The sequence below is a fragment of the Mesorhizobium sp. M0496 genome (genome assembly GCF_040321205.1).
Classification (GTDB): Bacteria; Pseudomonadota; Alphaproteobacteria; order Rhizobiales; family Rhizobiaceae; genus Mesorhizobium.
The window spans coordinates 276,418-326,944 of the sequence record NZ_JAMYRC010000002.1 but is presented as its reverse complement, the minus strand read 5'-3'; the positions used below and the strand labels follow the sequence as shown (position 1 = coordinate 326,944).

The following is a 50,527-nucleotide window of genomic DNA, read 5'->3' as shown; positions in this document are numbered from 1 at the left end:
GCCCGAAGATGCTAGGTGCAAAGCGCATGCCCCGTTCCTTTTCTGAGTCTCGACAACCAGAGAGAAGACGGACAAACCCCGTTTTACGGGGCATGCACATGCGGCATTTCGATTCACTCAAAACTTTCCCCGGACAGCCCTGCACCTGAGGGGGAGATGTCCGGCAGGACAGAGGGGGCGCCGTAAGGCGCCGACCTGGGACCGCCTTCAACCCTGGTGCGCGACCGCCAGCTCCTTCACGTGCTTTTCGTGCATCTTCAGCGTCGGCAGCGTCTTCTTGGCGAATTCCTTCATCGCCGGGTCGTCGCCCGATTTTGCATAGGCGCTGAACAGCGCGACGGCTTCCTTGTGGGCGTTGGTCTGCATCTCGATGTATTTCGCCTGGAACTGACCGCTGCTGGTGCTCTTGAGCTCATCGAGCATCTTCTGCTCCTTGGGCTGCAATGCCGGACCGGAAGGTGCGGTGGCCGAGGTTGTCTGGCCCTGGCTGAGAGCCGCCTTGAAATCCTCGCCGGCCTTGGTGTGATCGGTTACCATCTGCTTGGCGAACGCCTTGACATCGGCGTCGGTCGCCTGTTGCTCGGCGAGCTTGCTGGACTGGATCTCGAACTCATTGGCGCTTGGCACCATTTTGATGAAGGTCGAAGTGTCGACCTTGGTCGTGGCGACAAGCGGCGCGACCGTCGTCGATTGGGCAAAGGCGGGCGCGCCGCCCAGCAATGCCGCCGCGGTAAGGACAAGAAGGGGCTTCATGGCATGTCTCCGGGTTTGAACTATCCCTCGGACAATCCAACGCGGTAAAAGCGACGAAGTTGCGCGGACCTTTTTTCTCCCCAAACGATGGCACCTCAATGGCAGCAAGCCTCGCCATATTGCAGCTGCTCGTGCCAGTTCGGCCGGCCTTCCGGCGTGAAATCCATCAGGTTCCACAGGATCTCGCAGGTGCCGATGGCGCGCGGGTCCTGGCCCGGCTCCGGCGGCGCGAAGCCGAGCTCGGACGACCAGAAATGCCGGATACCATCCGCATCGCGATGAAACACCGACAGCAGCGGGATCTGCGCGCCGTCGGCATCCTCGGCATTGTAGTCGCGCTTGAAGCTGTTGGAAGCCGAAGACACCAGCCGCATGTTGCGCCAGCCCCGGTCGCGGCCGAGCGTGACCAGGTTTTCGAGCGCGGTCTTGCCCACCACGACGAAATTGAAGCCGGCGGCCTGGAGATGGCCGACCGCGCCGTCGACCTGGTCGAGCAGCGCCGTACAGGACGGGCATGGCTGGTCCTGTCGCGCAAGCTTCGCCGTGCCGCCGCTCGCGGCTACATCGCGCTTCTCCTGCGGGTGACGCGGAAACATCATGTTGTAGAGGATCAGGCTGTCCTTGCCGGGCGCGAACAGCTCCGACAGTTTCACCTTGGCGGACTTGCCTTCGGCATCCAGCCCGTCGAACTCATAGTCCTGGCGGATCAGCCCGCCCGGCGGCAGTGCCCGCCGTGCCTCGGCCACGTCCTCCATGGCGCGGCGCAGCACGATTTCCTTCTGCAGCAGCTTTTCGCGCGCGGTGCGGTATCTGGCGGATTCGTTGGGGAAGGTGATCATGATCGTCTCCTTGGTCGTCGCGCCGGCGTCCCGGCGCGGTTGCTCTACGACCCAAGGACGTCTGGCGACGATCGGTTCCGACATTTTTGCACGGAGCGCGGCGACGAAGCAGCATGCCTTCCCGGAGTGGCGACGAACCCTATTGGGCTGCCGGCACCGGGCAGTCCGTATCGGCATCCGTGCAATTGAGGTAGCCTTGCAGGTCCTTCAGCCTGTTGTTGGTGAGAAACGCCTGGCACGAGGCGACGACCATCGGATACATGCTGCCCGCTTCATCGCGCGGGCCACCCTGGAAATTGCATTCGGCGTCACGGAAAGCGACCCAGGCGCGCTGCGCATCGACCAGCAGCTTCTTCGACGCCGCCTCGCCCTTCAGCCGGCCCTCGATCTGCCTGTAGGCATCGTTGAGCTTCGCGTCGGCCGCGTTGAACGCTTTGCCCGCACACTCGTTCATGGTCGCCTGGTCCTGCGCATTGGCGCAGTCATCGGCCCTTGCCGTGCCGGCATAGAGCGGAATGGCAAGGATCAGGGTGGTGAGGCCGGTTCTGGAAAGCAACAGCCGCATCATGTTTCTCCGGTTTCAGTTGATCCCGCGCCCATGGGACTGCAAGATCGAAGCTTAACGCCCGATCTGTTGGCGGCAAGACCCAGTCTGTCGCCTTGGTGGACATTTCCTTTACTTGCCGGATTCTCATGCTTGCCGGATTCTCGTACCTACAGGATTCTCAGGGCGGCTCGGCAAAACACGCCGCAGGATGACAGCCGCCTCACCCCTTGACGCCACCGGCGGTGAGGCCGGAGACGATCTTGCGCTGGAAGATCAGGACCAGCACCACCAGCGGCACGGTAACGATCACCGATGCGGCCATGATGTTGCCCCAGGGGATCTCGAACTGCGAGTTGCCGGAGAGCAGCGCGATCGCCACCGGCACCGTCCGCTGTGCGTTGTTGGAGGTGAAGGTCAAGGCAAACAGGAACTCGTTCCACGCGCCGATGAAGGCCAGCAGCCCGGTGGTCGCCAGCGCCGGCCACATCAGCGGCAGGAACACCTGCGTGATGATGATCCACGGCGTCGCGCCGTCGAGGATCGCCGCCTCCTCGACCTCGACCGGCAGGTCGCGGACGAAGGTGGTGAGCACCCAGACCGTGAAGGGCAAGGTGAAGATCATATAGGAGAAGATCAGCGCAAACAGCGAATTGTAGAGGCCGAACATGCGGACCAGTTCGAACAGCCCGGCCAGCAGCGCCACCTGCGGGAACATCGACACCGACAGGATGGTGAACAGCAGGGCCGAGCGGCCGCGAAAGCGGATGCGTGCCAGCGCATAGGCTGATGTGACGCCGAGCAACAGCGACAGCGCGACGACCGCGCCCGAGACGAACAGCGAGTTTATGAGGTTGCGCACGAAGCTGCCCTCGGTCAGCACATTCCGGTAGTTGGCAAGACTGACCGTCGTCGGCCAGAGATCGGCGCGGAACAGATCGGTTCCCGATTTCAGGCTGGTGACGATGGCGTAGTAGAACGGGAACACCGCGACGAAGACGATTCCGCCGACCAGCAGATAAAAGGCCGTGCGCTTCAGGATCCACATGTCAGCGGCCTCCGTCCAGGCTGATCCGGCCAACCCGGATGGTGACGATGGTGAGCAAAGCGAGGATCAGGAAGAGCAAGGTCGAGGCGGCGGAGCCATAGGCGAACTTGTCGAACTCGAACAGGTTCTCGCGGGCGAACACCGACATCGACTTGGTGTGCACATTGTTGGGCGTCAGCACATAGATCAGGTCGAAGATGCGCAGCGCGTCGAGCGCGCGGAAGATCACCGCCACCATCACCGCCGGGCGGATGAGCGGCAAGGTCACCCGCCAGAAGATCTGCCAGGGGTTGGCACCGTCGAGCCTGGCGACCTCGATGATCTCTCTCGGCAGCATCTGCAGCGCGGCCAGGATGAGCAGCGTCATGAATGGTGTCGCCTTCCAGATATCGACGATGAGGATCGCCGCCATCGCTGTGTCGGCGTTGGCCGTCCAGGCGATCTTGCCGCTGATCAGGCCGAGGTTGAGCAGCACCACATTGATGATGCCGAACTGGTCGTTTAGCATCCACTGCCACATCTTCGCCGAGACGATCGTCGGGATGGCCCAGGGGATCAGGATCGCCGCCCTGACGATGCCGCGGCCCGGGAATTTGGCATTGAGAACCAGCGCAACGATCGTGCCGAGGATCGTCTCGCAGGTCACGGAGACCACCGCGAAGCGCATCGTGTTCCAGACGGCACGCCACCAGACCGGATCGACGAGCAGACCATCGTAGAGGACCCGCCCGCTCGGCATGCTGAACGCCGAGAAATAATTGGCAAAGCCGACCCATTGGCGCGCGTCGAGGTCGGCCAGCGAGGCGTCGGTGAAGCTGAAATAGATTGTGCGGGCAAGCGGCCAGCCGGCCGCCGCGGCGAGCACCAGAAGCATTGGCGCCAGGAAAAGCCACGCCGAGCGAACGCGCTGTGCCTTCAGCGGCGAGTGCGCAGCCCTGGCTGTTTCAGGTACCATTCTTGTCATCTCGCACCCGCTCGTTGCGGTTCCGCCGGGCGGATGCCCCAGCACCGTCGCGTCACCAGCCTCCGCCCTTCATCTTGGTCAGCATCGCTTCGAGGTCGGCCAGATTGTCGGCGGCAGTGCCGTCGCGCGAGAGCGTGTTGTGAACGGCGTTCCAGAACTGGCTCGACGCCTCGTTGTATTTGATCCTGGTCGCGGCCGAGGGGCGCGGCACCGCGTTGAGAAAGATCTGCTTCCAGCGCGGAACAATCGGCTGTTGCCTGGCGATGTCGGCATCGTCATACAGCGCCTGGATTGTCGGCAGGTTGGACGTCTTCAGCGTGCGGTATTTCTGCATCGCGGGCGAGGCGATGAACTTGACCAGCTCGATCGCGGCATCAGGATGCTTCGAATATTTGGAGACGGCGAGGTTCCAGCCGCCCAGGGTCGCGACCGGTCGGGCGCCTTCGCCCGTGCCGGCCGGCAGCGGCGCCACGTCGAATTTGCCCTTGATCGGCGAGCCTTCGCCGTTGCCGAGCGCGTAGGCATAGGGCCAGTTGCGCATGAACACCGCGTTGCCGGTCTGCCACACGCCGCGCGATTCCTCTTCCTGGTAGGCAAGCACGCCGGGCGGTGCGATGGTCCCGACCCAGCCCTTGACCATATCGAGCACCGCCGCCGCTTTCGGGTTGTTGATGGAGATGGAGCCGTCCGGCTCGATGATCTGGCCGCCGCCATTCGACATCACCCATTCGAGCGCGTTGCAGGTCAGCCCCTCATAGGCATTGCCCTGGAAGACGAAGCCCCAGATATCCCGATTGCCCGCCGCACGCTCCTTGTCCATGACCAGCTTGGCGGTGTCTGCCAGTTCCTTCCAGGTCGCCGGCACCTTGGCGCCGTATTTGTCGAGGAGATCCTTGCGGTAGTAGAGCGCCGGCGCATCGGTGAAGATCGGCAAGGCGACAAGCTTGCCATTGACCGTCTGCGACCGGATGATCGAGGGGAAATGGGCGCCGACGACATCCTTGGTCGTGGCAGTCAGATCGACGAGCTGGCTGGCGAGCTGCGGCGCCCAGATCACGTCCGTCTGATAGACGTCGATGTCGCTGTTTCCAGCAGCGAGCCAAAGCCGGTATTGGCCGAACTGGTCGGTCCCGGACGTCGGCATGACGACGATGCCGACTTTGTTGCCGCTGTCTTTCTCGTAACGGTCGAGGATCTCGCGCAGCACCTTGATGCCATCGCCAGTATCGCCCGACACGATTGACAGCTCGACGGCCCGCGCCGGCGTGCCAACCAGCATGGCGGCGACGCCGAGCGTCAGGAATGCGTGAAAAAGCTTCATGATGGTGGATGTCCCTCCGCAGCCGGCGACGGAAAATCCTCCCACGCGCCGGCAGCTTGTCAGACCCCACCTTGCAATGAATGCGGAGCGGCGCTTTGGGTTCCCAAATCACGCGGCTGGAACGGTTTCAGCCATGCGGCGGAACCAGCGTCTCGTCGAGGATCTTGCGCAGCCGTTCAAAGCCGGCGGACGCGGTTCAGGCATCGCGCTCAGGCGTCGGGCTGCAGGCGGCGGCGCTGGCGGTCGACACCAAGGCCGGTTGCCTCGAGCAAGCCCTTGCGCTTGGCATCGAAATAGTAGCCGGTCTGGTAGAGCCAGTCGGCCTTCTTGGCGTTGCCGCCGGCCACCAGCCAAGCGCCGCGCAGATATTTGACCGCGTATTTCAGATTGGTCTCGGCGTCGAACAGGCCCTTGGCCGGTCCGTCATAGCCCATGCCGCGCGCCGTCGCGTGCTTGATCTGCATCAGCCCCCAATGGCCATTGTTGTAGGCTTTCGGGTTGAAGGTGCTCTCACGGTTGACGACATGGCGCACCAAATCCACCGGCACCTGATAGAGGGCGGCATATTTCTCGATCAGCCGCTCGACATCGCCACGCACGCCCGTCGAGCGTTCTTCCGTCGGCCCGATGGGACCCTGCACCAAAGTGGCCGGGTTCTGCGGCACGACATAGGCGACCTGCTGGACGCCGGGCATCCGGTCGCCCTTGGCGGTCGCCGGCATCACGAGCCCCGCGGTCGTATAGGCCTCGGCCGGCTTGACCGGCTCACCCGCATTTGCCGGCGCAGGCGCCTGCCAGGCATTGGCGGTCATTACGGCAGGCACGGCTGGTGCCGTCGGCGTCGAACCGGCAAAGGCGGCGGTCACCGCCGCCGGTTGTGCGGCGGGGTCGAGCGGCAGCTCGGACGTCTGAACGGGTGCGATACCGGAGGATTCAGGCAGCACCGAAACCGTCTCCGGCAACGGCACGGTGAAGCCGGCATCAGTGCCGGCGACGGTTGCGGTTTCAGTAAGAGCAGGTGCGGACTTCATCTGCGAGGTCGACGTGCAGCCGCTGATGCCGGCGGCGGCCAGGATCACGCCGATCGCGATAAGGTTGAGTTTTGCTGGCAAGCCGCGCTCGGGTCCGATTTGTCGGGTTGTTAAGAAATCCCTTACACCAGCGATTCATGAGCGGCAATCGGGGCCATCAGGTGGTTTTCGGGTGGCGAGACTTGCCCTCTGATGCCATATTGTTCTGGATATGTACTGGGACGAATCCCGGTTTTCGCCACTTTGCGGAAAGGAACGCAGCATGGACACCACGTCTTCGATCACGGCCGGCCACGCAGTGTTAGAAACAGTGATCGGTTTCATGGGCATTGCCTGGAGCGAAAAGGGCCTGATCCGGCTCTGCCTGCCCGAACGCAGCCGCGAAGCGGTGGAGCGGCGCCTGCTGCGCCATGGCGGCGTTTCCGCCTCCACGGCCCAGCCGCCCTGGGTGGTCGAGCTGATCGCAGCGATCAAGGCCTACGCGGCGGGCGAGGACGTCGATTTCTCCGGCGTACCGGTCGATCTCGATGGGGTCGACGATTTCCGCCTCGCGATTTACGACGCAGCGCGAAGGCTCAGCTTCGGCGAAACCACCACCTATGGCGAGTTGGCCAAAACCGCCGGCCATGCCGGGCTCGCCCGCGGAACCGGGGCCGCCCTCGGCGCCAATCCGGTGCCGCTGGTCATCCCTTGTCATCGCATCCTTGCCGCCGGCGGCAAGATCGGGGGCTTCTCGGCGCCGGGCGGTTCGGTCACCAAGGAGAAGATGCTGGCCATGGAAGGCGTGCGTGTCGGCCCGCCGCCACCGGCGCAGGTTTCGTTCGGGTTCTGACGCGGACAAGTGTCTAGTTGTTGTGGAAGAACCGCCGGCGGAAATGCCGGTCATTGTCCGGGCGCTTGCAGTTGTAGACCGGGCAGGACCTGGTGTCGGCACTCGGCACGTAGGCGCGCGTCCTCACCTCGCCCATCGTGCAGAATTGCTGGCTCTGCACATAGCGGTCGTAAAGCGGCAATCCCGGCACCCGCGTCGACTGGTAGCGCAGGATGACGGCGCCCTGCCGGGCGATCGTCGCCTGAACCTTGCCGCAGCCCATGCTGGTCGGGTCGTAGCGCGAGATCGCCTGCGCTTCGGCGGCCACCAGCGTCAGGCAGGCGGCAAGCAGAATGGTTTTCATGGTCCTCTCCCCTGATCCGCCGCTCGAGGACAGCGCGATCTGCCGCAACGTTTTCAGCAGATTGGGGCAGCCGTTGGGCAGCACCTCAATCACGGCTTTCTCACGCAGTCTTGTATTTTATGCGAAACCAGCCTATATGCCTCCCATTGATATTTCGGCCGATCGATCCGGGCCTCGCGATCTTCGCGTTTGCTGACGTCTATCTCCAAAATCTCGATGCACACCGGCTGGACCTCGGTCCGGTCAAACTAAAGCAAATGTTGAAGGACTATCTAAAATGGCAACAGGAACGGTCAAGTGGTTCAACGCCACCAAGGGCTTCGGTTTCATTCAGCCTGACGCGGGCGGCGCGGACGTTTTCGTCCACATCTCCGCTGTCGAGCGTGCTGGACTGTCGACCCTGGTCGAAGGCCAGAAGATCAACTTCGAGATCGAGCAGGACCGCCGCACTGGCAAGTCGTCCGCTGGATCTCTGAGCAAGGCAGCCTGATTTTGCGATAGCGCGCGCCGGGCGAGAGCCCGGGGCGCGCGGCAAGTCACGGATGTACTGACAGTCGCGCGAGAAGCGCGCTGGAGTGGAAGACCCGACAAGCTGGATCAGCAGATAGCTGCCAGCCCGGACCGGACGCTCCCGATCAGGCTACCAAGCATGGGAAGGCGGGATTTATCCCGCCTTTTTTGCTGTCTGGGGTTTAAACGCCACGGCCAGAACCTATAGTCCCACTTGTGGTACTTTTGACCCATTTAGTGGTACTATTCGCCATGACCAAGCTCGAGCAAATCGAAAAATCCGTCGCCGAACTGAGCGCCGAGGAACTGAAGGCGTTTGCCACTTGGTTCGAGGCGCTTCGGGCGGACATGTGGGACCGGCAGATCGAAGCCGACGCGAAGGCGGGCCGATTGGACAAGCTCGCCGAACAGGCACTGGCGGATCATCGCGCTGGCCGGACGCGCCCTCTGTGAATCACGTCGCCTCCCCATCGTTCTGGGAGGCTTATGAAAAACTGCCATTGCCCATCAGGGCAAAGGCTGACAGGCGTTTTGCCAGACTGCGTTCTGATCCCTTTCATCCATCACCGCATTTCAAACAGGTCGGACGCTATTGGTCGGCGCGAGTTGACGACAATTACCGGCTGTTGCCATCCGCACCAATGATGACGTGATCTGGTTCTGGATCGGCGTCCATGCCGATTACGACCGTCTCCTGAAATAGCCAATCATCTCACTCAGGCAGCCATTCACGCCTCGGCCGAAGGCCGCAAGTCCGACCGGGCGTCGCGCCTGTTGGCGCGCCCCGTCCGGAGCAGCCGCGAAGCCCCGACGGCGTGAGGACAAAACTAAGGCAGCCACTCGATCGGCACGTGCCCCGGATCAGCCTCCACTCGGCCAAGCCAGGCGGCCACCGCCGGATAGGCGTCGAGCTGGAAGCCGCCCTGCTCCGCCGTATGCGTATAGGCATAGAGCGCGATGTCGGCGACGCTGAGCGCGCCGCCGGCGAAGAAGGCATTGTTTTCCAAATGCCTGTTCATCACGCCGAGCGCCTTGTTGCCGCGCTCCAGCGTCACCGCAAGCCGCTCCGGCGTCGCATCCGCGGCTCTTTCAGGGAAAGTCAGCAGCGCCTTGCGCACGGCGATGTAAGGCTCGTGGCTGTACTGTTCGAAGAACAGCCATTGATAGGCGAGCCCCCGCTCGTATCTGCCCGCCGGCAGGAATCGCGTGCCTTCGGCGAGATAGAGCAGGATGGCGTTAGACTCGGCCAGCCGCCGGCCATCGTCGAGCTCGAGCAATGGCACCATGGCGTTCGGGTTCTTGGCGACAAAATCGGCTTTGCGCGTATCGCCGGTGTGCGAACTCACCTCGACATTGGTGAAGGCAAGGCCAAGCTTGGCCATCAGCAGGCGCGGCTTGTAGCAATTGCCGCTGTCGATCATGCCGTAAAGTATCATGGCTGTTCCCCGGAGCGCTGTCTCTGCTGCCGCGATTATCGCAGCGGCGGCGTCCTCAACCAATGATTTGTTTTGGTACGACGATCGGCGCCGCTGATGTGTGAATACCGGCGCCCTAGCCGAACAGCGAAACGACATTGCCACCGGTACCCAGCAGTGTATCGATGACCAACGGCTTTTCCTCAAATATGGTGCCGGCGAGCGCGGGACGGGCGAGGAGAAAACCCTGCAGCAGGTCAACGCCGCCTTCGAGCGCGACGCGCAGATGGGTGGGCTGCTCGATGCCTTCGACCAGCACCTTGGCGCCGCGATCATGCAGGCTGGAAACCAGCGGGCGGAAGAACCGTTCGGCGGCGGCGTGGCGGCAGAACTCGGCGAACCAGGCGCCGTCGATCTTGACGATATCGGGCCTGAGCAGGCTCACCCGCTCCTCGGTCGAGTGCCCGGTGCCGAAATCGTCGATGGCGATGCGGATGCCATCATGCCGCATTTCGCGCACCAGCCGGGCGAGAAGCGCGTCATCGGCCGCCTGCTCGGTGATTTCGCAGACCAGCATGCCCGGTGCCAGGCCGAAATCGCCGAGGCGTCTGGTCATCAGCCGGATCTCGGCCAGCGCCCGCCCGGGATGGTCGTTGATCAGCGGATTGTAGTTGAAGAACAGGTCGAGTCCGTCGACGCCGATGTTGCGAAAATTCATGAGGTGCAGCGCCCGGCACATGGTCTCGACAAACAGCCGGTCCGGGGCGGCAATGCTGTCGAAGAAAACCCGTGGCGCACCGGGGCGGCCGGCACGGTGCGGCTCGATCAGGGCTTCGACCGCGACAGCATGAAGGAACCGGCCGCGCGGCGCGAAAATCGGCTGATAGGCGCTGCGCAGCCGGAACTCGCCATGGATGCCGTATGCGATACCGATTTCATCGACCTGGATCGCATCGCCGACATTGCGCCGCCGCTCAAGCCTCATGGCGCCACCCGGCGCCCGAAGGCCTTCACCGGCTGCGCCGAGGGGGTTGCCACGGCAGGGGCAGCCGTGTCTGCGGCAGCGGCGACGGGTGCCTGCCTGGTCTTGTCGAAGACGCGAAAACTGGTTGGCGCCAGTTCGGGCCGCGCCAGCACGAAACCCTGGACCATCGACGCTCCCGATTTCTCGGCAAGCTCCAATTGCCAGCTCTCCTCGATGCCTTCGAACACCGTGCGGATGCCTTGCTCCTCGAAGCTTTTCACCATGGTGGTCAAAAGCGCGAAGCCGGCGCCTGATTCCATCAGCTGCGTGATCCAGTAGGCATCGAACTTGACGATATCCGGCTTCAGTTCCTTGATACGGTTGATGTCGGAATCGTCGGCGCCATAATCATCGACCGCGATGCGAAAGCCGTTGGCCCTCAGTGCCGCGACGAAATTGTGCAGGGTTTCCTGCGATGCCGATCGCTGCTCGGTCACTTCGCAGACGATCCGGCGCGGATCGATGCCGGCCTCATGCAGCACCAGCCGCATTTCGCGCAAGGCACCGTCGGCAACGGTGCGTTCGGTGAACACCGACGGGTCGAAATTGACGAAGATCGACGCCTCCTGCGGCAGGCAGGCGCCGGCGTTCAGAAGATGCAGCGTCCTGGTCAGCGCCTCGATATGCAGACGGTCGGCGGCTGGGCAGGTCGAGAAGAAATTCATCGGCGATTGCGGCTCGCCGTCACGGAACGGCCGGATCAGTCCCTCGAACGCGACCACTGACAGCTTGCCTTCGTTGAAGGCGAAGATCGGCTGGAAGGCGCTCTGCAGCGTATAGATGCCCCAGACACCGGTGGAGGTGCCGTCGTCCTGACGGATGATGTGGGCAAGCCCGATGCTGCGCGACACGGTTCCTCGCTCCGCGACCTTGCGGAATTGGTCTGCGATCCTGCCACTCAAGCCTCTACCGCTCGTTAATGAATTTATTGTTGCCGATCACGGGGTCCCGATCACAGCTCCTTGACGGCTGGATCAGCCGACAATGCTTGCACTGCGCGAAATCATGCGACATGAGAAGCGCCGCGGCCGCTTCTGGTCGCACCGATCTTCCATGGAGACGTTCAAGGTCATGGCCTTTCTTGCCGACACCCTTTCCCGCGTAAAGCCTTCCGCCACCATCGCGGTGACACAGAAAGCGCGTGAGCTGAAAAATGCCGGCCGTGACATTATCGGCCTCGGCGCCGGCGAGCCGGATTTCGACACACCCGACAACATCAAGAACGCGGCGATCGAGGCGATCCGCCGTGGCGAGACCAAGTATCCGCCGGTTTCGGGTATCGTGCCGTTGCGCGAGGCGATCGCGAAAAAGTTCAAGCGTGAGAACAATCTCGACTACAAGCCTGAGCAGACCATCGTCGGCACCGGCGGCAAGCAGATCCTGTTCAACGCCTTCATGGCGACGCTGAATCCGGGCGACGAGGTCGTCATTCCGCGCCCCTACTGGGTCAGCTATCCCGAGATGGTGGCGATCTGCGGCGGCACCTCCGTGTTTGCCGAGACCTCCATCGACAACGGCTTCAAGCTGACCGCTGCTGTGCTGGAAAAGGCGATCACGCCGAAGACCAAATGGCTGCTGATGAACTCGCCGTCGAACCCGTCGGGCGCCGCCTACACCGAGGCCGAACTCAGGGCGCTGGCCGATGTGCTGTTGAAGCATCCGCATGTCTGGACGCTGACCGATGACATGTACGAGCACCTGACCTATGGCGATTTCGTCTTCAAGACCATCGCCGAGGTCGAGCCGAAGCTCTACGAGCGCACGCTGACCATGAACGGCGTGTCGAAAGCCTATGCCATGACCGGCTGGCGCATCGGCTATGCGGCCGGTCCCGTCCAACTGATCAAGGCAATGGACATGATCCAGGGCCAGCAGACATCAGGTGCCTGCACCATCGCGCAATGGGCCTCCGTCGAGGCGCTCAACGGCCCGCAGGACTTCATCGCCAGGAACAAGGCGATCTTTCAAGGGCGGCGCGACCTCGTCGTCTCGATGCTCAACCAGGCGCGCGGCATCACGTGTCCGTCGCCGGAAGGCGCTTTCTATGTCTATCCCTCCTGCGCCCAGCTGATCGGCAAGAAGACCAAAGCCGGTAAGCTGATCGACACCGACGAGACCTTCTGCTCGGAACTGCTCGAGACCGAGGGTGTCGCCGTGGTGTTCGGCTCGGCCTTTGGCCTCGGGCCCAACTTCCGCATCTCCTACGCCACCTCGGAGACGCTGCTGGAAGAAGCCTGCACGCGTATCCAGCGCTTTACGGCATCGCTGACCTGATTACAGAGTTGACCGTGAAAATGGCAACGCTCTAATCAGACCTTACGGCAGAGTGGTTGCGGGTTGGCAGGAGGAAGTTAAGGCGAACAGGATACTGTGCGAGGCGGCATTCTAGCTGGCGGGAGGCGTATTGATGCTGGAATTCCTAGAGATTTTAAGTCGTGGATTTGGCGGATCCCTTCGCCCAGAGAACCGCCTCTGGCGAATCACCGAATATGCGTTGATTGCAATATTTTTGACAAGTATCGCCAGTTTTGTTGCTTATTTTACTCTATTATAGGCACAAAAGTCAGAGTTGTCCGCCCGACCTTGCAACGATAAATATTCCACATTTCGCTACGAACTAGGCTCAAGCCGGGTTTTCTTGTTTGCAATGCGTCTCAGCCCTCTTGCTTCGCCTCTTTGGCCGAGCGCGCCTCGGACGGCGACCAGCAGCGATGGTGAGAAACGCGGCAATCGCCGCCGTCAGCATCGCGGCGTGGAACCCGCCGGCATAGGCACTCAGCCGCCATATTGCGCCGACGTCACCGCTTCCAGCCAGTCGACATGGACACCGTCGATCGCCTCCTGCATGGCGATATGCGTCATCGTCGATTTCGACGCCGCGCCGTGCCAGTGCTTTTCGCCAGGCGCAAAGGAAATAACGTCTCCGGCCCTGATCTCCTGGACCGGTTTGCCCCATGTCTGGGCAAGCCCGGCGCCCACGGTAATGTAAAGCGTCTGGCCAAGCGGATGCGTGTGCCAGTGGGTGCGCGCGCCCGGCTCGAAGCTGACCAGCGTGGCCCGCAGCTGCGCCGGCGCCTCTTTCTCGATGATCGGCGTCTGCAGCACCCGGCCGGTGAAGTATTTTTCTGGCGCTATGATGGTCGGCACGCTGCCGCAGGCAATGATCTTCATGGTCGGTGGTCCTTGAAACGGAGGGCGATAGGCCGCCCATTCCAGTTTCGGCCGATATCAGCCAACGTGCAACAGCTTCCGGCTGCCAACTCCAGCGTCCGGTCGGCGCGTGTCCGCGGCAGAGCGCCGGATTTCTATTTTTCTTGCCCTGCCTGCAAACAAGTGGGACGATGGCTTTGGGCAGGTGGCGCTTGAAAAGAACCCCGCCCGCGACGGTCGAACAGGCCGGCCGCCGCTCAGGACCGATTGACCAAGCCTGAACCATGCATGCCAGTCGGTCCTACGGGAAACGCCTGAGTGGAGGTCAGTCATGGGTACTCGCGCCGGAGAACGACGCACGGGACCGAAATGCATTGCCATAGTCGGTCCCTTTGCAAGCGGTAAGACGACACTTCTCGAAGCCATCTTGGCCCGTACGGGCTCAATTCCCCGACAAAATCCCGTTTCATCAGGCAATACCGTTTCAGATCATTCGCCCGAGGCGCGCGCCCATGCCATGAGCGTCGAGGCGACAATCGCCACCACCGAATTCATGGGCGAGCAGATCACTTTCGTCGATTGTCCCGGCTCCATCGAATTCTCCTTCGAGGCCGAACCGGTACTGGCCGCCTGCGACCTCGCCGTGGTCGTTGCCGAGGCCGATGAAAAGAAGATCCCTGCCCTGCAGCTGATCATGCGCAAGCTCGACGATCTCGGCGTGCCGCGCATCCTGTTTCTCAACAAAGTCGACAAGGCAATCGCCGGCGTGCGCGACACGCTGAAGATGCTGCAGCCGGCAAGTTCGGTGCCGTTGCTACTGCGCCAGATTCCGCTGCGCAAGGACGGCGTCGTTATCGGTTCGATCGATCTGGCGCTGGAACGTGCCTACATCTATCGCGAATATGCCGAGAGCGAGGTGGCTCAGATACCGGGCGACGACAAGGCGCGCGAGCTTGAGGCGCGCTTCTCCATGCTGGAGACGCTGGCCGACCATGACGACCAGTTGATGGAACAGTTGCTCGAAGAGATCGAGCCGCCCAAGGACGCCGTCTTCGACGACCTTGCCGCCGATCTGCGCGACGGCGCGGTGACGCCGGTGCTGATCGGCACCGCCGAGAAAGGCAATGGCGTGCTGCGCCTCTTGAAGGCGATCCGTCACGACGCGCCCGACATCGAGGCGACCCGCAAGCGGCTCGGCGCAGCCGACGGCGCGGCCACCGTGGTCCAGGTAATCAAGACCATCCACACGCCGCATGGCGGCAAACTGTCGGTGTCGCGTATCCTCTCCGGCCAGGTCGTCGACGGCTCCGAACTCTGGCTGCCCGGCGGCGATACGGCCAAGGTCTCCGGCATCTACCGGATGCTTGGCAAGGACCAGGTTAAGCTCACCATCGCCAAGGCCGGCGACACGGTGGCGCTGGGCAAGCTGGAAGAGGTCAAGACCGGCCAGACGCTGAGTTCGGCCAAGGGCGGCATCAAGCCGCTGCTTGAGTTCGAGCCGCCGCAGCCGGTCTTCGCCTTCGCGTTGCGCCCCAAGGAGCGCAAGGACGAAGTGAAGATGTCGGCCGCCATCCAGCGGCTGGCCGAGGAAGACCCTTCGCTCAGTCTGCGCCACAACCAGGACTCGGCCGAGACCGTGCTGTCGGGCCATGGCGAGATGCATTTGCGCGTCGTGCGCGAACGGCTGGAGGGCAAGAACCAGATACCGGTCGAAGGCCATGCGCCCGCGGTGCCCTATCGCGAGACGATCCGCAAACCGGCGCAGCAGCGCGGCCGTCACAAGAAGCAGTCCGGCGGCCATGGCCAGTTCGGTGATGTGGTGATCGAGATCAAGCCGCTGCCGCGCGGCTCCGGCTTCCAGTTCACCGATACCATCACCGGCGGCGTCGTGCCGAAGACCTACATCCAGTCGGTCGAAACCGGCGTGCGCGACTATCTGAAGTCCGGGCCGCTCGGCTTTCCCGTGGTCGATGTCGCCGTCAACCTGTCGGACGGCTCGTATCACGCGGTCGATTCCTCCGACATGGCCTTCCAGATGGCGGCCAGGCTGGCGATGAAAGAAGGCATGGCCGCCTGCTCGCCGGTGCTGCTGGAACCGGTGATGAAGGTCGAGATCGTCACGCCGTCCGACGCCACCTCGAAGATCATCGCGCTCATCCCGCAGCGGCGCGGCCAGATCCTCGGCTATGACGCGCGGCCTGACTGGCCGGGATGGGATGTCGTCGAGGCGACCATGCCGCAAGCCGAGATCGGCGACCTGATCATCGAACTGCGCTCCGCGACGGCGGGCGTTGCCAGCTACCGCGCCGTCTTCGACCACATGGCCGAACTCACCGGCCGCCTGGCCGACGACGCGATGAACACCAACGGCAAGGCTGCCTGACCCGTAGCACCATCACACGCCCCTCGAACCCGGTTCGAGGGGCAGAAAAGAAAACGACGCCCGGCGGGGACCGGGCGTCGTTTTGTTTGCGGACCGTTTCCTTGGGAGGTAAAACGGCAGGTCCGCCGCATTTGGTTCCGCCGAACTTCGGCGGAGAAACGGTTCGGACGCGGTAGCCGCCTGAGCCCGGGCCGTACGAGTGATGCCCCCATCTCCCGTCCGAACCACACCGCGTCCTATGATCTACTTAGCAGGTCGCGGGCGTCGGCGATATGTTACCCGAGGTTACATGTCACTGTTACGTGGCAATTCTGATGGATTTTTTGGCCGCCCCAGCAGGGCACAGGCAACAAAAAAGCCGGATCAACGAAGATCCGGCTGAGTTTGATTGGAAGTGCCTGTTAAGGCTAACCTCCAGAGGGGAACACTCGAGGGCGCTAATGGGAGGAGAACGCGCCCAGGAGATGATCTATATATGTGCTCATCATGCCCAAGAAACAAGCATCTATTTTGCAACACACGCATGCAAAAAGGCGCAGGCTGTGGTCTAACCCATTCCAGGACCCAATAGGACCAGCAAAATCGTCAAAATGGAGCGCTGAACTGGGCGATTGCCACTACAGAATCGCCAATCGTCGCTGGTTTTCGGCTCGAAATGCCAAAACTGCGCAATGACGTGGAAGCGGGCAGCAGGCGTTCATTTCTAAGGCAATAAGGCAGGAAGCAGCCAATGCGGACATTTTCGGCGATCGCCGGCAGTGCGGCCTTCTTCATCGCAGCCCCCGGCGTGGTTGCCGGCCTGGTGCCCTGGCTGTTGACCGATCGCTGGAGCTTGCCGTGGTCGAGCCTGCCGGGCTTTGTCCCTGTTGGCGGGCTCCTGATCGTCGCCGCGATCGCCGCACTCCTGCATGCCTTCGGCCGCTTTGCCCTCGAAGGCCTGGGCACGCCCGCTCCGGTCGCGCCGACCGAGAGACTGGTGATCGGCGGCATCTACCGCCATGTCCGCAACCCGATGTATGTCGCCGTGCTGTCGATCATTCTTGGCCAGGCGCTGCTATTCTCCAGCTGGACGCTGGTCGCCTACGCCGTCATCGGAGCGATCGCCATGGGCTCCTTCGTGCGGTTCTACGAGGAGCCGACATTGGCCCATCGCTACGGCGCCGAATACGAGACCTACCGTCGCAACGTCCCGGGCTGGCTGCCTCGCCTGACGCCCTGGCGGGGCTGAAGCAGCGCCGCCGCAGGGATATGTTGAGGTTCAGTCAGGCCGCATCACCTGAATATCGATATGCCCCTTAAAACGACCAGCTACGGGCCTTGGCAATGATGAAGTCCCGAAAGACGTGCAGCTTGGCCTGGTTCTTCATCGCGTCGGGATAGGCGAAATAGGTGTCGAAGGACGGCACTTCGGTTTCCGGCAGCAACTGCACCAGGTCGGAATCCTTGCTGATCACGTAATCGGGCAACATGGCGATGCCGGCACCGCCCTGCACCGCGCGCTTGATCGACAATATGTCGTTGATCTGCAGCGTCGGCACCCTTTTTCCGCCTTCGAAATCGCCGACCGTTTCCAGCCAGTTCAGCTCCGACAGATGCGCGGGCACGGGCACGCCGAAGGTGACGATGCGATGGGCCTTCAGCTCGGCGACCGAAGCCGGCTTGCCGTGCTTGGCGACATAGGAAGGCGCCGCGTAGAGGTGGAAATGCACGGTGAACAGGCGGCGCTGGATCAGGTCCGGCTGCTGGGGCTGGCGTAGACGGATGGCGCAATCGGCCTGGCGCATGGTGAGGTCGAGTTCCTCGTTGGCGAGGATCAGTTGCAGGCTGATTTCGGGGTAAAGCTCGATGAACTCCTGCACCCGCTCGGTCAGCCAGCCGGCGCCCAGACCCACCGTCGTCGTCACCCTGAGCACGCCGGAGGGGCGGTCCTTGGTCTCGGTCAGCCGTGACTTGATGGTCTCCAGCTTCATCAGCACGTCATGCGCCGTGCGGAACAGCATTTCGCCCTGTTCGGTCAGCACCAGCCCGCGGGCATGGCGGTTGAACAGCGGCACGCCGACATCATGCTCGAGCGCGCTGACCTGCCGCGAGATCGCCGATTGCGACAGATGCAGTGTCTCGGCCGCATGGGTAAACGACCCCGCTTCCGCCGCAGCGTGAAAGACGCGAAGCTTGTCCCAGTCCAACGCCATGATTCCCCTCGTTCTGTTTGGCGTCTGAATGAAAAATCAGGCTTTTACACGGCGTTTCTAAGCCGCTTTCTGAACTCTCTACTCGGCCGCTTGGCGGTGCACTTCGATACCGGCCAGATATTTCTCCGCCTCGAGTGCGGCCATGCAGCCTAGCCCCGCCGCCGTCACCGCCTGGCGATAGATGTCGTCGGTGACATCGCCGGCCGCGAACACGCCGGGCACGTCGGTGCGGGTCGAATCCGGCGCCGTCCACAGATAGCCGTTCGGCTTCTGCTTCAGCTTGCCCGCAAACAGTTCGACCGCCGGTGCGTGACCGATCGCCACGAACACGCCGTCGACCTTGAGGTGCGTTTCCTGGCCGGTCACCGCATGCTTGAGCTTCAGCCCTTCGACCGAAGGCGGCAGTGGCGTCTTGCCGGGACGGCCGGTGATCTCGTCGACGATCGTGTCCCAGATGACGCGGACATTGTCCTTCTTCAGGAGCCGCTCGCGCAGGATGCGTTCGGCGCGGAAATCGCTGCGCCGATGGATGACCGTCACGCTCTTGGCGAGGTTCGACAGATAGAGCGCCTCCTCCACCGCCGAATTGCCGCCGCCAATCACCGCGACATCCTTGCCGCGATAGAAGAAACCATCGCAGGTGGCGCAGGCCGAGACGCCAAAACCCATGAAGGTCTGTTCGGTCGGGATGCCCAGCCACTTGGCCTGCGCGCCGGTGGCGATGATCAGCGCGTCGGCGGTGTAGGTGGTGCCGGAATCGCCCTTGGCGCGGAACGGCCGTACGTTGAGATCGACCTCGGTGATGATGTCGTTGATGATGTCGGTGCCGACATGCTCGGCCTGCTTCAGCATCTGCTCCATCAGCCACGGACCCTGGATAGGGTCGGCGAAGCCGGGATAGTTCTCGACATCGGTGGTGATCATCAGCTGGCCGCCTTGCTGCAGGCCAGCGACCAGCATCGGCTTCAGCATGGCGCGGGCGGCGTAGACCGCCGCCGTATAGCCGGCCGGGCCGGATCCGATGATGAGAACGGGCGCGTGCTTGGTGGTCATCTAAAGCCTCTGTGGAGGGCTGCCGGCAATTACGGCATGGAAAACTCGTCGCTATCGCGCGTAATGTAAGTGTTGCCCACGACGCCAGCAAGGCAAGTTGGCGTTCGTCCCCGGAAAGCTTTGTCGCACCCTACCCCCGCTTGATCCCGAAAAATTCCGGGCGAGGGATGGAATGGACAGCGAAGTCGTTTAATTACAAAATCACGCAAGATTCTTGCGCGTTGCCGCTGACTTCTCGAGAGCCCTCATGCCGCTCAAGGCCGACCTCGACGCCATCGACTGGAAGATCCTGCGCGAACTGCAGGGCGACGGCCGCATGACCAATGTCGAACTGTCGAACCGCGTCGGCATTTCGGCGCCGCCATGTCTGCGCCGCGTCAAGCGGCTGGAGGAAGCCGGAATCATCCGTGGCTACCGCGCCTTGCTCAACGCGCCGGCGCTCGGTCTCGATGTCGTCGCCTTCTGCCTGATCGGCCTTCATCACCAGGCCGACGCCGAGCTGCGCATCTTTGCCGAGCGCACCCGAGGTTGGCCGATCGTGCGCGACGCCTGGATGGTGTCGGGCGAATCCGATTTCCTGCTGCATTGCGTGGCGAGCGACCTCGGCGCCTTCCAGACCTTCGTCATCGAGGAACTGACCTCTGCCCCCAATGTCGACACGGTGCGCACCGCGCTCACCATCCGCCGGGTCAAGGACGAAGGGCTGGTCTCGTTCGCACAGGCTTGAGCCGGTCGAACGGCGATGCGAATTCTCGGCTTCGCCACACCAGGGCCGCTTTGGCGTTCGATAGCCTCTCGTGTAGAAAGCCGGATCGTTTTGCCGTGCCCGCTCTGGTGGGTTTCCTGGAGCAATTCCGGGAAAAATGTGTAACGGTTTCCGTCCGGGATTGCTAAAAAAGAGATGGCGCAACCAGCGCAAATTCCGAGAACAGGGTGCCGCGGGGTGAGATCATGACTCGATTTGCTAGCCCCGTTTCGGCGCTCATCATCTGCATGAACGAAGCCGACATGATCGGTCAGTGCCTGGAAAGCGTCGACTTCTGCGCCGAGATCGTCGTCGTCGATTCAGGTTCGACGGACAGCACCCTGGATGTCGTTCAGGAGTTCGTCGCCAAGGGCTACCCAATAAGGCTGTTTCACAACGATTGGCCCGGTTTTCCGCGCCAGCGGCAATTCGCGCTCGATCAGGCCACGCAACCATGGTGCCTTTCGATTGAAGCCGACGAGGCCATCGACGATCTGCTCAGGCGGTCGATCATGGACGTGACGCAGCCTCGCAATAATGCCTTCGACGGGTGGTACGTAAGACGCCGCGACAAGCTGAAGGGCTATGGCTATGCGCACCGCTGGGTGCTGCACAACAGGCTGCTGCGCCTTTTCCGCCGTGACAAGGCCACCATGGACCTCAACTTGCGGGTCCATGAATCATTCGAGGTGCCGGGCAAAACCGGCACGATTGAAAATGGCGTGGTGCTGCACCGCCGCGAAATGACTATCGCCGAGGACCTTGCCAGGGCCAACACCTATTCCAGCCTCAAGGTTGCCACGCTGGTCGAACGGGGCAAGAAGCCCGGCCTGATAAAACTGGTGCTGTCGCCGCTCGGCAACTTCCTGAAGTTCTACCTGGCTAAGCGCTACTTCCTGTGCGGCCGGCACGGCTTCGTCTATTCGATGATGGTGATGGTGTATTCGTTCGCCACCGAGGCCAAGCTTTATGAGGCTTGGCGAGACAACGATCCGGTGTGAGCCATCACGGCTCGCCCGACACGGCGCCAAGTGCCGCTATCGCGGCGAGCAGGCGGCCGAAATCCTCGCGGTCGCGCCAGGGCCTGACCGTAAAGCCCGGTTGAACAGCCGCCTGCCCGTCGACCAGCCAGCCCTGCGAGAGGCCGGCGCGCTGTCCCGCCTCCATGTCGGCCTTCTTGTCGCCGACGATCAGCGAACGCTGCAGATCGAGCTCGAGCCGTTTGGCCGCCTCCAGCAGCATGCCCGGATTGGGCTTGCGCATCGGATGATCGGCGATCGCAAGCGGGCGGGAGCCCGCTTCGTGATAGGCGCAGGCGAGGACCATATCCACCGATGCGTTGTCGGCGCGCAGCAGGTCGAGCACGCGGCCATTGACGGCGGCGAAATCGCCCCAGCCGTAATAGCCGCGCGCGATGCCCGACTGGTTGGTGACGATGATGACGGGAATGCCGGCGCGGTTGGCGGCGGCGATCACCTCGGCGATATCCTCGCGCAGCATCATTTCGGCCGGATCATCGGGATAGCCGGTATCGACATTGATGGTGCCGTCGCGGTCGAGGAACAGCGCCGGCGTGCCAGCCGGAAACACCGTCCGGCCGATCCGCTCGACCCATAGGCCGGGCTCCGCCAGCGGATAGCGGCGGCCAGACGTCGTGGGGTCAGCCATCGCTGAGGCGCGCTTCGACCACCTCGCACAGATGATGATAGAGGCACAGATGCCCCTGCTGGATGATCGGCGTCGAGGTCGACGGCACGTTGAGCAAGATGTCCGTCAGCGGCTTCAGCTTGCCGCCGGTGTCGCCGGTCAGGCTGATCACCGTCATGTCCATCATCCGCGCCTGTTCGGCCGCGGCGAGGATGCTCGGCGAATTGCCGCTGGTCGAGATCGCCAAAAGCACGCCGCCGGCCGAGCCATGCGCCTCGACCTGGCGTGAAAACACGGTATCGAAACCATAGTCATTGCCCCAGGCAGTCAGCACAGCTGCGTTGGCCGGCAGCGCGATGACATTGTAGGCCTTGCGCTCCTTCAGGAAGCGGCCGACCAGTTCACCGGCGATGTGGATGGCGTCGCTCGCCGAGCCGCCATTGCCGGCAATCAGCAAGGCCTTCTCCGACGAAAGCGCCGTCACCACGGCGCTCACCGCCCGCTCCATCTCGCCGGTCAGGTCGCGCTCGACCATGGCGGAAATCGCTGCCGCCGAGCGGACCAGGTAATCGTTCAAGTCGGACATGAAAACCTCAGTTTGTCGCGCCGCCGGCACGCAATTTGCCAATGGTGCCGGTGGTGCTCTTGCCGGCGACGAGATCGACCAGCACGACGCGTCCGCCAGCCTTCTGCACCACATCGGCGCCAACCACGGTGTCGACCGTGTAATCGGCACCCTTGACCAGTATGTCGGGCAGCAAGGCCTCGATCAGCGCCAGCGGCGTATCTTCCTCGAACACCACAACCGCATCGACCGAGGCAAGGGCTGCGAGCACGCATGCGCGGTCGTGCTGGTCGTTGACCGGTCGCCCGGCGCCCTTCAGCCGCCGCACCGAGGCGTCGCTGTTGAGGCCAAGCACCAGCCGGTCGCACTGGCTGCGCGCCGCGTGCAAGAGACTGACATGGCCGGCATGCAGGATGTCGAAACAGCCATTGGTGAAGCCGACGCTGAGGCCCTCCTCCTTCCACGCCGCCACCATGCGCGCGGCCGATGTGGCATCGAGGATGGCGTCCTTGTGGGCGGTCGGCCCATGTGAGCGGAACAGCGCGCCGGTGAGTTCCTCGGCCGTCAGCCGGGCAGTGCCGCGTTTTCCGACCACGACGCCGCCGGCGGCATTGGCGATCGAAGCAGCCATGACGGTATCGGCGCCTACGGCCAACGCCAGCGCGAAGCTCGCGATCACCGTGTCGCCGGCGCCCGAAACGTCGAACACTTCGCGCGCCTGGGTGGCGATGTGGCGCGCCTCGGTCGGGCCGACCACGCTCATGCCCTTTTCGCTGCGCGTCGCGACGACGAAGTCGAAGCCGTGCGCCGAAATCAGCTGGCGCGCTGCAGCCACAATCTCGTCATCGGCGAACACCGCATGGCCGACGGCCTCGCCAAGCTCCTTGCGGTTGGGGGTGATGGCGGTCGCCCCGGCATAGCGCGCATAGTCGCGGCCCTTCGGGTCGACCAGCACCGGCTTTCCTGCCTCGCGGCAGATGGCGATCAGGTCGGCGGCGACACCGTCGAGCAGGATGCCCTTGCCGTAGTCGGACAGGATGACGATGTCGGCGCGCGTCAGCGCGGCGCGGAAATGCCTGATCAGACCGGCGCGCTCCGCAGCACCGAGCGGCTTGATCTCCTCTTCATCGAAGCGCAGCACCTGCTGGTTGAGCGCGCTGAAACGGCTCTTCGACGAGGTCATGCGGCCGCGCTCTTGCGCGAGGCCCGCCGTGTCGGCGCCAAGTTCCCGCAGCATGCGCACCAGGCTGTCGCCTGCCACATCGGTGCCGATCACCGAGACGGGAACAGCGGTAGCACCGAGCGAAACGATGTTGGCCACGACATTGCCGGCGCCGCCCATCGTCGAGGTCTCGCCGCGCCCGTGCAGCACTGGGATCGGCGCTTCCGGCGAGATCCGCTCGATGACGCCGTTGACGAAACGATCGAGGATGAAGTCGCCGACCACCAGCACGGTAGCCTGGCCGAACCGCGCAATGGCGCGGTGCAGGGGTTCGGGGGAAGGCGGATTGTGCTTGATCATGTCATCTGCGGCGCGCGGGAAAAGTCGATCTCAGATAGGTTACCTTGCTCGATTTACGAGGCCGGTCGTTCATGGCGAAGCCGATATACCGCAAATCCGTGCAGCGCAACGGCAAGGCATGGCCGCGACGGCCCGGTCAGCTCTTCTGCAAGGCGACATGGACGCCCAGCCCCACCAGCACCGCGCCGCCAGCCCGCTGCATCAGCCGCTGGGCACGGCTCGAACGCCGCAAGCGGCCAATCACGGCACCCGCCAGGAACACGCAGACGACATCGGCCGAAGAAAACATCAGATTGACGATCGTGCCCAGCACGACGAACTGCAGCCAGACCGGAAATGCCGCCGAGGCATCGATGAACTGTGGCAGGAACGCCATGAAGAAGATCGCCGTCTTGGGGTTGAGCACCTCGACGGTGATGCTCTCGAAAAAGGCACGTCGTGCCGATTTGCGCTCGATCGCCGGCAGCGCCACATCGCCCTCCACGCGCTTGCGAAACAGCGAGACGCCGAGCCAGATCAGATAGAGCGCGCCGACCAGCTTGACCGCCATGTAGAGCGTCGGCACGGCGTGAAACAGCACCGACAGCCCGGCGGCGGCGGCGAAAACATGCACATAGCCGCCCAGATGGATGCCAAGTGCCGCCGTCAGCCCGGACCAGCGGCCGCGCGCCATCGTCTGCGCGGCGGCATAGAGCATGGCCGGGCCCGGAATATAGGCGAAGATCGCCGTGGTGGCGAAGAACGCCAGGAGCAGTTCGGTCGACGGCATTATTGGTCCCTCACGATCATGCCTCTGTCCTGTCGGTTCAGTCCGCTCGCGGGATGGCTTTGGACCGACCCGTGCGGACAGCCGCGATAAAAGCGGACATGATTTTCTTATGGAATGATGGGCTGAATGCGCCGATGCGCGCACCCGGTTCGAAATAGGCTGACGTTTCTAGGATATCGTGGTTGTACTCATCGACGATGACCCAAAGAGGGATAGGGTCGAGGCCTGCGCGGCGGCGTTCAATTTCCGGGATGCTGGCGGCAATGCGATCGCGGCCCGGCTGCGTGGAAGTGATTGCAAGGATGAAGAGATTCGTACCGCCGGCTTTCCCAGGAAGGACGGCCACGAAGGCGACAGGCCGTGTCTTGCGGCCTTCGGTCTCGCCGTCTCCGTGTTGGCGATACCACAGATATGGATATCTCCAGACGTCGGCGGCGATGGGTCTAATCACCATCCAACTCCACCATGTATTCTTCAAGCATCTCGACATGTTCGGGTGGGGCGTCTTTGGTCGCGTAGACGCGGCGGCTATCGTTGACGAAGCGAGCTTCGTAGGTCTCTATGCTCATCAGGACGTATCTCGGCTTGTTGTGACGAGTGATGGAGACAGGCTGCTGGCTGGCTGCCGCGAGCACGTCTCCAAGATTCTGTTTCAGATCGGTCGATGGATAGCGCTTCATAGGCCACTCCGTTTTACACATAATAGACAAAATAGACAAAACAGACAAGCATAAGAAATGGCGATCGGGCGACCACTGCCTGCTTTATCGACAGCCCACCCTGCCTCCCTTATAAGGGCCGGAATCGGCAAGTGAAACGCGTATCAGGGCCAGCAACATGATCATCGTCACGGGCGGCGCCGGCATGATCGGCTCCAACATCGTCGCCGCACTGAATGCCGAAGGCCATGACGACATCCTTGTCGTCGACGACCTCACCGACGGCCACAAAACAGCCAATCTCGCCGACTTGCAGATCGCCGACTATCTCGACAAGGACGATTTCCTGCCCCGCATGGAGGCAGGTTCGCTCGGCCGCATCGAGGCCGTCTTCCACCAGGGCGCCTGCTCCACCACCACCGAGTGGAACGGCAAATTCATGATGGAGGTGAATTACGCCTTCTCGAAACGGCTGCTGCATGCAAGCCAGGTGCTGCGCGTGCCTTTCCTCTACGCCTCCTCGGCTTCCGTCTATGGCGGCGGCTCGGAGTTTCGCGAGGACCCGGCGCTCGAGCGGCCGCTCAACGTCTACGCCTATTCCAAGAAGCTGTTCGACGACTATGTCAGGCGAACGGTGTTCGATACCGACCACTCCCAGGTCGCAGGTTTGCGCTATTTCAACGTTTACGGCCCGCGCGAGGCGCACAAGGGAGCCATGGCTTCGGTCGCCTTCCATCTGTTCAACCAGGTCGAACGCGGCGAGAACCCGAAACTGTTCGGCGCCTATGACGGCTTCGGGCCTGGCGAACAAAGCCGCGATTTCATCCATGTCGGCGATGTCGCCGACGTCAATATGTGGCTGTGGAAGCGCGGCTCAAGCGGCATCTTCAATTGCGGCACCGGCCGCGCCCAGCCCTTCCGCGCCATCGCCGAAACGGTGATCGATACGCTGGGCAAGGGTGACATCGAGTTCATCGAATTCCCCGACCACCTCAAGGGCAGCTACCAGAGCTTTACGCAAGCTGATATGTCCCATTTGCGCACGGTCGGCTATAATGGCCAATTCCGGACAGTGGAAACCGGTGTCAGAGACTATGTCGAATGGCTGAAAGCCCAACGATCCTCGTGATCGGCCCACGCTGGGTGGGCGACATGGTGATGGCGCAGTGCCTGTTTTCGGCGCTGAAGGAGCTGCATCCCAACGCTGCCATCGATGTGCTGGCGCCGGCCTGGGCCGCGCCGCTGGTCAAGCGCATGCCCGAAATCCGCCAGCAGATCGACTTTCCGCTCAAACCCGGCGCTCTGGAATTCACCCATCGCCGCCGCTTCGGCCGCTTGCTGCGCGGCCGCTACGACGTGGCCTACATCCTGCCAGGAAGCTGGAAATCGGCGCTGATCCCGTTCTTTGCCGGCATTCCGCGCCGTGTCGGTCATCTGCGCGAAATGCGCTATGGCCTGTTGACCGACATCGTAGCGCTGCCCGACAGCATCAAACGACGCACCGCGCAGGCTTATTTCGGCCTCGCCCAGGGCGGCAGCTTCCGGGCGCCACGGCTGACCGTGGACACGAAAAACCAGGTTGATCTGCTCGACCGTTTCGGCCTGGCGCCGCAAAAATTCGCGGCACTGATGCCCGGCGCCGAATTCGGCCCGGCCAAGCGCTGGCCGAGCGAAAGCTATGCCGGTCTTGCCCGCGATTTCATGGACAAAGGCTTGAAGGTCGCGCTGTTCGGCTCGAAGAACGACCGCGACGTGACGGCGGAGATCGCAGCACTTGCCCCTGGCATCGTCGACCTCGCCGGGCAGACGCGGCTGGAGGACGCCATTGATCTGATCGCTGCCGCAAGGCTCGCGGTGTCCAACGACAGCGGGCTGATGCATGTCGCCGCTGCCGTCGGCACGCCGATCGTGGCCGTCTATGGCTCGACCTCGCCTGAGAACACGCCGCCGCTGGCCGAACATCGGGAGCTGGTCTGGCTTGGCCTGTCGTGCTCGCCATGCCACCAGAAAATCTGCCCGCTCGGCCACCTCAACTGCCTGAAGACGCTTGAAGTCGGCCAGGTCGCGGCGGCGGCGGGCCGCCTGCTGGAAATCCCGGCCGCGGCATGAAGGTGCTGATCGTCAAGACATCGTCGATGGGCGATGTCATCCACACCTTTCCGGCCGTCGAGGATGCCAGCCGCAACCGACCGGACGTGACCTTCGACTGGTGCGTCGAAGAGGCGTTCGCCGGCATCGTGGCGTTGCACCCGGCGATCGACAGAATTCACACGGTCGCCATCCGGCGCTGGCGCAAGACGCTGTTCGACGGCGCCACCTGGCGCGAAGCGGCCGGCTTGCGCCGCACCTTGCGCGATTGCCGCTACGACCTGGTCATCGATGCGCAAGGCCTGCTGAAATCGGCCCTGGTGGCAAGACAGGCGGGCTCGCCGATTGCCGGTTTCGACCGCTCCAGTGCGCGCGAACCTTCAGCGACGCTGCTCTACGACGTCACCTATGCCGTGCCACGCGACCTGCACGCCATCGAACGGACGCGACGGCTGTTCGGCCTGGCGCTCGGCTATCAGCCCGATCTTTCGACGCTGGCCTCCGGCATTGTGCCGCCGGCCGGCACTCTGGCCGGCATCGCCGGGAAAACCGCCTTCCTGCTGCACGGCACCAGCCGCGAAGACAAGAAATGGCCCATCCAGGATTGGATCGAAACCTGCCGCCTCGTTGTGGATCGCGGCATGACGCCGGTCACCACCTGGTCGAACGACCGCGAAAAAGCCGTGGCCGAAGCGATCGCCAGCGCTGTTCCGTCAACTGTCGTGGTGCCCAAATCACCGCTGGGCGAGATCGCCGCCATCTTGGGCCGCTCGACGCTCGTCATCGGCGCCGACACCGGGCTGACCCACCTCGCCAGCGCCTTCGGCCTGCCGACAGTTGCGGTGTTCCTGGCGACCGAGCCAGGCCTCACCGGCCCACGCGGACCCTATGCATCGACGCTTTTGGCGGTACGTGGAGGGCGTGTTGCGCCGACTGATGTGATGACGGAGGCTGACAGGCTGCTGGCCCTTAGGTCACAAGCGCCGGCATAGAACCTTTCAGAATTCGTTCTGGGGCATACTTAAAGTACGCACCGGAAGCGCAGAAAACCGCGCTAGTCGGCCGCCAGAGTAGAATTATCAAAGGTCCTAGATGAACTGCACCTGGACGATCTCGTAACCCCTTGCGCCACCAGGCGCGTTGACCTCGATGGCGTCGCCGACTTCCTTGCCGATCAGCGCGCGGGCGATCGGCGAGGAGATCGAGATGCGGCCGGACTTCACGTCCGCTTCCTGGTCGCCGACGATCCGGTAGGTCTTCTTTTCCTCGGTGTCCTCGTCGACCAGCACCACGGTGGCGCCGAACTTGACCTTGTCGCCGCTGAGCTTGCTCACGTCGATCACCTCGGCGCGCGCGATATAATCTTCAAGCTCGTTTACACGGCCCTCATTGAGGCTCTGCGCCTCTTTGGCAGCATGATATTCGGCATTCTCGGACAGGTCGCCATGCGAGCGCGCTTCGGAGATCGCCTCGATGATGCGCGGCCGCTCTTCCTGCTGGCGCCAGCGCAGTTCTTCCTTCAATGACGCGAACCCCTCGCCTGTCATCGGGACCTTGTTCATGATGCCTGCCTTTCCTGCTGCCACCCCCGCGTTTCGGGGGAAGCCTTGTCGATGGGTACAAAAAGAAAACGGTCCGACAGCCTCGGGCTAACGGAACCGTGTCACCGCAATTTCCCCGAATATAGCAATCTTCGCGGGTTTTTCACGCCCAAAAATCGGTTTTGCAAAAATCATCCCCGCTTTCATCAGTCGGGGGCGGCCAATGAGAGTGAGGGGTAACAAAAAAGCGGCCGCGATCGCTCACGGCCGCTTCGAATAGCCCTGGGCCCTGTTCAACTCCGCATGAAATGGTCGATCTGCTCAGCCAGCATGCCGTATTCGCGCGAGCCCTTGCCGGTCCGCTTCTCGATCTCCATCAACTGCTGCTGCGCGCCAGCGAGATCGCCGATCTGCAGATGCGCTTCACCGAGATATTCGCGCACCAGCGTGTAGTTGGGATCGATGCGCAGCGCTTCTTCGTAATAGCCGAGGCCGACGGTGACGCGGCCGGAATGGCGGTGCGAATAGCCGAGATAGTTGAGGATGCGCGGATCCTGCTTGTTGGCGGCGAGGCTGAGCACGGCGATCGCCTCGTTATAACGCCCGGCCATCGCCAGGTCGTGCCCGGCATAGTAGATGCTGTCGTCGTCCAGCATGCCTTCCTGGGGCGCGACGCACTTCTTCTTCTGCTTGTCCCAGACCATGCCCTTCTTGCATTGGGTAGTCGTATTAGTGTCGCCACCGCTGCCGGCGGCGAACACCGGAACGGCAAGGAACTGCAGTGCGACAAGGGCAGTCGCCGCCTGGATCAGCATTCTTTTATGCATCGAAGCCTCCTTGAGGGGTGAGAATGCCACACTAACGCCGGGCGGCTTACGTTTCATCCCGTAAAAATGCGTGCCGGAGAACATCAGGTGACGGATGCCGCAAATCCGCTATCATCGGCCAGGATTTCGGCACTTGGGAGACTGCTCGTGCAGCGGCGGCTTGAAAAGGACTGGGAGCTTTCGATCGGACCCGACACCGTGCGCCTGTTCATCCTCAAGGCCAAGGCGCTGAGCGCCGCCGTCAACGAAGACTATGCCGACGGCGCGGAGCACGAGGTCGAACTCGATGGCGAGTCCCATGCCAGCCATCACCATGACGGCCTTGCCGAGGAAAGCTCCGAGAATCTCACCGAGGAAGAGCTGCGCGAGCTGATCAACGACCTGAATGTCGATGAAGCAGCCGAACTGATCGCGCTGGCCTGGGTCGGTCGTGGCGACTACGACGCCACCGAATGGGCGGACGCGCTTGCCACGGCGCGCGAACGCGCCAACAAGCGCACCGCAAAATACCTGCTTGGCATGCCGCTGCTTGCCGACTGGCTGGAAGAAGGCCTGGAAGCGATCGGCGCGTAACGACGTGGTTACCGTTCGTGATGCGGCCAAGGCAACCTCCCGCCGTCAGCGCCGTTGAGGGCCATGGGGTCGATTGTCATTTCCCGAACAGGCAGGATTGCGTTGATCATGGCCGTCACGGCTCTGCTGGTGATGCCGGCCGACGCCCGACATCGCCATCGTCGTCACAAGCCGCTGACGCCGCGGGTGGAGCAGCCGCTGACACCGCGGGCCGACCAGCCTCTGACACCGCGGGGTGGACAGCGCCTGAAATCGCGGGGCAAACGGCAGCACACACCGAAGCAGACACAGCAGAAAACGCAGGAACAGCTGCCCTCGCCTGCCGGTATTCCGGTGCCCAGGCCCGGTATTCCGGTGCCCGGGCCCGGTATTCCGGTACCCGGGCCACGCCCGGCGGACGCTCCGAAGGCCGACGCTGCAAAGACGGACGAGCAGAAGACGGAAGGTCCAGAGACAACCGGAGCACCCGACCGGTTCAATGAAGAAAAATCTCATCAGAAAAAGCAGGCACGCCCCGAGCCGTCGACCTCGGAACCGTCAGCCGATACGCAAAGCGAGCCTGAGCCGCCGGCAGTTGCGCCGACGCCGACACCGAAACCTGACATCGAAGAAGAGCCCGAGGTTGAGCCTCCGATCGTCGTCCCGCAGCCGCCGCAAAAGCCCGCCGATGCAGGCGACAACAAGATGCTGCCCGATCCACGCTCGGCTGACCGGCCCGACGGGAAAATGCCCGCCGAGGAAGTCGCCTGCCGCGAACGGCTGAAGACGCTTGGCGTCGAATTCGAGGAGCACAAGGCGGAAAGCAATCCCGAAATCGGCTGCTCGATCCCTTACCCGATCGTGCTCAAGACACTCGGCAAGTCGATCGCCATCGCGCCGGGCACCGAGCTCAATTGCCCGATGGCCGAGGTGGCCGCGCGTTTTGCGGCAAATGTCATCCAGCCGGCCGCGAAAGCCGATTTCGGCGCCGATCTGAAATCGATCAGCCAGGCATCGGCCTTTGTCTGCCGGCCACGCAATGGCACACGAAAACTGTCGGAACATGCCTTCGGCAACGCGCTCGATATCGCCGGCTTCACGCTATCGGACGGCAAGAAGATCGAGGTCGGCCCGGCGCCGCCGGAGCAGGACGCCAAATTCCTCACCGCCGTGCGCAAGGCCGCCTGCGGGCCGTTCAAGACCGTGCTTGGACCGGGCGCCGATTCCGATCATTCCTTGCATTTTCATCTCGATCTCGAACCGCGCCGGCATGGCGGGACGTTTTGCCAGTGAGCGTGGTTGGCCGGGACCGCGTGCCGCAATTCGGCCGCAGGCATGAACGCGGGCGCTGAGTTTTCCTTTACCCTTGATCGTTAAAATGCCGGAGATCTGGGAATAGGATTCCGCCGATGGCCGGGACATTTCGCGCCGCCGCGATGGTTGTGCCCTTATCAAAACGCGCTGCGATGGTGGTCGCCGGCCTTGCCCTTGCGGCGCTTTCGGCCTGCAACACCGGCAGCGTGCTGTCGCTAGAACCGGCTGTCGACGTCGGCTCCCAGACGGCGGCCGTGCCGCAATACGCAGGCATGCAGAAGCTTGTTCCATCCAACCCCTACATGACGCAGGCCGCCTATCCGCGCATGGATGAACCGATGTCGCCGGTCGAGCAGATGCCTGCCAGCGAAACCGATTGCCGTCAGCAATTGAAGCGCCTCGACGTTGCCTTCACCGACCTGGCGCCGATCCACGAAGGCCAGTGCGGCATCGACTATCCGGTCAAGGTTTCGGCCATCGGCAACATCCAGATGAAGCCCGCCGCGACGCTGACCTGCGACATGGCCGCCACCTTTGCCGGCTGGACGAAGAACGAACTCGTTCCCTCCGCCCGCTGGCGCTATTTCTCCGGCGTCAAGACCATCCACCAGGGCTCCAGCTATTCCTGCCGCAGGATTGCCGGCGAAGGCGTGTTGTCGGAGCATGGCAAAGGCAATGCGCTCGACGTCATGAGCATCGAGCTCAACAATGGCGACGACATCGACGTGCGCAAGCCCGGCCTGTTCGCCTTCCGCACCCGCGGCTTCCTCAACAATGTGCGCGCCGACGGCTGCCAGTATTTCACCACCGTGCTTGGCCCCGGCTATAATTACGACCACCGCAACCATTTCCATTTCGACATTAAGAACCGCAAGAACGGTTATCGCGCCTGCCGCTAGGTCGATGCTGGGTGCCCTTTGCCGAAGTGCCACGACACCGCCTAAAGTGATGCCGGAACGTTTGAGCGGCATTCATGAGCCAACGAAGCCTTCGGCGACGCGTCACGATCTGGGTGGCGGCCTTCCTGGCCGCCTATCTGGCGCTCGCCTATCTCGCAGCACCCGAATTCTGGACATTCCGCGATCGCGGCTTTCGCACCCAACGCTTCGAGATGGTGACGCACACGCCGCAAGGCATTCCCGGCGACCCCATCAATGTCGGCCTTGTCGGCACGCAGAAGGAGGTGGTCCATGCCTTCGCCGTCGCCGGCTGGGACACCGCCGACGCCGTGACCCTGAAGACCGCGGTCGAGATCGGTGAAAGCGTGCTGTTCGACCATCCCTATCCAGATGCGCCGGTCAGCCGGCTGCTGTTCGACGGCCACGCCCAGGATCTCGCTTTCGAAAAGCCGGAGGGCCTCAGCGCCGACCGGCGTCATCATGTCCGCTTCTGGCAGACCGGTGCGACCGGCGATGACGGCCGGCCGCTGTGGCTGGGCTCGGCCAGCTTCGATCGCGGCGTTGGCCTCAGCCACGACACCGGCGCTGTCACCCACCATATCGGCCCCGACATCGACGCCGAACGCGATTTCCTGATGCGCGATCTGGCTACCGCCGGCACGCTGATTTCGACCGGCGACATTGCAGGCATTGGCGCAACGACCACCGGACGCAATGGCGGCGGCGACCCTTATTTCACCGATGGCGAGGCGATTGTCGGCGTGCTCAAACAGTAGATCGCGCGGGCCCTGCAAGCTGAGACGATCCGGCGGTTTCAAAAGGGAGGTTCTGATGTTCGACGCGGAAAGTGTGGTGGATAGCTACTGCAAGGCCTGGTTCGACCCGGAGCCTGAAGAGCGTCGCCGGCTGTTGCTCGCCTCATTCGAACCGGAAGGCACATACATCGATCCGACGGTGCATATCTCCGGAGCCGAGGCGCTGCTCCATCATATCGATCAGGTCGTGAAAGCCCGTCCGGGCTTCTGGCTCGAACGAACGACCTCGGTCGATGTCCATCATGACTTCCTGCGTTTTGGCTGGGTGCAGAGAGGCGAAAACGGATTTCGAGGTGCCGACAGCATGGATATGTGCCGCGTTTCCAAGCAGGGAAAGCTGTCGCTGGTCGTGGGCTTTTTCGGACCCTTCAGACCAATGCCAAATCCCTGACGGTCCCTCACCGTCGCTGATGCCGCCTGACCGAAATACCGGTCATTTCTCAAAAAACACGCCGGACTATTTTCGAAGACCGCGCGGCAATGCTATTGACCGCTCATGCTATACGTTGAAATCGCTATCGTGGTCGTACTCATCTGCGTGAACGGCCTTTTGTCGATGTCCGAGCTTGCCATCGTCTCATCACGCCCAGCCCGGCTGAAAGCGATGATCGACCGCGGCGTCAATGGCGCCGGCCGTGCGCTTGAGCTTGGCTCGAATCCCGGTAAGTTCCTGTCCTCGGTGCAGATCGGCATCACCCTGGTCGGTGTGTTGTCCGGCGCCTTCTCCGGTGCCACGCTCGGCGAGCGGCTGGCGCAGTTCCTGGCCTTGACTGGCATCCGCGAGACCGTTGCCGATCCGCTCGGCGTCGGCATCGTCGTTGCCATCATCACCTATTTCTCGCTGATCGTCGGCGAGCTGGTGCCCAAGCAGATCGCGTTGCGTGACCCTGAAAGGGTCGCCGCCAGGGTCGCTCCGGTGATGACCATCCTTGCAACCGTCTCGGCGCCGCTGGTCTTCCTGCTCGACTTCTCCGGCCGCGCCATCCTGTGGCTGCTCGGCCAGCGCGGCGAAAGCGAGGAGAAGGTCACCGACGAGGAGATCAAGATGCTGGTCGCCGAGGCCGAGCATCACGGCACCATCGAATCCGACGAGCGGCGCATGATCGCCGGCGTCATGCGGCTTGGCGACCGCGCCGTGCGCGCGGTGATGACGCCGCGCACCGAGGTCGACTGGATCAATCTGCAATCCGACGAGGCGGCCATCCGCAAGCTTTTGATGGAAACCCAGCATTCGCGCCTGCCGGCCGGCGACGGCGGCGTCGATGTCATGGTCGGTGTCGTCCAGACGCGCGACGTGCTGGCGGCAATGCTTGCCGGTCGCGTGCTCGACCCGCGCAGGCACGTGCGCGCCGCACCCATCGTCTACGATCAGGCCGACGCACTGGATGTGCTTTCCAAGCTCAAGGAATCCGACGTACCGATGGCGCTGGTGCATGACGAATACGGACATTTCGAAGGCATCGTCACCCCGGCCGACATCCTCGAAGCCATCACCGGCGTGTTCCGGGCGGACACCGATGCCGGCGATGAGGAAAACGCGGTCAAGCGCGAGGACGGCTCATGGCTGCTCGCCGGCTACATGCAGGCCGACGAGATGGCCGACATTCTCGGCATCGACCTGCCGGAAAACCGCGACTACGAGACCGTCGCCGGCTATGTGCTGGCACACATGCACCATCTGCCGGCGACCGGCGAACGCGTCGACGCGCAAGGCTGGCGCTTCGAGGTGGTCGATCTCGACGGCCGCCGCATCGACAAGCTGATAGCCACCCGGCTGCCCGGTGCTCACCGCGAGGCGGTGCGCTGACTGTCGACGCGATGTGCCGCATTCGCTCTATCGTTCCCAGAAGGGCTTGGCGATCTCTCCCTCGACCTGCCGTATCGTCAGACCGATATCGTCGATCAAATGGGGATTGTCCTTCGACATTTGCCTGAGTTGCCAGCGAAAGCGTACCCGCTCGCGCCAGGTCCGCTCGCGCAAGGTCTCGACAATGCTTCGCAGGATCGTCAGAAGCCGACGCGACGCCGGCCCCACGGGCGTTCCCGGCCGCGCTACACAATGCGGGGCCGATGCAAGGGTCTTGGTCATGGCAACCTCCATATGGTTTGAGGGCCGGAGGGCTCTCGAAAGAGGTTGAATTCTGCGCGATACGAACGGCGCCGTAATTAAGCCCTCCCAAATAGTTCTCAAAACTTCCAAACCGGCTAGAACAGTTCACCGGTTCACGGAACCGGCAAACTGCTCTAACTCTTTGTTTTGACGCAATTCCGGACGGAAAACCGTTTCACACTTTTCCTGGAATTGCTCTATAGATGCGCCCTATGCAGGGATCGCGTTTTGCCTTTGGTCCGTTCGTGCTTGATCCGAGTGCGGGAACGCTGCTTCGGAACGATGTCCCCGTTGCCGTTGGCTACCGCGGGCTAAGTCTGCTTGCGGCGCTCGTCGGACGGCCCGGCGAAATCTTGGGGAAGGCCGAGTTGATGGACGCGGCGTGGCCGGGCACGGCCGTCGAGGAAGGCAACCTCACCGTCCAGATCGCGCAGCTGCGCAAGCTGCTTGGCCCGCCCGGGGATGGCAGTGATGGGGGCGGTGAATGGATATCCACCGTTCCGCGCGTCGGCTACCGCTTCACGGGAGTCGTCGAACAGCTCGGCAGCGCGAAGCGAAAATCTCTGCCGCTGCCCGACAAACCGTCGATAGCCGTGCTGCCCTTCGTCAATTTCAGCAACGATCCCGAGCAGGATTCCTTCGCGGATGGGTTGACCGAGGACCTGATCACCGACCTGTCCAGGATCTCCGGCCTATTCGTCATCGCTCGCAACTCGACCTTTGCCTACAAAGGAAAGGCGATGGACGTGCGCGAGATCGCCGGGGATCTTGGCGTGCGTTACCTGCTTGAGGGCAGCGCAAGACGTGCCGCGGATCGCGTGCGCATCAACGCCCAGCTGGTCGATGCGGTGAGCGGCGAACATCTATGGGCGGAACGCTTCGATCGCAGCCTGGAGGATATCTTTGCCGTTCAGGACGAGGTCACGGCCAAGATCGTCGAGGCGTTGCTTGGCCGGCTGCGCGCGCCGCTGCCGCGCAATCGGCCCCAAAATCTCGAGGCCTACGACCTCTGCGTGAGGGCGCGCAAGCTGATCGATGATTCGCCGCAGACGGCGCGAGAAGCGCATCTCATGCTCACGCGCGCGGTATCGCTCGATCCGGAATATGCCGAGGCCTATCGCTGGCTTGCCATGAACCATTGGATGGGATGGGTGCATTGGGGCGAACCCATTGAACCAAACCGTAGCCTTGCTTTGGAGCTGGCGCGCAAGGCCGTGGCGATCGATCCCAACGATGCCGGCTGCCACTGGGTCCTTGCCAACCTGCTAGCCTATGAACGCCGCTTCGCCGAGGCGGATGCGGAATTCGCCAAGGCGTTCGAGCTCGACCCGAACGAGGCCGACGCCTGGGCAACATTGTCCGACATCGCGGTCCTGGCCGGGCAAGTCGAAGAGGGCCTTGAGCACATTCGCAAGGCGTTCCGGCTGAACCCGTTTCCGGCAAGCTGGTACTATCTGACGCTCGGCGCTGCGCAATACGCGGCGCGCGAGTACGAAGCCGCCATCGAGACACTGCGCAGGGACGAGACCTATCGCACAAGCTCACGCCGTTTCCTTGCGGCAAGCCTTGCGCAACTCGGACGGCTCGACGAGGCGCGCGCGGAGGTCGAAATGTTCCTCATCAGCAACCCGCATTTCACAACCCGCCACTGGGTCATGACGGAGCCGTTTCGCGACGCCGCCATGCAGGAGCATTTCGTCGATGGCTTCCGCAAGGCCGGTCTTCCGGAATGACGCGCCGGCGTGACCCGATGGGGTTCCCTGGCGGGACGACTTGCGTCCTCAAACCGCCGCCTCGATTGGCTCGGCAAGCCTGGGATTTGCCCGCGCGGCGATCAGGCAGCCGGCGACGATCAGGCATGCTCCAGTCAGCGTGGTCCAGGTCGCCTCCTCGCCGAAGAAGAACCAGCCAAGTGCTACCGCCCAGATGAAGGCCGAGTATTCCGTCGGGATCAGATATTGCGCTTCGGCGCGGGCGTAGGACCAACTCATCAGGAATTGGCCGGCTAGCGACAGTACCGTCACCCCGGCCAGCGGAAGCCAAAGATCGGCCGGCAGGGCGACGGCGAGCCACGGCGCTGCGAGGCCGAGGATGATCGCAACGAAAAGGTTCTGGAACAACATGATCTCGATTGGCTTGGCCAACTGCGCCTGTTGCCGGGCAAGGATCAGATTGTAGCCGTAGAACACCGTCGATACGAGCACCGCTGCCGTGCCGAGCATGGCATCCTGCGAATAGCTTGCCTGCCCGAACTGGCCGGCCATGATGATCGCGACGCCGGCGATACCGGCCAGCGATGCCCAGACAGCCTGCCGGCGGATTCGTTCGCCCAGCAGCAGCGCGGCGAGGAAGAGCGCAAACAAGGGCGCGACGAAGCTGAGCCCAATCGCTTCCGCGAGCGGAAGCCTGGCGAGCCCCCAAAAGAAGGATATCAGGACGATGCCGACAATTGCGGCACGCAGCGCATGCAGCCTCAGCACCGGAAGGGTTGGCTTCGAGCGCGGCCCCGCCGACCAGGCCGCACCCGCGACGACAGTCGCGACCATGCTGCGCCACAGCACCGTGTTGTAGACGCCCACGGCAATGACCAGGGTCTTCATCGCCGCATCCATCCCCGACAGCAGGAAGATCGCGAGCGCGCATACGAGCACCGGGATCATCGGGGAAACGGCGCCGGTCAGGCTGGATGTCTTCACGGCTACACTCATGTGACGGATTGCAGCCGGATATCTCAAGGCAAAGGGCGGGACCAGATGGCAGGACCGCGCATATGGAGGTCCAATCCCGATTGACGTCACGTCCGCCGCGGCGCCAAGGCACCAGCACCACTTTCCCCGTCGAGCGGCGCTCTTCCAGCAGCCGATGCGCTTCGCCGCGCCGTGCAGCACTCTTCCACCATGTGCCGGCACTCTTGCTGCGCGCCGGCGAGGCTGGATGCGATCTCGTCGTGCCGTGCGCTTCCCCCGCGGATGCCAGCCTCTATTGCGAAGCCAGTCATTCTCTTGCCGGCCAGTCGCGCAGAAGCGTAATCCCGAACTTCGGCGCGGCTACCTTGAGCCGTTCGATATCGGCGGGTGACGGCGGCCCGGCCACCTCTCCCTCACGCAGTTCGCGGCCACCTTCGGCGAGAAACTGCTCGAATCCGCTTGGCGTGCCTACCAGGATGTAGCGGACTGGCTGATTGCCAGGGTTCATGAGCTGGTGCGGTACGCCGCGTTTCAAAAACATGCTCTCGCCCGCCGACAGCGTTTTCGGCTCGCCATCCACAATCGCGGTCAACTGCCCTTCGATGACGTAGACCGTCTCGTCGTCGTTCGCATGAACATGGATCGGCGTCTTCGTCTGCCCGTCACTTCTGTTTTCGAGGAGACAAAGCAGACCTTCCGTCTGTTTGCCGGAAACCAGTTGCTTCATGACGACGCCTGCGAGCACAAATTCTTTCGATTCGAGATCTGTCATTGGTTCAACCCTGCCCGACATCATGTCTCAGCGAGCGAGCCGGTCAGGCACCAGATATGCTTCACGGCTCGATTCTCTGCGCACCTCCGAAGGTCTCACCCCGAAATGCTGGCGAAACGCGCGGTTGAACGTCGACAGATCGCCGAAGCCGGCGCTGTAGGCGATAGCGCCGATCGTCAGACCGGCATGGCGCGGGTCGGCCAACCTACGGTGAACCTCGGCGAGACGCTGGCCGCGCACGAATTTCGACAATGTCGTGCCTTCGGTCTCGAACAGCTTGTGGATGTAGCGCGGCGTAACGCCTTGACAACGTGCCAGCGTGGCGGCCGACAGATCTCCGTCCCCGAGATTTTCTGCGATATGGGCCTTGAGCATGCGCAGCCGCGCGGCCCGCAGGCTGCGCCCCTTTGCTATCTCAGCGGCGTCACGCGTCGCTCCGACCGCCAGGGCGCAGAGATCTTGAATATGCGTCGCGACAGCATGCTGTAATTCCGGTGTGCTCAGCGCGCGCTCGTCTTCAAGAATATCGAGATATCGCACCAGCAGTCGCAGCACACTCGCGTCGGGCGGCAGTGGCCGTAAGAACGCGTCCTCGACGCCAGGAGCCCGCGCCGTCAACAGCTTGCGTGGCACTGCAACGCTTGAGAACCGCGCCGGCCCCGGCAAGACCATCCTGCTGGTGTCGGCGTTGGACGAGAGGAGGCCGGCGCCGGGTTCCACGGTTGCCTCCCGGCCGAGTTGAGAGACGACACGCTGGCCAACCTCGTGGACATGCAGGATGACGTCGTCATTGCCATCGGACAGAAGTTCGCGGGTTCGATGGGCCTCGCCCCCCGCGGTCACTGTCATCCGCATGACGCTGATGCCCTGGCTGTTGTCCGAGATATTGGCGCTGCCCAGCGTGTAACCCGCCATCTCGACATGGAACTGGCCATCGGATGACCACGGAGGAGCAAGCACGCGCCGCGCCACCGGGCGGCCGAAGGTTTCGTTCCATCTCAGTAGCCGTTGTCGTGGCGGGAGATTTTTCGTCGAGAAACGGAACGAGGTGATTTCATTGGATGTCATCAGGCTCTCCACGGCCGCTCTGCCAGAATTGCGCCGCGCTCATGCCTTCAGTCCACCCCGACGCTATCTTGTCCATTGCCGGTCAAACGCCGAATGGGCCCACCGGTTCCCCCATCGGGACGGAGTTCACTTTTCCCCAAAACTCCGTTCGCTCCTGCCCAAGAGCCACCAGCCGGCATCCCCTATCGTGCTTTCACCGTGGCGCGGCTGAAAAGCGCGACGCCGAATGCCTGTTATCGGATTTATCAGGCTGTTTGCCCGAATGAGGAGAAAGGACATGGACGCAAGCATCAGTGCGGCAGTGAGGGCGGAAACCGCGGAGCAGGCGAAAGCCGTCGAGCCGTCGCCCGATCGCATCATGCGGCTGGGCTTCGGTTTTCGCGGCGCGAAGGCGCTTCTGAGCGCCGTCGAACTCGATCTCTTTTCCCATCTTGCCGTGGCGCCGCTCGATGGCGAAACGCTGCGACAGCGCCTCGGGCTGCATCAGCGAGGCGCGCGCGATTTCTTCGATGCACTCGTCGCATTGGGAATGATAGATCGATGCAGCGGTATCTACAGCAACACGCCGGAGACGGATTTCTATCTCGATCGAAGCAAGCCTTCCTACATCGGCGGGATACTTCGGCTGGCCGATACGATGGTCTATCCGGTGTGGAATTCGCTGACCGAAGCACTGAGGACGGGCGAACCGCACAGCGGGATCAAGGACGGCCAGGACCTGTTCGACTTCGCCTATTCCGACCCGCCTTCGCTGGCCCGGTTCGCGCAAGGAATGACCGGTTCCAGCCTCCCCGTCGCGACGGCACTCGCACAGTGTTTTCCGTGGACCGACTATCGAACGTTCATCGATGTCGGCGCCGCCGAGGGAGCGGCCGCGGTCGAGATCGCCAAGGCTCATCCGCACCTCACCGGCGGCGGCTTCGATCTGCCGAAAATGCAGCCCCTGTTCGAGGCCTATGTACAATCTCGCCGCGTCGAGGATCGGCTCCGATTCCATGCGGGCGATTTCTTCAGCGAACCACTGCCGTCGGCCGATGTCCTGGTGATGGGACAAATCCTCCACGACTGGGGCCTGAAAGTGAAGCAAGAACTCCTCTCCAAGGCATTTGCGGCGCTTCCGAACGGCGGCGCGCTCATCGTCTATGACCAGATGATCGACGACGAGCGGCGCGAGAACGCCGCCGGCCTGCTGATGAGCCTCAACATGCTGGTCGGGACACGCGGCGGCTTCGACTACACCCACGCCGACGCAACCGGATGGATGCGCTGCGCCGGCTTTGGCGACGTGCGCCACGCGCCCCTGACAAGCTCCCATTCGATGATCGTGGGGCGCAAGTAGCCGCGCCTCGAGCGGCCGATACCCGAAAGGAGAATGAGATGAACGATCCCAATTTCGATCCGCAGCAGCCGAACGGCCACTCCGCAACCCGCACAGACTCGCGCCCTTATGCTCTGGGCTATTCCGAGGGTGAATTCATGCGGCTGCAGAAACAGGGAGAATTCTTCAGCGATCTGACCGAGGACATGATGCGGCGGGCCGGCATCGAGGAAGGCATGCGCGTGCTCGACATCGGCTGCGGTGTCGGCGACGTGTCGCTGATCGCCGGGAGGCTGGCCGGGTCCTCTGGCAAGGTGCTCGGCATCGACCGCTCGGCGGATGCCGTCGCCATCGCGCAACGCCGCGCAGCCGAGGCCGGGCAATCCAATTGGATGCGGTTTGCGATAGCCGATATCGAAACGTTCTCGCCGGAGGGCACCTTCGACGCCGTGATCGGTCGCCTGGTGCTGATGTATTTGCCCGATCCTGCCGAGACGCTGCGGCGGCTGTGCCGGCATCTGCGCCCGGGCGGCGTCGTCGCCTTTCAGGAACTGGTCATGCCGATGGCAAGGAGCAATCCCGACGGGCCACAATTTCGCCGGTGCATCGAATGGATCATGGGCACTTTCGATCGGGCGGGGTTCGAACTCGAGATGGGTAGCAAGCTGTTCGCCACGTTTGTCGCCGCCGGACTGCCGGCGCCCCAGATGATCGCGTCAAGCCGAACTGAAGGTGGCCCGCATTCCCTCGTCTACGACTATCTCTCCGGCGTTGTGCGCAGCCTCCTGCCAATGACCGAGCAGGTCGGCGTTGCCACCCCGGCAGAGATCGCCATCGATACGCTGGCCGAGCGGCTGCGAGAGGAAGCCATCCAGCACAACGCATGCATCATGTTGCCACCCTTTGTCGGCGCCTGGACGACAGTGCCGAAATAGACCGCGCGTCGCGAGGACTGGAGCCTGGCATGACCCAATGGATCGAACCCATCGGCTATGCGGCGTCACTTGCCGTCTTCGCCTCTTTCTGCGTCACCGAGATGTTTCCGCTGCGCTGCTTCGCCATCGCCAGCAATGTGTTGTTCATGGCTTACGGATTTCTCGAGCGGCTTGCGCCCGTGCTCCTGCTGCACACGGTGCTTCTGCCCATCAATATCGTCCGATTGATCCAGCTTCGTCAGCCGGGACTGTGGCGGAAAACGACGGCGATCTTCCGAGAGACGCGACAGCGCTGACAGAGGCTGCTCAACCGAAGGAGATATGGAATGCCGGAACCAGCATTTTCGGAAAACCGCATGATATCAGGCCAACTCGGCCATATTGTCGATCCGCATGGCGTCCAGGCCATCGACATCATGGGACCTACGATCCAGTTCCTGACCGAACCTGGGGAGGAAGACAATTCCCCGTGCCTCATGCGGGGCACAATTCCGCCCGGCGTGATCGTGCCGCTTCACAGCCATCCGGATCTCGAGACCTTCATCCACGTTTCCGGTGAGTTGGAAGGGCTTTCAGGATCGGCCGTGCTCTTCGATTGGATCCGCATCAAGCCCGGCGATATTTTCCATGTGCCGGGCATGGCCATGCACGCCTTTCGAAACCTGTCCCATCAGCCGGCGGTCTCAAACATCGTCACGACTTCCAGGATGGCCAAATTTTTCAAGGAAATCGGCACGCCGGTCGTGGCTGGAGCGCCACCTGTCCCTCCCTCCGAAGCGGCTCTGCGGCACGTCATGGAAACCGCAACGAGATACGGTCACTGGAACGCCAACCCGCGAGAAAACGCCAGGGTAGGGATATGTCTGGCGCCGGAGTTTGGACAACACTGGCATGGACGACAGGCGTCGTCCGAGGTGGCCTCAAATTCATAATCCCCCCGCGTTACGCTCGTTCTCGCCGATCGCATCATCCGGTCAAGACAGGCGCGGGAGGCGCACGCCTCTGACAATTGAAAAGGGCGGCGCAAGCGCCGCCCCGGATCCTTGGGAGGATAATTCAAACCGGCGGTCAGGCCGCCTTGACTTCCTCGGCGACGGCGTCGGCCTGGCGCGCTGCCTTGAGTACCTTGGCCCACCACGCAACGTCGTTGACCAGCGCGGTCGCGGCCTGGTTCAGATGCTCGAGATCTTCCAGCTTCTTCTCGCCCTGGCGGACGGCAAGGAAATCGCCCCAGGCGATATGGACGGCGGACTTGACCGGCGCCATCTGCAATTCGACCGCATGAAGGCGGAGCTGTTCGACGGCGCGAGAGCCGCCGACGCTGCCATAGCCGACGAAGCCGGCCGGCTTCTTGTTCCACTCATTGGCCGCGTAATCGATGGCGTTCTTCAGCACCGCCGTCGGACCATGATTGTATTCGGCGGCGGTGAAGATGAAGCCATCGAATTCGGCGACCTTCTTCTGCCAGCGCTGTGCCACTTCATTCGTCGACGGCACCCAGGCAGAGGATGCGACCTCGTCGAAGAAAGGCAGCGGGAAGTCGCGCAGGTCGACGACTTCGACGTTGATGTCGGCATGTGACTTGGCGATCTTGGCGATCCATTCGGTCGGCACATCGGCGAAACGCGCGGCGCGTGTCGAACCGATGACAATGGCGATTTTGGGTTTGGACATGAAGGGCTCTCCTTGCAGTACTGGTATCGTTTGGATACCGGCGCTATATGAGATACTGTCAACTCGAGACGCAAGGAGGCACCTTTTTGTTACTGAGGCACCCGCACCGCACCGAGGACTGTCGCGCCATCTCGGAAATCCTGCAGCGCGTCGGCGACAAATGGACCGTTCTGGTCGTCGGCAAGTTGGGCGACGGACCGCTGCGCTTCAACGAGTTGCGCGCAGCCGTCGGCGGTATTTCACAGAAGATGCTGACCACCACCTTGCGCGGGCTGGAGCGCGACGGCTTCGTCACCCGCACCGTATTTCCGACCATTCCGCCGCGTGTCGACTATGAGCTGACCGAGCTCGGTCACGAGTTGCTGATTCCGGTCAGTGCGCTGGGCGAATGGGCGCGCAAGAACACTACACGCGTTAGAGCGGCACGTGAAAAATTCGACAGTGTGCATGCCTGAGACCCTTGCATGGCAAGGAATCCGGAGTTTCGCGGTGAGCGAAATTGCCCGTCGACAAATGAACTTCGCGCTTCTCTAAGCGAGGCCCCGCAATTTTGTCTTGGGTGCCTGAGGCCGACCAACGCACGCGCCACTCTGACGACGACAATCGCATACCAAAGACAACCATTTCAGGTTCTTGGCGCCATGCCCTCGCAAGGCGCCGGGCTGCAGATCGTGCATGTCGCGGCTGGCTCCCTAACGCCCACATTGCCATGCAAGCAGGTGGTGGACGGAAGGTCTTCTTTGACTGCGGCATAGGCGGTTACGCCAAGCAGGCAGGCCACCGCGACCAAGGCTGCCACAAGCCAGCTGTTCAGCATATGTTGACGCATTGTTTCTCCCCCAACGCCCGCAGAATCGGGCCAGGAGGCAACCATTGGATGTCGCGAAAACGCGTCCCCCGCATGGGCGATGTTACAGGCGGTGTTACAAATGACTAAGCTTGGAAGAACCGGCTTCCGTCAGCCTTCGGCGGGAACCGCTTTCGGCTTGCCTTCGCCGTCCAACGCCACCATGACGAAATCGGCATGAGTGACCTTTTCCATCAGATCGGAGAGGTAGCGCTGCGCCCAGGCTTCGACCTTGAGCGTCATCGAGGTGCGGCCGACGCGCTCGACATGGGTGTAGATGCACAGCGTGTCGCCGATCTTCATCGCCTTGGCGAAAGACATTTCCTTGACCGCCGCCGTCACCACCCGGCCCTTGGCGCGCTCAGCGGCGCGGATGCCGCAGGCCAGGTCCATCTGCGCCATCACCCAGCCGCCGAAGATGTCGCCGGCTGCATTGGCATCCGAAGGCATGGCCAGCGTGCGCAGCGTCAGGTCTCCGATCGGCCGTCCATCCGCGTAGTGCACCATGGGGAAAATCCTTCGAGACCGGTTGCCCTCGATCCCGTAACGTCATGGCGCCGACAGGTCAACGCGACCACAGCCCGACTGCCCCCGGCGAAGGCTCACGTGACTGCTAAAAATAACGCTCAAGGTTCGAGCGAATGCGATCGAGCACGCTGTCCCCGGAAAGGTCGGGAGAGAATTCCTTGCCCGTGATCGCCTCATAGGCCTGCGCATAGACCCGCGAAGCCTGTTCGACGATCTCGTCCGGTATTTCAGGTATGGGGTCCTTGTAAGGATCGCACCGGGCCGAGACCCACGAGCGGATGAAATCCTTGTCGAAGCTCTCCGGCCTGCTGCCGCTGGCGAGCGCCTGTTCGTAGCTCGCCGCAATCCAGTACCGGCTGCTGTCGGGCGTATGGATTTCGTCGGCGAGAATGATGGTCCCGTTCTTGTCGGTGCCGAATTCATATTTGGTATCGGCGAGGATGAGGCCGCGCTCGGCGGCGCGCTGCTGGCCGCGGGCGAACAGCCGCAAGGCATAGTCCGATACGGTATCCCACTGCGCCGGCGTGAGCAGGCCCTGTTCAAGGATCTCGGCTTTGGACAGAGGCTCGTCGTGACCACCATGCGAAGCCTTGCTGGTCGGCGTGATGATCGGCTCAATCAGTTTTTCATTGTCGCGCAGGCCGTCCGGCAGGCGCATACCATACATCTCCCGATCGCCGCGCCGGTACCTGGTCAGGATCGAGGTGCTGGTGGTTCCCGCCAGATAACCACGCACGACGATCTCGACCGGCAGGATGTCGAGCGTTGTGCCGACGACGACGTTTGGGTCGGGGTATTCGAGAACATGGTTCGGGCAGATATCGGCGGTTTCCTCGAACCAGTACCGAGCCGTCTGGGTGAGGATCTCTCCCTTGTATGGGATCGAAGTCAGGATGGTGTCGAAGGCGCTGAGGCGATCGGTGGCGATGATGATGCGCCTGCCGTTCGCCAAATCGTAGTTTTCGCGGACCTTGCCGCTGTAGTGGCCCGGCAGTTCGGGAATGAACGCGTCAGGAAGGGTCCGCATATGATTTCCTGCCTTCCGCAGATTGGCCAGAGCACGATTCCGAAAAGCTGCAGACTTTTCGGAAAAAATCATGCGCCAAAATAATGCCATCGCATAGGCCGTCGAGCCGGTGCATATCAAGCGCGATTGTCGGGAATCCCCGCAAACCCGACCAGTTCGACGGTCGCTTTTTTCACAACTGATGCCGGATGGCGCGGCGACGCGGTCAACCTGTCACGTCTAGGCTGCGGCCAGATTTCCGGAGCCAACCAGACCCATCATGCAGACCTATGATTTCATCATCGTCGGCTCCGGCTCGGCCGGCTCGGTCCTGGCCGATAAACTGTCGGCGTCGGGGCGCTTTTCGGTGCTGGTGCTGGAGGCCGGCGGCACCGACCGCCGCTTCTACGTGCAGATGCCGCTGGGCTACGGCAAGACCTTCTTCGATCCTGATGTCAACTGGAACTACAAGGCCGAGCCGGACCCGGGCCTCGCCGGCAATGCCGACCACTGGCCGCGCGGCAAGCTGCTCGGCGGTTCGAGTTCGATCAACGCCATGGTCTGGATCAGGGGCGCGCGTGAGGATTTCGATGCCTGGGCGGCCGCCGGCAATCCCGGCTGGGGCTATGACGACCTGCTGCCCGCCTTCAAGGCGCTCGAGGACAACCAGGCCGGCGCTGATGCATGGCGCGGCACGGGCGGTCCGCTGCATGTCACCGACTGTTCGAACGCCGTCCATCCGCTGACCAAGCGCTATCTCGCCGCCGGCCAGCAGGCCGGCCTGCCGTTCAATCAGGATTTCAACGGTGCCGCCCAGGAAGGCGTCGGCATCTACCAGATCTCGACCCGCGACGGCCGCCGCATGTCGGCGGCGCGCGCTTTCCTGCGCCCGGCAATGAAACGCGCCAACGTCCGCGTCGAGATGAATGCACTGGCGACCAGGGTGTTGTTCGAGGGGAAGCGCGCCGTTGGCGTTGAATATCTGCAGAACGGCGAGACGAAGACGGTGCTCGCCGGCCGCGAGGTCATCCTGTCGGGTGGTTCGGTCAACTCGCCGCAATTGCTGCAGCTGTCCGGGGTCGGCCCCTCCGCCCTTCTTGGGAGCCTGGGCATTCCCGTCGTCCACGCCAACGAGAATGTCGGCGCTCATCTGCAGGACCATGTCGGCATCAACTACACCTTCAAGGGCCGGCTGCCGACGCTTAACCAGACGCTGCGCCCCTGGTGGGGCAAGCTGCTGGTCGGCATGCAATACATCCTGACGCGTTCGGGCCCGCTGTCGCTGTCGATGAACAATGCCGGCGGCTTCTTCCGCACCGACCCGGCGGCCAGCCGCCCCAACATGCAGCTCTATTTCCAGGCCTTCTCGACCGTCATTCCAAAAAGCGGCGAACGCCCGATCCTGACGCCCGACCCGTGGCCGGGTTTCTCCATCGGCCTGTCCAACTGCCGCCCGTCGAGCCGTGGCGAGATCATGATCCGCTCCAGCAATCCGCGCGACTACCCCAAAATTGTCGCCAATGCCTACTCCACCAATGCCGATGTCGAAGAGATGCTGGCGGCGGTGAAATTCGTGCGCAAGATCGCCTCGATGCCCGCAATGGCCGAGATCATCGAGGAAGAGGTGCTGCCCGGTCCATCAATCACCTCGGACGCCGACCTAGTCCAGGATTTCAGGAAGCGCTCCGGCACCGTCTATCACCCGGTGTCGACCTGCCGCATGGGGCCTGATCCCGCGCGCGCCGTCGTCGATCCGCGTCTCAAGGTGTACGGTGTCGAAGGCTTGCGCATCATCGACGCCTCGATCTTTCCCGACAACATCACCGGCAACACCAACGCCGCCTCGATCATGACCGGTTGGAAGGGCGCCGAACTGGTTCTGGAGGACCAAGAATGAAGATCACCGACGTCAAGACCTGGGTAGTCGGCAACCCGCCACCCGGCATCGGCGGCAAGTATTTCATCTTCGTCAAGCTGACCACCGATGGCGGCGTCGTCGGCTATGGCGAGGCCTATAACGCCACCTTTTCCGCCCATGTCACGGCGAAAATGATCGAGGACATGGCCGAGCGCTACCTCGTCGGCCGCGATCCGCACGACATCGAGAACTTCTTCCGCCGTGCCTATTCCTCCGGCTTCACCCAGCGCCCCGACGTGTCCGGCATGGGCTGCTTCTCGGCGCTGGAAATGGCCTGCTGGGACATCATCGGCAAGGAAGCCAACAAGCCGGTCTACAAACTGCTCGGCGGCCAGGTGCACGAGACGCTGCGCACCTACACCTATCTCTATCCGCACACCGGCAGTGTCCATTCGGAGGACGCACCGCACGGCAGGAACGTCTACAACGACCCCGAAATGGCGGCGGCCTGTGCGCTCGAATATGTCGAGCAGGGTTTCAACGCGGTCAAGCTCGACCCGACCGGCCCCTACACCGCCTTCGACGGCCACCAGCCGCGCCTTATCGACATCGATGTCTCCACCCGCATGATCAAGGCGATCCGCGAGGCGGTCGGCACCCGCGCCGACATATTGTTCGGCACGCACGGCCAGTTCACGGCGTCGGGCGCGCTGCGCATGGCGCGCGCCATTGAGCCCTATGATCCCTTGTGGTTCGAGGAGCCGGTGCCGCCGGATATGCCCGAGGTGATGGCGCAGGTCGCCCGCGGCACGTCGATCCCGATCGCCACCGGCGAGCGGCTGACGACCAAATTCGAATTCGCCCGCGTCATCGAGAACCGCGCCGCGACCATCCTGCAGCCGGACCTCGGCCGCTCCGGCGGCATCTTCGAAACCAAGAAGATCGCCGCCATGGCCGAGGCCTACCACATCCAGATCGCACCGCATTGCTATTGCGGACCGATCGTCGGTGCCGCCAACATCCAGTTGGCGGTGACGTTGCCCAACTTCCTCATCCTCGAATCCTTGAAGCAGTGGGACGGTTTCCACGCCACGCTGCTGAAGAAGAAGATCGAGTGGCAGGACGGCAACGTCATCCCGTCGAAGGAGCCCGGCCTCGGCGTCGAGCTCAACGAAGCGGTCTGTGACGCTCATCCCTACACCGGCAAGGACCTGCATCTGCAGATGATGCAGACGCCGCTGATGCCGTGAGCGAAAGCTACGCCTTCATCGGCCTTGGCCATCTCGGCGGCAACCTTGCCGCCAGCCTGATCCGCAACGGCTTTGCCGTCATTGTCTTCGACCGTGATCCCACTGCTGTCGAGCGCCTCGTTGCGCTTGGGGCAGCGGCAGCGAATAGCCCGGCCGACGCGGCGGCACGGGCCGGCAACGCCATTACGTGCCTGCCCTCGCCGAAGGTCAGCGAAGCGGTGCTGGCCGGCCCCGGCGGCTTGCTCGAAGAGCTGCCCCGGAGCGGCACCTGGATCGAGATGTCGACCAATGGCCGCGACGAGATTCTTCGCCTCGCCGCCCTCGCCTCGGCCAAGGGCGTCGAGACACTGGAATGCCCGGTCACCGGTGGCGTGCATCTGGCGGCGGCCGGCAAGATCACCGCACTGGTCGGCGGTGATCCAGCACTCTACGAGCGTCATCGCCCGGCGATCGAAGCGATGTGCGCGAAGTCGTTCCTGATGGGACCAATCGGCTCGGCGGCGGTGATCAAGGTCATCACCAACATGCTGGCCTTCATCCATCTCGTCGCCGCCGGCGAAGCATTGATGCTGGCCAAGCAAGGTGGGCTCGACCTCGCCCAGTCCTACCACGCCATCGTTGCTTCCTCCGGCAACAGCTTCGTCCACGAGACCGAAAGCCAGCTCATTCTCAACGGCTCCTACGACATCGGCTTCACCATGGACCTGGCGCTGAAGGACCTCGGCTTCGCGCTCGCCATGGGCGAGCAGTCAGGTGTGCCGCTCGACCTCGCCACACGCGTCAGCGCGATTTTTGAGCAGGGCAAGGCTGCCTATGGCGGCGGCGCCTGGTCGACCCAGATCGTCAAATTGCTGGAAGATGCCGTTGGCACCGACCTGCGCGCACCTGGTTTCCCGGCCAAACTCGAACTCTGACGCCAGCTATATATCGAACGATTTCAGGGCGTTGTATGGATCGGCGGATCCATCTGAATCAATCTGTCAACGGCTGGATTCAGTATCTCAGCGTCAGCGCACCCGGCAGGATCTCGAAGGTCGCGGGTATGCGTCCGGGCGACTCGCCGTCTATGTCGACCAGCGCGCCATTCTCTTGCACATCGCCGAGCGGCTCGACCACCACCTTCCTGCCG

General features: G+C 62.8%; 57 protein-coding genes and 1 pseudogene (1 of these 58 cut by a window edge). 28 read left to right on the top strand and 30 right to left on the bottom strand.

Annotated features, from left to right (window positions below; translation table 11 throughout):
• Positions 1 to 207 precede the first annotated feature (207 nt).
• From NKI73_RS04835 to NKI73_RS04805, 7 genes are all read right to left on the bottom strand, one after another.
• The gene (locus NKI73_RS04835) at positions 208 to 753 is read right to left on the bottom strand and encodes a DUF4142 domain-containing protein (RefSeq protein WP_352627705.1); all 546 of its coding nucleotides are present in this window, start codon (positions 751 to 753) and stop codon (positions 208 to 210) included.
• Positions 754 to 848: 95 nt separating this feature from the next.
• A complete protein-coding gene (locus tag NKI73_RS04830; RefSeq protein WP_352627704.1) occupies positions 849 to 1,592 on the bottom strand; it encodes a DUF899 family protein in 744 nt (247 codons plus the stop codon).
• Between the two features lie 139 nt (positions 1,593 to 1,731).
• Positions 1,732 to 2,157: a lysozyme inhibitor LprI family protein gene (locus tag NKI73_RS04825; RefSeq protein ID WP_352627703.1), complete on the bottom strand. Its 426-nt coding sequence runs from the start codon at positions 2,155 to 2,157 to the stop codon at positions 1,732 to 1,734.
• Positions 2,158 to 2,359: 202 nt separating this feature from the next.
• Positions 2,360 to 3,184 (bottom strand): carbohydrate ABC transporter permease, encoded by an 825-nt coding sequence (locus tag NKI73_RS04820; RefSeq protein ID WP_352627702.1) that lies wholly within the window; start codon positions 3,182 to 3,184, stop codon positions 2,360 to 2,362.
• 1 nt (position 3,185) lies between these two features.
• On the bottom strand, positions 3,186 to 4,148 hold the full coding sequence (locus tag NKI73_RS04815) for a carbohydrate ABC transporter permease (RefSeq protein ID WP_352627701.1): 963 nt from the start codon (positions 4,146 to 4,148) through the stop codon (positions 3,186 to 3,188).
• Positions 4,149 to 4,200: 52 nt separating this feature from the next.
• Positions 4,201 to 5,469, bottom strand: a complete 1,269-nt coding sequence (locus tag NKI73_RS04810) for an ABC transporter substrate-binding protein (protein ID WP_352627700.1) — start codon at positions 5,467 to 5,469, stop codon at positions 4,201 to 4,203.
• Positions 5,470 to 5,678: 209 nt separating this feature from the next.
• A complete protein-coding gene (locus NKI73_RS04805; protein WP_352627699.1) occupies positions 5,679 to 6,581 on the bottom strand; it encodes a transglycosylase SLT domain-containing protein in 903 nt (300 codons plus the stop codon).
• A 181-nt stretch (positions 6,582 to 6,762) separates the two neighbouring features.
• On the opposite strand from NKI73_RS04805, the gene NKI73_RS04800 reads away from it, so the two are divergent.
• Entirely contained in the window at positions 6,763 to 7,332 is a 570-nt protein-coding gene (locus NKI73_RS04800) for a methylated-DNA--[protein]-cysteine S-methyltransferase (RefSeq protein ID WP_352627698.1), read from the top strand.
• 13 nt (positions 7,333 to 7,345) lie between these two features.
• On the opposite strand, the gene NKI73_RS04795 is transcribed toward NKI73_RS04800, so the two are convergent.
• Positions 7,346 to 7,675: a hypothetical protein gene (locus tag NKI73_RS04795; protein ID WP_352627697.1), complete on the bottom strand. Its 330-nt coding sequence runs from the start codon at positions 7,673 to 7,675 to the stop codon at positions 7,346 to 7,348.
• A gap of 277 nt (positions 7,676 to 7,952) precedes the next feature.
• Here NKI73_RS04795 and NKI73_RS04790 point away from each other — a divergent pair, with 277 nt between their 5' ends.
• The 3 genes and pseudogenes from NKI73_RS04790 to NKI73_RS04780 all read left to right on the top strand — a co-directional run bounded on the left by NKI73_RS04790 (position 7,953) and on the right by NKI73_RS04780 (position 8,888).
• Positions 7,953 to 8,165 carry a cold-shock protein gene (locus NKI73_RS04790; RefSeq protein WP_010910991.1) on the top strand — a complete coding sequence of 71 codons (213 nt, stop codon included), beginning with the start codon at positions 7,953 to 7,955 and terminating at the stop codon, positions 8,163 to 8,165.
• A 272-nt stretch (positions 8,166 to 8,437) separates the two neighbouring features.
• Positions 8,438 to 8,638 carry a hypothetical protein gene (locus NKI73_RS04785; protein WP_352627696.1) on the top strand — a complete coding sequence of 67 codons (201 nt, stop codon included), beginning with the start codon at positions 8,438 to 8,440 and terminating at the stop codon, positions 8,636 to 8,638.
• Positions 8,635 to 8,888, top strand: a pseudogene (locus NKI73_RS04780) (hypothetical protein). The gene NKI73_RS04785 and the pseudogene NKI73_RS04780 overlap by 4 nt, the downstream one beginning before the upstream one ends.
• 124 nt (positions 8,889 to 9,012) lie before the next feature.
• Here the strand turns inward: NKI73_RS04780 and NKI73_RS04775 are convergent.
• The 3 genes from NKI73_RS04775 to NKI73_RS04765 form a co-directional block, all read right to left on the bottom strand.
• Positions 9,013 to 9,621 (bottom strand): glutathione S-transferase family protein, encoded by a 609-nt coding sequence (locus tag NKI73_RS04775; protein WP_352627695.1) that lies wholly within the window; start codon positions 9,619 to 9,621, stop codon positions 9,013 to 9,015.
• A gap of 115 nt (positions 9,622 to 9,736) precedes the next feature.
• Positions 9,737 to 10,585, bottom strand: coding sequence for an EAL domain-containing protein (locus tag NKI73_RS04770; protein WP_352627694.1), 849 nt, complete (start codon positions 10,583 to 10,585; stop codon positions 9,737 to 9,739).
• The gene (locus tag NKI73_RS04765) at positions 10,582 to 11,475 is read right to left on the bottom strand and encodes an EAL domain-containing protein (RefSeq protein ID WP_352627693.1); all 894 of its coding nucleotides are present in this window, start codon (positions 11,473 to 11,475) and stop codon (positions 10,582 to 10,584) included. Before NKI73_RS04765 ends, NKI73_RS04770 begins: the two co-directional genes overlap by 4 nt.
• A gap of 220 nt (positions 11,476 to 11,695) precedes the next feature.
• Here NKI73_RS04765 and NKI73_RS04760 point away from each other — a divergent pair, with 220 nt between their 5' ends.
• Complete coding sequence (locus tag NKI73_RS04760; protein WP_352627721.1) at positions 11,696 to 12,898, top strand: pyridoxal phosphate-dependent aminotransferase; 1,203 nt, start codon at positions 11,696 to 11,698, stop codon at positions 12,896 to 12,898.
• Between the two features lie 133 nt (positions 12,899 to 13,031).
• The gene (locus tag NKI73_RS04755; RefSeq protein WP_352627692.1) at positions 13,032 to 13,178 is read left to right on the top strand and encodes a hypothetical protein; all 147 of its coding nucleotides are present in this window, start codon (positions 13,032 to 13,034) and stop codon (positions 13,176 to 13,178) included.
• A 221-nt stretch (positions 13,179 to 13,399) separates the two neighbouring features.
• Here NKI73_RS04755 and NKI73_RS04750 read toward each other — a convergent pair whose 3' ends face one another.
• Complete coding sequence (locus tag NKI73_RS04750; RefSeq protein WP_352627691.1) at positions 13,400 to 13,795, bottom strand: (R)-mandelonitrile lyase; 396 nt, start codon at positions 13,793 to 13,795, stop codon at positions 13,400 to 13,402.
• Positions 13,796 to 14,105: 310 nt separating this feature from the next.
• On the opposite strand from NKI73_RS04750, the gene NKI73_RS04745 reads away from it, so the two are divergent.
• Both NKI73_RS04745 and NKI73_RS04740 read left to right on the top strand, forming a co-directional pair.
• A complete protein-coding gene (locus tag NKI73_RS04745) occupies positions 14,106 to 16,157 on the top strand; it encodes an elongation factor G (protein ID WP_352627690.1) in 2,052 nt (683 codons plus the stop codon).
• 730 nt (positions 16,158 to 16,887) lie between these two features.
• Entirely contained in the window at positions 16,888 to 17,385 is a 498-nt protein-coding gene (locus NKI73_RS04740; RefSeq protein ID WP_352627689.1) for a methyltransferase family protein, read from the top strand.
• A gap of 67 nt (positions 17,386 to 17,452) precedes the next feature.
• Here NKI73_RS04740 and NKI73_RS04735 read toward each other — a convergent pair whose 3' ends face one another.
• A complete protein-coding gene (locus NKI73_RS04735; protein ID WP_352627688.1) occupies positions 17,453 to 18,349 on the bottom strand; it encodes a LysR family transcriptional regulator in 897 nt (298 codons plus the stop codon).
• A gap of 78 nt (positions 18,350 to 18,427) precedes the next feature.
• Positions 18,428 to 19,402 (bottom strand): thioredoxin-disulfide reductase, encoded by a 975-nt coding sequence (trxB, locus tag NKI73_RS04730; RefSeq protein WP_352627687.1) that lies wholly within the window; start codon positions 19,400 to 19,402, stop codon positions 18,428 to 18,430.
• 247 nt (positions 19,403 to 19,649) lie between these two features.
• Between trxB and NKI73_RS04725 the strand changes: the two genes are divergently transcribed.
• Together NKI73_RS04725 and NKI73_RS04720 are read left to right on the top strand one after the other, a co-directional pair.
• Complete coding sequence (locus NKI73_RS04725) at positions 19,650 to 20,129, top strand: Lrp/AsnC family transcriptional regulator (RefSeq protein WP_352627686.1); 480 nt, start codon at positions 19,650 to 19,652, stop codon at positions 20,127 to 20,129.
• A gap of 224 nt (positions 20,130 to 20,353) precedes the next feature.
• A complete protein-coding gene (locus NKI73_RS04720; RefSeq protein ID WP_352627685.1) occupies positions 20,354 to 21,148 on the top strand; it encodes a glycosyltransferase family 2 protein in 795 nt (264 codons plus the stop codon).
• A gap of 4 nt (positions 21,149 to 21,152) precedes the next feature.
• Here NKI73_RS04720 and NKI73_RS04715 read toward each other — a convergent pair whose 3' ends face one another.
• The 6 genes from NKI73_RS04715 to NKI73_RS04690 form a co-directional block, all read right to left on the bottom strand.
• Entirely contained in the window at positions 21,153 to 21,815 is a 663-nt protein-coding gene (locus NKI73_RS04715) for a D-glycero-alpha-D-manno-heptose-1,7-bisphosphate 7-phosphatase (RefSeq protein ID WP_352627684.1), read from the bottom strand.
• Positions 21,808 to 22,380 (bottom strand): D-sedoheptulose-7-phosphate isomerase, encoded by a 573-nt coding sequence (locus NKI73_RS04710; RefSeq protein ID WP_352627683.1) that lies wholly within the window; start codon positions 22,378 to 22,380, stop codon positions 21,808 to 21,810. Before NKI73_RS04710 ends, NKI73_RS04715 begins: the two co-directional genes overlap by 8 nt.
• Before the next feature lie 7 nt (positions 22,381 to 22,387).
• Positions 22,388 to 23,881, bottom strand: coding sequence for a D-glycero-beta-D-manno-heptose-7-phosphate kinase (gene rfaE1 / locus NKI73_RS04705; RefSeq protein ID WP_352627682.1), 1,494 nt, complete (start codon positions 23,879 to 23,881; stop codon positions 22,388 to 22,390).
• Between the two features lie 136 nt (positions 23,882 to 24,017).
• Positions 24,018 to 24,650, bottom strand: a complete 633-nt coding sequence (locus tag NKI73_RS04700; RefSeq protein ID WP_352627681.1) for a LysE family translocator — start codon at positions 24,648 to 24,650, stop codon at positions 24,018 to 24,020.
• A gap of 37 nt (positions 24,651 to 24,687) precedes the next feature.
• A complete protein-coding gene (locus tag NKI73_RS04695; protein WP_352627680.1) occupies positions 24,688 to 25,104 on the bottom strand; it encodes a hypothetical protein in 417 nt (138 codons plus the stop codon).
• Positions 25,094 to 25,330, bottom strand: coding sequence for a type II toxin-antitoxin system Phd/YefM family antitoxin (locus tag NKI73_RS04690; protein ID WP_352627679.1), 237 nt, complete (start codon positions 25,328 to 25,330; stop codon positions 25,094 to 25,096). The genes NKI73_RS04695 and NKI73_RS04690 overlap by 11 nt, the downstream gene beginning before the upstream one ends.
• A gap of 157 nt (positions 25,331 to 25,487) precedes the next feature.
• On the opposite strand from NKI73_RS04690, the gene rfaD reads away from it, so the two are divergent.
• From rfaD to waaC, 3 genes are read left to right on the top strand one after another with little or no spacing between them, the layout of a single operon-like run.
• On the top strand, positions 25,488 to 26,438 hold the full coding sequence (gene rfaD, locus NKI73_RS04685; protein WP_352627678.1) for an ADP-glyceromanno-heptose 6-epimerase: 951 nt from the start codon (positions 25,488 to 25,490) through the stop codon (positions 26,436 to 26,438).
• On the top strand, positions 26,411 to 27,418 hold the full coding sequence (gene waaF, locus NKI73_RS04680; RefSeq protein ID WP_352627677.1) for a lipopolysaccharide heptosyltransferase II: 1,008 nt from the start codon (positions 26,411 to 26,413) through the stop codon (positions 27,416 to 27,418). Before rfaD ends, waaF begins: the two co-directional genes overlap by 28 nt.
• Entirely contained in the window at positions 27,415 to 28,389 is a 975-nt protein-coding gene (gene waaC / locus NKI73_RS04675) for a lipopolysaccharide heptosyltransferase I (RefSeq protein WP_352627676.1), read from the top strand. The genes waaF and waaC overlap by 4 nt, the downstream gene beginning before the upstream one ends.
• 96 nt (positions 28,390 to 28,485) lie before the next feature.
• Here the strand turns inward: waaC and greA are convergent, their stop codons facing one another.
• Both greA and NKI73_RS04665 read right to left on the bottom strand, forming a co-directional pair.
• The gene (greA, locus tag NKI73_RS04670) at positions 28,486 to 28,959 is read right to left on the bottom strand and encodes a transcription elongation factor GreA (protein WP_095090920.1); all 474 of its coding nucleotides are present in this window, start codon (positions 28,957 to 28,959) and stop codon (positions 28,486 to 28,488) included.
• Between the two features lie 272 nt (positions 28,960 to 29,231).
• Positions 29,232 to 29,765, bottom strand: a complete 534-nt coding sequence (locus NKI73_RS04665; protein WP_352627675.1) for a tetratricopeptide repeat protein — start codon at positions 29,763 to 29,765, stop codon at positions 29,232 to 29,234.
• Between the two features lie 147 nt (positions 29,766 to 29,912).
• Here NKI73_RS04665 and NKI73_RS04660 point away from each other — a divergent pair, with 147 nt between their 5' ends.
• The 6 genes from NKI73_RS04660 (at position 29,913) to NKI73_RS04635 (ending at position 35,152) form a co-directional block, all read left to right on the top strand.
• Positions 29,913 to 30,338: a DUF3775 domain-containing protein gene (locus NKI73_RS04660; protein ID WP_352627720.1), complete on the top strand. Its 426-nt coding sequence runs from the start codon at positions 29,913 to 29,915 to the stop codon at positions 30,336 to 30,338.
• Positions 30,339 to 30,524: 186 nt separating this feature from the next.
• On the top strand, positions 30,525 to 31,610 hold the full coding sequence (locus NKI73_RS04655) for an extensin-like domain-containing protein (protein WP_352627719.1): 1,086 nt from the start codon (positions 30,525 to 30,527) through the stop codon (positions 31,608 to 31,610).
• Positions 31,611 to 31,726: 116 nt separating this feature from the next.
• Positions 31,727 to 32,530, top strand: coding sequence for an extensin-like domain-containing protein (locus NKI73_RS04650; RefSeq protein ID WP_352627674.1), 804 nt, complete (start codon positions 31,727 to 31,729; stop codon positions 32,528 to 32,530).
• Positions 32,531 to 32,604: 74 nt separating this feature from the next.
• Complete coding sequence (locus NKI73_RS04645; RefSeq protein WP_352627673.1) at positions 32,605 to 33,306, top strand: LssY C-terminal domain-containing protein; 702 nt, start codon at positions 32,605 to 32,607, stop codon at positions 33,304 to 33,306.
• A 55-nt stretch (positions 33,307 to 33,361) separates the two neighbouring features.
• Positions 33,362 to 33,736, top strand: coding sequence for a hypothetical protein (locus NKI73_RS04640; RefSeq protein ID WP_352627672.1), 375 nt, complete (start codon positions 33,362 to 33,364; stop codon positions 33,734 to 33,736).
• Between the two features lie 105 nt (positions 33,737 to 33,841).
• Positions 33,842 to 35,152, top strand: coding sequence for a hemolysin family protein (locus tag NKI73_RS04635; RefSeq protein WP_352627671.1), 1,311 nt, complete (start codon positions 33,842 to 33,844; stop codon positions 35,150 to 35,152).
• Positions 35,153 to 35,179: 27 nt separating this feature from the next.
• On the opposite strand, the gene NKI73_RS04630 is transcribed toward NKI73_RS04635, so the two are convergent.
• Entirely contained in the window at positions 35,180 to 35,434 is a 255-nt protein-coding gene (locus NKI73_RS04630) for a DUF1127 domain-containing protein (protein WP_352627670.1), read from the bottom strand.
• A gap of 224 nt (positions 35,435 to 35,658) precedes the next feature.
• On the opposite strand from NKI73_RS04630, the gene NKI73_RS04625 reads away from it, so the two are divergent.
• The gene (locus NKI73_RS04625) at positions 35,659 to 37,188 is read left to right on the top strand and encodes a winged helix-turn-helix domain-containing tetratricopeptide repeat protein (protein ID WP_352627669.1); all 1,530 of its coding nucleotides are present in this window, start codon (positions 35,659 to 35,661) and stop codon (positions 37,186 to 37,188) included.
• 48 nt (positions 37,189 to 37,236) lie between these two features.
• Here the strand turns inward: NKI73_RS04625 and NKI73_RS04620 are convergent, their stop codons facing one another.
• The 3 genes from NKI73_RS04620 to NKI73_RS04610 form a co-directional block, all read right to left on the bottom strand.
• A complete protein-coding gene (locus NKI73_RS04620) occupies positions 37,237 to 38,163 on the bottom strand; it encodes a DMT family transporter (protein ID WP_352627668.1) in 927 nt (308 codons plus the stop codon).
• A gap of 286 nt (positions 38,164 to 38,449) precedes the next feature.
• Positions 38,450 to 38,914 carry a cupin domain-containing protein gene (locus tag NKI73_RS04615; protein ID WP_352627667.1) on the bottom strand — a complete coding sequence of 155 codons (465 nt, stop codon included), beginning with the start codon at positions 38,912 to 38,914 and terminating at the stop codon, positions 38,450 to 38,452.
• A gap of 27 nt (positions 38,915 to 38,941) precedes the next feature.
• Positions 38,942 to 39,994: a helix-turn-helix domain-containing protein gene (locus tag NKI73_RS04610; protein ID WP_352627666.1), complete on the bottom strand. Its 1,053-nt coding sequence runs from the start codon at positions 39,992 to 39,994 to the stop codon at positions 38,942 to 38,944.
• 265 nt (positions 39,995 to 40,259) lie between these two features.
• Here NKI73_RS04610 and NKI73_RS04605 point away from each other — a divergent pair, with 265 nt between their 5' ends.
• The 4 genes from NKI73_RS04605 (at position 40,260) to NKI73_RS04590 (ending at position 43,167) form a co-directional block, all read left to right on the top strand.
• Positions 40,260 to 41,321, top strand: coding sequence for a methyltransferase (locus tag NKI73_RS04605; RefSeq protein ID WP_352627665.1), 1,062 nt, complete (start codon positions 40,260 to 40,262; stop codon positions 41,319 to 41,321).
• A gap of 38 nt (positions 41,322 to 41,359) precedes the next feature.
• Positions 41,360 to 42,235 (top strand): class I SAM-dependent methyltransferase, encoded by an 876-nt coding sequence (locus NKI73_RS04600; RefSeq protein WP_352627664.1) that lies wholly within the window; start codon positions 41,360 to 41,362, stop codon positions 42,233 to 42,235.
• 29 nt (positions 42,236 to 42,264) lie between these two features.
• Complete coding sequence (locus tag NKI73_RS04595; protein ID WP_352627663.1) at positions 42,265 to 42,531, top strand: cyclic nucleotide-binding protein; 267 nt, start codon at positions 42,265 to 42,267, stop codon at positions 42,529 to 42,531.
• Positions 42,532 to 42,651: 120 nt separating this feature from the next.
• Positions 42,652 to 43,167 carry a cupin domain-containing protein gene (locus tag NKI73_RS04590; protein WP_352627662.1) on the top strand — a complete coding sequence of 172 codons (516 nt, stop codon included), beginning with the start codon at positions 42,652 to 42,654 and terminating at the stop codon, positions 43,165 to 43,167.
• 136 nt (positions 43,168 to 43,303) lie between these two features.
• On the opposite strand, the gene NKI73_RS04585 is transcribed toward NKI73_RS04590, so the two are convergent.
• Positions 43,304 to 43,909, bottom strand: a complete 606-nt coding sequence (locus NKI73_RS04585) for an NADPH-dependent FMN reductase (protein ID WP_352627661.1) — start codon at positions 43,907 to 43,909, stop codon at positions 43,304 to 43,306.
• A gap of 86 nt (positions 43,910 to 43,995) precedes the next feature.
• Between NKI73_RS04585 and NKI73_RS04580 the strand changes: the two genes are divergently transcribed.
• Positions 43,996 to 44,364, top strand: a complete 369-nt coding sequence (locus NKI73_RS04580) for a winged helix-turn-helix transcriptional regulator (RefSeq protein WP_352627660.1) — start codon at positions 43,996 to 43,998, stop codon at positions 44,362 to 44,364.
• A 503-nt stretch (positions 44,365 to 44,867) separates the two neighbouring features.
• Here the strand turns inward: NKI73_RS04580 and NKI73_RS04575 are convergent.
• Together NKI73_RS04575 and NKI73_RS04570 are read right to left on the bottom strand one after the other, a co-directional pair.
• Positions 44,868 to 45,263 carry an acyl-CoA thioesterase gene (locus NKI73_RS04575; RefSeq protein WP_023761257.1) on the bottom strand — a complete coding sequence of 132 codons (396 nt, stop codon included), beginning with the start codon at positions 45,261 to 45,263 and terminating at the stop codon, positions 44,868 to 44,870.
• Between the two features lie 106 nt (positions 45,264 to 45,369).
• On the bottom strand, positions 45,370 to 46,311 hold the full coding sequence (locus tag NKI73_RS04570) for a phosphoribosylaminoimidazolesuccinocarboxamide synthase (RefSeq protein ID WP_352627659.1): 942 nt from the start codon (positions 46,309 to 46,311) through the stop codon (positions 45,370 to 45,372).
• A 259-nt stretch (positions 46,312 to 46,570) separates the two neighbouring features.
• Between NKI73_RS04570 and NKI73_RS04565 the strand changes: the two genes are divergently transcribed.
• The 3 genes from NKI73_RS04565 to NKI73_RS04555 are packed head-to-tail and all read left to right on the top strand — an operon-like array spanning position 46,571 to position 50,312.
• A complete protein-coding gene (locus tag NKI73_RS04565; protein ID WP_352627658.1) occupies positions 46,571 to 48,187 on the top strand; it encodes a GMC family oxidoreductase in 1,617 nt (538 codons plus the stop codon).
• Entirely contained in the window at positions 48,184 to 49,398 is a 1,215-nt protein-coding gene (locus NKI73_RS04560; protein WP_352627657.1) for a mandelate racemase/muconate lactonizing enzyme family protein, read from the top strand. The genes NKI73_RS04565 and NKI73_RS04560 overlap by 4 nt, the downstream gene beginning before the upstream one ends.
• Positions 49,395 to 50,312 (top strand): NAD(P)-dependent oxidoreductase, encoded by a 918-nt coding sequence (locus NKI73_RS04555; RefSeq protein ID WP_352627656.1) that lies wholly within the window; start codon positions 49,395 to 49,397, stop codon positions 50,310 to 50,312. The genes NKI73_RS04560 and NKI73_RS04555 overlap by 4 nt, the downstream gene beginning before the upstream one ends.
• Positions 50,313 to 50,391: 79 nt before the next feature.
• Here NKI73_RS04555 and NKI73_RS04550 read toward each other — a convergent pair whose 3' ends face one another.
• Positions 50,392 to 50,527, bottom strand: the final stretch of a protein-coding gene (locus NKI73_RS04550) for a diacylglycerol/lipid kinase family protein (protein ID WP_352627655.1). Its footprint extends 803 nt past the window's final position; the window shows 136 of its 939 coding nt (coding positions 804-939); its start codon lies off the right edge, out of view; it ends in the stop codon at positions 50,392 to 50,394.

What these genes read in the sequence shown, in the direction of transcription:
- NKI73_RS04760 (WP_352627721.1), top strand. Translation starts at nt 11,696, where the DNA reads ATGGCCTTTCTTGCCGACACCCTTTCCCGCGTAAAGCCTTCCGCCACC.
- NKI73_RS04770 (WP_352627694.1), bottom strand. Translation starts at nt 10,585, where the DNA reads ATGAGGCTTGAGCGGCGGCGCAATGTCGGCGATGCGATCCAGGTCGAT.
- NKI73_RS04575 (WP_023761257.1), bottom strand. Translation starts at nt 45,263, where the DNA reads ATGGTGCACTACGCGGATGGACGGCCGATCGGAGACCTGACGCTGCGC.
- NKI73_RS04790 (WP_010910991.1), top strand. Translation starts at nt 7,953, where the DNA reads ATGGCAACAGGAACGGTCAAGTGGTTCAACGCCACCAAGGGCTTCGGT.
- NKI73_RS04830 (WP_352627704.1), bottom strand. Translation starts at nt 1,592, where the DNA reads ATGATCACCTTCCCCAACGAATCCGCCAGATACCGCACCGCGCGCGAA.
- NKI73_RS04605 (WP_352627665.1), top strand. Translation starts at nt 40,260, where the DNA reads ATGGACGCAAGCATCAGTGCGGCAGTGAGGGCGGAAACCGCGGAGCAG.
- NKI73_RS04810 (WP_352627700.1), bottom strand. Translation starts at nt 5,469, where the DNA reads ATGAAGCTTTTTCACGCATTCCTGACGCTCGGCGTCGCCGCCATGCTG.
- NKI73_RS04835 (WP_352627705.1), bottom strand. Translation starts at nt 753, where the DNA reads ATGAAGCCCCTTCTTGTCCTTACCGCGGCGGCATTGCTGGGCGGCGCG.
- NKI73_RS04710 (WP_352627683.1), bottom strand. Translation starts at nt 22,380, where the DNA reads ATGTCCGACTTGAACGATTACCTGGTCCGCTCGGCGGCAGCGATTTCC.
- NKI73_RS04820 (WP_352627702.1), bottom strand. Translation starts at nt 3,184, where the DNA reads ATGTGGATCCTGAAGCGCACGGCCTTTTATCTGCTGGTCGGCGGAATC.
- trxB (WP_352627687.1), bottom strand. Translation starts at nt 19,402, where the DNA reads ATGACCACCAAGCACGCGCCCGTTCTCATCATCGGATCCGGCCCGGCC.
- NKI73_RS04695 (WP_352627680.1), bottom strand. Translation starts at nt 25,104, where the DNA reads ATGGTGATTAGACCCATCGCCGCCGACGTCTGGAGATATCCATATCTG.
- NKI73_RS04615 (WP_352627667.1), bottom strand. Translation starts at nt 38,914, where the DNA reads ATGACAGATCTCGAATCGAAAGAATTTGTGCTCGCAGGCGTCGTCATG.
- NKI73_RS04595 (WP_352627663.1), top strand. Translation starts at nt 42,265, where the DNA reads ATGACCCAATGGATCGAACCCATCGGCTATGCGGCGTCACTTGCCGTC.
- NKI73_RS04560 (WP_352627657.1), top strand. Translation starts at nt 48,184, where the DNA reads ATGAAGATCACCGACGTCAAGACCTGGGTAGTCGGCAACCCGCCACCC.
- NKI73_RS04700 (WP_352627681.1), bottom strand. Translation starts at nt 24,650, where the DNA reads ATGCCGTCGACCGAACTGCTCCTGGCGTTCTTCGCCACCACGGCGATC.
- NKI73_RS04665 (WP_352627675.1), bottom strand. Translation starts at nt 29,765, where the DNA reads ATGCATAAAAGAATGCTGATCCAGGCGGCGACTGCCCTTGTCGCACTG.
- NKI73_RS04775 (WP_352627695.1), bottom strand. Translation starts at nt 9,621, where the DNA reads ATGATACTTTACGGCATGATCGACAGCGGCAATTGCTACAAGCCGCGC.
- waaC (WP_352627676.1), top strand. Translation starts at nt 27,415, where the DNA reads ATGAAGGTGCTGATCGTCAAGACATCGTCGATGGGCGATGTCATCCAC.
- NKI73_RS04755 (WP_352627692.1), top strand. Translation starts at nt 13,032, where the DNA reads ATGCTGGAATTCCTAGAGATTTTAAGTCGTGGATTTGGCGGATCCCTT.
- NKI73_RS04635 (WP_352627671.1), top strand. Translation starts at nt 33,842, where the DNA reads ATGCTATACGTTGAAATCGCTATCGTGGTCGTACTCATCTGCGTGAAC.
- NKI73_RS04645 (WP_352627673.1), top strand. Translation starts at nt 32,605, where the DNA reads ATGAGCCAACGAAGCCTTCGGCGACGCGTCACGATCTGGGTGGCGGCC.
- NKI73_RS04740 (WP_352627689.1), top strand. Translation starts at nt 16,888, where the DNA reads ATGCGGACATTTTCGGCGATCGCCGGCAGTGCGGCCTTCTTCATCGCA.
- NKI73_RS04800 (WP_352627698.1), top strand. Translation starts at nt 6,763, where the DNA reads ATGGACACCACGTCTTCGATCACGGCCGGCCACGCAGTGTTAGAAACA.
- NKI73_RS04815 (WP_352627701.1), bottom strand. Translation starts at nt 4,148, where the DNA reads ATGACAAGAATGGTACCTGAAACAGCCAGGGCTGCGCACTCGCCGCTG.
- NKI73_RS04620 (WP_352627668.1), bottom strand. Translation starts at nt 38,163, where the DNA reads ATGAGTGTAGCCGTGAAGACATCCAGCCTGACCGGCGCCGTTTCCCCG.
- NKI73_RS04630 (WP_352627670.1), bottom strand. Translation starts at nt 35,434, where the DNA reads ATGACCAAGACCCTTGCATCGGCCCCGCATTGTGTAGCGCGGCCGGGA.
- NKI73_RS04735 (WP_352627688.1), bottom strand. Translation starts at nt 18,349, where the DNA reads ATGGCGTTGGACTGGGACAAGCTTCGCGTCTTTCACGCTGCGGCGGAA.
- rfaD (WP_352627678.1), top strand. Translation starts at nt 25,488, where the DNA reads ATGATCATCGTCACGGGCGGCGCCGGCATGATCGGCTCCAACATCGTC.
- NKI73_RS04715 (WP_352627684.1), bottom strand. Translation starts at nt 21,815, where the DNA reads ATGGCTGACCCCACGACGTCTGGCCGCCGCTATCCGCTGGCGGAGCCC.
- NKI73_RS04625 (WP_352627669.1), top strand. Translation starts at nt 35,659, where the DNA reads ATGCGCCCTATGCAGGGATCGCGTTTTGCCTTTGGTCCGTTCGTGCTT.
- NKI73_RS04565 (WP_352627658.1), top strand. Translation starts at nt 46,571, where the DNA reads ATGCAGACCTATGATTTCATCATCGTCGGCTCCGGCTCGGCCGGCTCG.
- NKI73_RS04745 (WP_352627690.1), top strand. Translation starts at nt 14,106, where the DNA reads ATGGGTACTCGCGCCGGAGAACGACGCACGGGACCGAAATGCATTGCC.
- NKI73_RS04785 (WP_352627696.1), top strand. Translation starts at nt 8,438, where the DNA reads ATGACCAAGCTCGAGCAAATCGAAAAATCCGTCGCCGAACTGAGCGCC.
- NKI73_RS04690 (WP_352627679.1), bottom strand. Translation starts at nt 25,330, where the DNA reads ATGAAGCGCTATCCATCGACCGATCTGAAACAGAATCTTGGAGACGTG.
- NKI73_RS04750 (WP_352627691.1), bottom strand. Translation starts at nt 13,795, where the DNA reads ATGAAGATCATTGCCTGCGGCAGCGTGCCGACCATCATAGCGCCAGAA.
- NKI73_RS04590 (WP_352627662.1), top strand. Translation starts at nt 42,652, where the DNA reads ATGGGACCTACGATCCAGTTCCTGACCGAACCTGGGGAGGAAGACAAT.
- waaF (WP_352627677.1), top strand. Translation starts at nt 26,411, where the DNA reads ATGGCTGAAAGCCCAACGATCCTCGTGATCGGCCCACGCTGGGTGGGC.
- rfaE1 (WP_352627682.1), bottom strand. Translation starts at nt 23,881, where the DNA reads ATGATCAAGCACAATCCGCCTTCCCCCGAACCCCTGCACCGCGCCATT.
- NKI73_RS04725 (WP_352627686.1), top strand. Translation starts at nt 19,650, where the DNA reads ATGCCGCTCAAGGCCGACCTCGACGCCATCGACTGGAAGATCCTGCGC.
- NKI73_RS04795 (WP_352627697.1), bottom strand. Translation starts at nt 7,675, where the DNA reads ATGAAAACCATTCTGCTTGCCGCCTGCCTGACGCTGGTGGCCGCCGAA.
- NKI73_RS04720 (WP_352627685.1), top strand. Translation starts at nt 20,354, where the DNA reads ATGACTCGATTTGCTAGCCCCGTTTCGGCGCTCATCATCTGCATGAAC.
- NKI73_RS04640 (WP_352627672.1), top strand. Translation starts at nt 33,362, where the DNA reads ATGTTCGACGCGGAAAGTGTGGTGGATAGCTACTGCAAGGCCTGGTTC.
- NKI73_RS04585 (WP_352627661.1), bottom strand. Translation starts at nt 43,909, where the DNA reads ATGTCCAAACCCAAAATCGCCATTGTCATCGGTTCGACACGCGCCGCG.
- greA (WP_095090920.1), bottom strand. Translation starts at nt 28,959, where the DNA reads ATGAACAAGGTCCCGATGACAGGCGAGGGGTTCGCGTCATTGAAGGAA.
- NKI73_RS04600 (WP_352627664.1), top strand. Translation starts at nt 41,360, where the DNA reads ATGAACGATCCCAATTTCGATCCGCAGCAGCCGAACGGCCACTCCGCA.
- NKI73_RS04825 (WP_352627703.1), bottom strand. Translation starts at nt 2,157, where the DNA reads ATGCGGCTGTTGCTTTCCAGAACCGGCCTCACCACCCTGATCCTTGCC.
- NKI73_RS04650 (WP_352627674.1), top strand. Translation starts at nt 31,727, where the DNA reads ATGGCCGGGACATTTCGCGCCGCCGCGATGGTTGTGCCCTTATCAAAA.
- NKI73_RS04570 (WP_352627659.1), bottom strand. Translation starts at nt 46,311, where the DNA reads ATGCGGACCCTTCCTGACGCGTTCATTCCCGAACTGCCGGGCCACTAC.